Here is a 55549-nt window from a genome sequence, read left to right on the forward strand (position 1 = left end):
TCTCGCCGCACCGGCCGAAAACCCAAGTACATCCAGTACGAGGGCTTCCGGCCGGCACGCCGAGAGCACGCTCCCCCACTCTCGGCTTCGCTAAAACGGGAGGGCCCCCCACGACGCCGCTCCTTGACGGGCAAACGTTGCCTGCCGGGGCACTGGCCTGCGACCTGATCCAAACGACAGGCCCGAGTCGCGTCAGTCGCCCACGGCGACGCGCTCCGCCTCCTGGGGGGTGGTGGACTTGGCGACCACCACGGAGGTGGTCGGGGTGCGGCGGGTGCGCAGCCCCGTGAGGGAGATCAGCAGTCCGGCGACGGCGATGCCCGTGGCGACGGTGAACCCGGGCCGGTAGCTGTCCAGGACGGCCTGCGGAGTGGGGTCCGACGGTGCGCCCGCGGTCACCACCGCCGTCACGACGGCCAGGAAGATCGCGCCGCCGACCTGGACGGAGGTGTTGAGCAGACCGGAGACCATGCCCTGCTCGTGGTCGTCGACGCCGTTGGTGGCCTGGATGTTGAGCGACGGGAAGACCAGGGCGCAGGCGGCGCCGATCAGCAGCATGCTCGGCAGGATCACGGCCGCGTACACCGGGTCGAGGTCGACGCGCAGGAACAGCGCGTACCCGACGACCATGAGCGCGAAGCCCGCCGCGATCAGCCGCTGGGTGCCGAACCGGTCGACGATCGCGCCCACCTTCGTCGACGAAACCGCCACCAGCGCGCCCGCGGGCAGGAAGGCGAGCGCCGTGTGCAGCGCCGACCAGCCGAGCAGCGACTGCATGTAGAGCGTCGCCAGGAACTGGAAGCCGACATACGAGCCGAAGAAGGCCATCGCGCCGAGCTGGGCGCGGATCTGGCTGCCGGAGCGCAGCACGCCGAGGCGGATCAGCGGACCCGCCGAGCGCCGCTCGACCGCGACGAAGAGGGTCAGGAGCACGGCCGCGGCGAGGAACGACAGCAGCGTGCGGGCCGACGCCCAGCCGACCTCCGGAGCCTGGACGACGGTGAAGACCAGCAGCAGCATCGAGGCGGTGCCGAGGACGGCGCCGGGGACGTCGTAGCCGTTGTGGTCCTTCTCCCGTTCGCTGCGCGGCAGCAGCTTCAGACCGGCGGCGAGGGCGATCAGGGCGATGGGCGCGGGCAGCAGCATGGTGAGGCGCCAACTGGCCTCGGTGAGCAGGCCGGACAGCACCAGGCCCATGGAGAAGCCGGTGGCCGCGCAGGTGGTGTAGATGGAGAGCGCCCGGTTGCGCAGCGGGCCCTCCGGGAACGTCGTGGTGATGATCGACAGGCCGGCCGGTGCCGTGAAGGCCGCGCTCAGGCCCTTGATGAAGCGGCTGGCGATCAGCAGCGGACCGGAGTCGACGAGCCCGCCGAGCAGCGAGGCCAGCGCGAAGACGCCGAGCGCGATCAGGAAGACCTGGCGCCGGCCGAGCAGGTCGGCGGTGCGTCCGCCGAGCAGGAGCAGACCGCCGTAGCCCAGGATGTAGCCGCTGACGATCCATTGCAGCGTCGAGGTCGACAGACCGAGGTCGGAACCGATGGACGGCAGGGCGACGCCGACCATCGACACGTCCAGCGCGTCCAGGAACATCGCGGCGCAGAGCACCAGCAGGGTGCCCCACAGCCGGGGGGTCCAGCGTCCGTCGGACGTCGGGGTGGTGAGCGGAGAGGTCATGCCGCAGACACTACATGCGCATGCATTGAATGCAAACGCATTTAATTCCGATGCAATAAAGTCGTTTCTCTGCTACGGTGCGCCCATGGCGGCGAAGAAGGCCGAGCAGGCACTCGTGGACCAGTGGCGGGACATCCTGGCGCTGCATGCCCGCACGCAGTGCGAACTGGACCGTGCCCTGCACCAACACGGCCTGTGCGCCAGCGACTTCGAGGTGCTCGACGTTCTCGCCGAGGGCTCCGCGTCGGACGGCGCGTGCACCTACCGCGTCCAGGAGATCTCCGAGCGCGTCCATCTGAGCCAGAGCGCGCTGTCCCGGCTGATCGCCCGACTGGAGAAGGACGGTCTCGTCGAGCGCGGGATGTGTGCGGAGGACCGCCGGGGTGTCCGGGTCGCGCTCACCGGGAAGGGGCGCGCGCTGCACGGCGAGGTCCTGCCGGTGCAGCGCGGGGTGCTGACGCGGATGCTGGCGGGCCAGCGGGCCGGCTGACCGCCCGCCGACCTCGGTCAGATCGCCGACGTCTCCCGCCAGAACGCGGCCAGCGAGGCGTCACCTGTCACCGTGGGGATCGGTACCCGGTTCCACAGCGCCAGGTACAACTGCTCGGCATGACCGGACAGTTCGCACTCGGCGTCCCCGGACGCGCCCCGGGTGGCGGCGGGCGGCTCGGACGTCAGCCGTACGGTCCACACCGCGTCCGCGTCCGTGACGCGTACCTGGAGCACCCGGGGCGCGTCGGTACGGACCCGGCTCTTCTGTCGGGCGTGGAAGCCGCGCAGCAACTCGTCGATGCCGTCCACCGCGAAGTCGGTGCCGATCGGATGCGGCGTACCGGCGAGCGCCGACTCGGCGTCGTAGCGGTGCACCGCCGTCTCGTGCGCCTGCCGCCGCGCCCAGAACGCCAGGGGCGAGGGAGCCGGGAGGAAGGCCCAGCACTCCGTGTCGGATGGCGCGGCAGCCAGGCTGTCCACGAGGTGGCGATGGCTGTCCCGGTACCAGGCCACCAGCTCGGGGCCGTCGACGTCCGGGGCGTCACCCAGCGGCCGGGGCGAGGTGTGGCCCTCGGCGACGAACCCGGCCGCCCAACGGTGGACGGCGCCCGTATGGCGCAGCAGATCCCGCACCTGCCACTCCGGGCAGGTCGGCACCTTGGCGTCGGTCCCGGCCTGCGCGGCGGCCGCGGCCAGCCACTGGCCCTCCTGGTCGAGGACCTCGACGAACTCGGCAGTCTCCATGGGGGAGAGTCTGCCTGATGGAGTGCGGTCGAAGGCCAGTGCTTTTTATGTGACCCCGCGTGTTCTTCAGTGGCCGCTTGTGGTCACAGCACCACCACCGAACGCAGCACGTCCCCGTGATGCATCCGCTCGAACGCCTTCTCCACCTCCTCCAGTTCGATCGTCTCGGTCACGAACGCGCCCAGGTCCAGACGCCCTTGCAGATGCAGGTCGATCAGCATCGGGAAGTCCCGGCTCGGCAGGCAGTCGCCGTACCAGGACGACTTCAGCGCACCGCCCCGCCCGAACACGTCCAGCAGCGGCAGTTCCAGCTTCATCTCGGGGGTCGGTACGCCCACCAGGACGACCGTGCCGGCCAGGTCCCGGGCGTAGAAGGCCTGCTGGTAGGTCTCCGGGCGGCCGACCGCCTCGATGACCACGTCCGCACCGAACCCGCCAGTCAGCTCGCGGATCGCCTCGACGGCGTCGGTGTCGCGTGAGTTGACGGCGTGGGTGGCGCCCATCTCCCGGGCCCTGGCCAGCTTGTGGTCGTCGATGTCGACGGCGATGATCTTCGCGGCGCCGGCCAAATTCGCCCCGGCGATCGCCGCGTCCCCCACCCCGCCGCAGCCGATCACGGCCACGGTGTCACCCCGGCCGACGTTGCCGGTGTTGATCGCCGCGCCGATACCGGCCATCACCCCGCAGCCCAGCAGACCGGCCACCGACGCCGACACCGACGGGTCGACCTTGGTGCACTGACCGGCCGCGACCAGCGTCTTCTCCGCGAACGCGCCGATCCCGAGAGCCGGGGACAGTTCCTGCCCCGTCGAGGCGAGCGTCATCCTCTGCTTCGCGTTGTGCGTGTCGAAGCAGTACCAGGGCCGCCCGCGCAGACACGCCCGGCACTGCCCGCACACCGCACGCCAGTTCAGGATCACGAAGTCACCCGGCGCGACGTCCGTGACGCCCTCGCCGACCGACTCCACCACCCCGGCCGCCTCGTGGCCGAGCAGGAAGGGGAACTCGTCGTTGATCCCGCCCTGCTTGTAGTGCAGATCGGTGTGACAGACCCCGCACGCCTGAATCCTCACGACGGCTTCCCCGGGGCCGGGGTCGGGGATCACGATCGTCTCCACCCGCACCGGCTCGTCCTTGCCCGGTGCGATCACTCCGCGTACGTCCTGCGGCATGGGGTCAGTGGCCTTTCTCGGAGTAGGCGTGGAAGCCACGCCCGGACTTCCGGCCGAGCAGCCCGGCTTCCACCATGCGCAGCAGCAGGGGTGGCGGGGCGTGCAGCGGGTCCTTGAAGTCGGCGTACATGGCTTCGGCGATGGCGGTGAGAGTGTCCAGGCCGATCAGGTCGGCCAGGCTCAGCGGCCCCATCGGGTGGGCGCAGCCGAGGACCATGCCGGTGTCGATGTCCTCCGCGGAGGCGAAGCCGGACTCCAGCATCCTGATCGCGGAGAGCAGGTAGGGCACCAGGAGGGCGTTCACCACGAAGCCCGCCCGGTCCTGGGCGCGGATCACCTGCTTGCCGAGCACGCCGGTGACGAAGTCCTCGGCGCGGGACTGGGTCTGCGTACCCGTCAGCAGGGACGGCACGATCTCCACGAGCTCCAGTACGGGGACCGGGTTGAAGAAGTGCACCCCGATCACCTGGTGCGGCCGGGTGGTGGCCATGCCCAGCTTCATGATGGGCAGGGAGGAGGTGTTCGACGCGAGCAGCGCGTCCTCCCGGGCGACGATCTTGTCGAGCGCGGCGAACAGCTCGACCTTCACCCGCTCGTCCTCGGTCGCCGCCTCCACCACCAGGTCCCGGTCGGCCAGGTCCAGGAGGTCGGTGGTGACCCGTATGCGGTCGCGTGCCGTGTCACGTTCCGCGCCGGAGAGCTTGCCGCGTCGTACACCGCGGTCCAGCGAGGCGGTGAGCCGGGCGCGGCCGGCGGTGGCCGCGGGCTCGCTCACCTCGTGGACGACGACGTCGAGACCGGCCCGGGCGCAGACCTCGGCGATGCCCGCGCCCATCAGGCCGCAGCCGACGACACCCACCTTGCGGATCGGGGGCGCCGCGCTCATCGGAAGGCGGCCTCTCCCGTCAGGGCCTGGCCGATCATCAGGGTGTGCATCTCGACGGTGCCCTCGTAGGTCAGGATCGACTCGAGGTTGTTGGCGTGCCGGATGACCGGGTACTCCAGCGAGATGCCGTTCGCGCCGAGGACGGTGCGCGCCGTGCGGCAGATCTCCAGCGCGGCACGGGTGTTGTTGAGCTTGCCGTAGCTGACCTGCTCGGGGCGCAGCCCCCGGTCGTCCTTGACGCGGCCGAGGTGGAAGGCCAGCAAGGTGCCCTTGTCGAGTTCGAGGGACATGTCGGTCAGCTTGGCCTGGGTCAGCTGGAAGGAGCTGATCGGACGGCCGAACTGGACCCGGTCGCCCGCGTAGGCCAGAGCCGTGCGGAAGGCCGAGCGGGCGGCGCCCATCGCGCCCCAGGCGATGCCGTAACGGGCCTCGTTGAGGCAGGACAGCGGCCCGCGCAGTCCGCGTACCTCCGGCAGCACGGCGGATCCCGGCAGCCGTACCGAGTCGAGGACGAGCTCGCTGGTCACCGAGGCCCGCAGCGACATCTTGTGCTTGATCGCGGGCGCCGAGAAACCGGGGGTGTCGGTGGGCACGACGAAGCCGCGGACGCCGTCGTCGGTACGGGCCCACACCACCGCCACGTCGGCGACCGACCCGTTGGTGATCCACATCTTGCGCCCGTCGAGGACCCAGTCGTCCCCTTCACGGCGGGCGGCGGTACGCATGCTGCCCGGGTCGGAGCCCGAGTCCGGTTCGGTGAGCCCGAAGCAGCCGATGGCGGTGCCCGCCGCGAGACGGGGCAGCCACTCCTCCTTCTGCTCCTCGGACCCGAACGCGTGGATCGCGAACATGGCCAGCGAGCCCTGGACCGAGACCAGGGAGCGCAACCCCGAGTCGGTGGCTTCCAGTTCCAGACAGGCGAGCCCGTAGTCGACCGCGCTCATCCCCGCGCAGCCGTAGCCCTCCAGGTGCATGCCCAGCAGGCCGAGCTCGCCGAGTTCCTTGGTGAGCCCGCGGATGTCCTCGATCGCCCCCTGCTCGAACCACTGGGCGATGTGCGGTTCCACGCGACGGTCGCAGAAGGTGCGGACGGCGTCGCGCACGGCCCGCTCGTCCGGGGTCAGCAGGGTGTCGAGTTCGAGGAGGTCGAGGGGGTCGGCCGGTCGCCCGGCGTGCTGAGCGTGCATCTGGGTCTCCAAAGAGGGGGATGGTCAGGCCGTGGCCGTCGGGCTGATGATGAAGTTGCTGAAGCCGCCGTTGCGTCGGGCGATTCCGCCGATGGCCTCGTTGACCTGCTCCAGCGGGAACACCTGGTGCTCCAGCGCGCCGAGGTCGAGCAGCCCCGCCTCCGCCATGTCGGCCATGGCCTGGCCCTCGCCGGAGGTGAACCACGCCGATCCGATGAGCCGCAGCTGCTGGTCCATCATCCGGTGGATGTCGATGGGCAGGTCACCGGCGACGGCACCGATGTTCACGGCGATGCCGCCACGCGCCATCGCCCGCATGCCGGCCAGGAAGGTCTCGTGCGGTGCGCCCGGGCCGAGCGCGTCGATGTAGATGTCGACGCCGTATCCGTCCGTCTCCTCGCGGATCCAGTCGTCGAGCGGACCCTCGTTGAGGGAGCGCAGGTTCAGCCGGCCGTCGGCCAGCTTGCCGACCTGGTGCAGCAGGTCCTGGTCGCGGCCGGTGCCGTAGACGTGGGTCAGGCCGAGGGCGGGGGCGAGGAGGGCCGCGCCGATGCCGAGGGTGCCGCTGATGCCGTTGATCAGGATCGTCTTGCCCGGTCCCGCACCCGCCTTGCGCAGCGCGGAGTACATCGTGCCCAGGTAGCCGAAGCGGGCGGCGGCGTTGAAGGACAGGTTGTCGGGCAGCTTCACCAGGGAGTAGGCGGGAGCCACCATGTACTCGGCGAGGCCGCCCTGGTAGCGGTCGAGCAGGCCGATCGCGGTCGGCGAGAAGCCGAAGTACCCGGCGAAGGCATAGCTGGCGCAGTTGATCGAGTCGTCGTTCCGGCACGAGCGGCACGATCCGCAGGACCGGCCCGGGTTGACGTACACCCGGTCGCCCGGCTTGAACGCCTGGACGCCCTCGCCGACCGCCTCGACGACGCCCGCCGGGTCCAGGCCGAAGATCGCCGGGAGGGTGGGCAGCGGGCTGTGCGGGAACCACGTGGTCCACATGTTCAGGATGTTGGCGAGGTTCGGGACGATGTTGACGGCGTGCACGGCCACGCGGACGTCGCCGGGGCCGGGCTCGGGAACGGGGAGTTCCTCGAGCTTCATCGGCTCGCCGACGTGGTGCATCCGCGCGGCTCGCATGGTCGCACTCATGGCCTCTCCTTGGGTGTGGGTGTGGAGATGTCGCCGGTGGCGCCGGCCCCCATCTCGGATGTGTGTGGGGGAGGGAGGAAACGTAGGGGGAGGGGAGGGGGTACGGGTCAGTCGTCGAGCAGAGTCGACAGCCGGGCCCGCTGGAGCTTCCCGGTCGCCCCGCGCGGCAGGGCCGGTACGACGCACAGCCGCCGTGGCCACTTGTGCCGGGTGAGCCTGCCGTCGAGGTGGGCGCGGACGTCGTCCAGGTCCGGGGTCGGCTCGCCGGTCTCCGTGACCACGAACGCGGTCACGATCTCGCCCCAGACCGGGTGCGGTGCCCCGGACACGGCGACCTCGACGACTCCGGGCAGGTCGGTCAGCGCGTTCTCGACCTCAGCGGGGTCGACGTTCTCACCGCCGGTGATGATCGTGTCCTTGACCCGCCCGACGACCTCGAGGCGGCCCCGCGGGTCGATCCGTCCCCGGTCGCCGCTGCGGAACCAGCCGTCGGGGTCGGTGGCGGGCCGCGGTCCGACGGCGGTCCAGTACGCGGAGGTGACGGACGGTCCGCGGACCCAGATCTCGCCGGCGCTGCCGTCCGGGGCGGGGGCGCCCGTCTCGTCCACGATCCGGAGCTCGACGTGCGGTACGGGAGGGCCCGCGGAGATTGCCGGTTCGATGCCAGAGCCGGCGAAGTCGCGGGCGTCGGGCACGTCCGGCACGTCGGGCGCCGAGTACGTCACCCCGGCGCTGGTCTCCGTCAGGCCGTAGGAGTTGACCACCCCGATGCCGTGCCCGTGCAGCAGCGCCCGGGTCGCCGACTGGGCCGGTGAGCCGCCGGAGAGGATCCACCGCAGGGTGCGCGGCTCGCCGGCGGCGAAGCGGGGATGGCGGGTCAGCAGCGCAGTCATGGCGGGGACCGCGAAGGCACAGGTGACCTCGTGGTCCCGGACGAGGTCCAGGAACAGGTCCGGGTCGAACCTCGGCGCCAGGACGACGGTCCCGCGACGGGCCCAGGTGTACTGCGGCAGCCCGCCCAGTACGGCGACGTGGGCCAGCGGCGTCGACACGAGGGCGACGTCGCCCTCGCCGACGGGCAGCCGGGACAGCCCGCCCGCCATGCTCCAGTGCAGGTTGTCGTGGGTCAGCGCGACGCCCTTGGGGCGGCCGGAGGTGCCTGACGTGAACGCGATGATCGCGGTGTCAAAACCGGCCGGGGGTTCGATGTCGAGCCCGTCGACCGCCTCCTCGCCGTGGAGGTCGTCCCACGTCAGGTGGACAGCCGGCACGTCGTCCGCGCCCGGGAATCCCTCGTCGGCGACGACGGCGCACGGTGCGGTCTCCGCGCAGAAGACGGCCAGCTCGCCGCCCGTCACCTGCGGGTGCACCGGGACCAGTACGGCTCCCATCCGTGTCACCGCGAACAGCGTGATCAGCGCCTCGGGGCGGGCCGCCCCCTGCATCACCACGCGGTCGCCCCGGCGCACCCCGAACTTGTCCAGGCGGGCGACGGTACGGCGGACGGCCAGGTCCAGCTCGGCGTAGGTCCAGGACCGGTCGGTGAAGACGAGGGCCGGGCGGGAACCCGCCTCGGCCGCGCTGGTCACCAGGTGGGCCCCGAACCAGGAGGTCGCGCTCATGCCCGTACCTCCGCGTTGCGTCTGGCGCGGGCGAGGGCGCCGAGCGTCGAGCCCGCGAGGTCGGCGGCCCGCACCGGCGTGTCCCGCTCCAGCAGACGCCGGGCGGCCAGGTGCTCCGCTGCCCAGTTCAGCGTCTCCACGGCCACCAGCCGGTCGTCGCGAAAGGCGTACGCGGCGAGGCGTTCCGCGGAGTCGCCCGCCACCAGGCGCACGGTGTCGGAAGGTGCGCGCAGCCCGGCGATCTGGAGCTTGATGTCCCCCTGGTCGCTCCAGAACCACGGCAGACTCGCGTACGGCGCGGACGCGCCCGCGATGCGACGGCCCACCAGCGCCCCCTGGTCGGTGGCGTTCTGCACGGACTCGAGGCGCACCAGCCCGTCCGCGTGCGGGTGGGGATGGCGGGCGCAGTCGCCGACGGCGGAGATCCACGGGTCGGAGACCGACCGGAGCTGTTCGTCCACGATCACCCCGTCGTCCACGGCCAGGCAGGCGTCCCGCGCCAGCTCGTCCCTGGGGACGGCGCCGATGCCGTACACGACGAGGTCGGCTGGGAGGGCGCCCACGTCCGTGACGACCTGCCGCACCCGGCCCTGCGAACCCTCGATCGCCTGTACGGCCGTCCCGGTCAGGACCCGGACGCCGCTGCGTTCGTGCCGGTCGCGCAGATGCTCCTGGAGCTGCGGCGAGACGGCCCGGCTCAGGAGCCGGTCGGCCAGCTCGACGACGGTGACGTGGGCGCCGCGTGCCGCGGCGACCTGGGCGAGTTCGAGGCCGATGAACCCGCCGCCCACGACGACCACGTCCCGGGCCGTCGCCAGCGCCCGCCCAACGGCCAGGGCGTCGTCGAGGGAACGCAGGGCGTGTACGCCGGTCAGCTCGGCGCCGGGGACGGGCAGCGGACGGTTGCGCGCGCCGGTCGCCAGCACGAGGTGCTCGTAGGGGAGTCGAGCCCCCGTGCCGGCGACGACGGTGCGGCGGGCGGTGTCGAGAGCGGTCACGCCCTCGCCCAGCCGCAGCTCGATGTCCCGCTCGCGGTAGAAGGACTCCGGCACCAGGTCGACGCGGACGCCGTCCGGTTCGGTGTGGGCCTTCTTCGACAGCGGCGGACGCTGGTACGGCAGGTGGGGCTCGTCGGCGAAGACGGTGACCGGGCCGTCGTAACCGGCCCCGCGCAGGGCCGAGACGACGCTGAAGCCGGCCTGTCCGCCGCCGACCACGACCACGCCCGCGGCGGACGTCATACCTGCTCCTCGGGCACGTGCACGACCAGACCGTCCAGCGCGTCGGAGAGCTGGATCTGGCAGCTGAGCCGGCTGGTGGGCCGGCGTTCGGCGGCGGTGAAGTCCAGCATCTCGTCCTCGACGCCGTTCGGCGGCCCCGCGAGGTCGCTCTGCCCGGCGGCGACGTAGACGTGGCAGGTGGCGCAGGCGGCGTTGCCGCCGCACTCCGCGACGATGCCCGCGACGCCGTGGGACACGGCCGCCTGCATGAGCACCGTCCCCGACGCGGCCGTGACCTTGCGTTCGGTCCCGTCGGGCAGCTGGAAGATGACGGTTGGCATGAAGTCCTCCCGGTGGGAGCGGCTCAGGCTGCTTGCCAGGTGACGTGCAGCGAGGTGAGTCCTCGGAACACCCAGCCGTCCAGACGGCCCGCGGCGGAGCCGCTGTCGGATGCTGTCGCGCCGTCGGCGAGGCGGAGTCCCTTGAGGCGGCTGAAGACGAGGGGCCAGGCGATCGCGCTGACCTCGTGGCGCGCGACCCACGCGCCCATGCAGAAGTGCGGACCGCCGCCGAAGGCGAGGTGAGGGCGGTGCGGGCGGTCGATGTCGAACTCGTCGGCCCGCTCGAAGACCGACGCGTCCCGGTTCCCCGAGGCGATCACCAGCGCCACGCGACTGCCGGCGGGCAGGGTCACCCCGGCGATCTCGTGGTCCTGGGTGAGCTGGCGCGGATACATGCCGATCGGCGAGATCCAGCGGGCGGTCTCCTCGAACGTCTGCTTCCACAGCGCAGGGTCCCGCACCACCCGGTCGAGGACCTCGGGGCGGCGCAGCAGCGCCCAGGCGCCGACGCCGAAGACGTCTCGCGGCTCGTTGACGCCACCGCCGATGATGACCTTGACGTTGTTCTGGATCTCGGTGAGTGCCACCGGCTCCGGCGCGTTGACCATCGAGGAGATCACCGAGCCGTCGGGCTCGCGCAGGACGGCTTCGGCCGTCCCGGCCACGGCCTCCTCGATGGCCCGGGTGGCCTGTTCGGCGCGCAGCCAGATGTCGGGGTCGTCGGCGTAGTTGCTGTTGCCGGCCATCATCGCCCGCGACCAGTCGGCGATGTCGGCGGCGCTCGCGCCCCGCAGGCCGAGGACCAGGGCCAGGTTGGCGGCGGCGAGCGGTTCGGCGAAGTCGGCGATCAGGTCGGCCTCGCCGCGACCGGCGATCCGGTCGAGCAGTTCGTGCGCGGTGCGCTCGAAGGCGCCGGCCCACAGGTCGCGCACCTGGCGGGGCCGGGTGGGCGGCTCGGCCGCGGCTCGCAGCCGCCGGTGCTCCGGGTCGTCCTCGCGCAGCATGTTCGGGCCGACGGTCCGCAGCAGCAGCGACCCCTCCTCGCGGGAGCTGAACACCTCGGGCAGCTTCTCCGCGTGGACGATGTCGTCGTAGCGGGTCAGCAGGTGACGGCCGACCGAGGGCACCCAGGCCAGGGGAGCGGTGCGGCGCAGCTCGGCGTAGGCGGGATAGGGGTCGCGGCGCAGCTCGGCGAGGTCGAGGTCGACGACGGGGGCACCGGGCGCCGCGGTCGTCAGGGCGCTCATGAGGTGCCGCCTGCGCCGATCAGGACGAAGAACACCGTGGCGGGCACGGTGCCGTTGTTGCGCCAGGCGTGACGGGTGGCGTTCTGCACGACGATGTCACCGGGCTGGAGGACCGCGGTCTCGCCGCCGTCGAGGTCGAGGACGATCTCGCCGCTCAGGACGACGCCGTAGTCGACGGTGGGGGTGGTGTGCATGCCCGGGTTGTCCGGCTCGAAGAGCTCGGCGAGGCCCGGGGTGCCCTCCAGCTGCTCGGCGCCCGCGGCGGCGGGGTCCCAGCCCGGGTCGGCGTAGACACTGGCGGGCGGGAAGGTGACGGTCAGCGCGATCGTCTCGCCGGGGGCGGGGACGAAGGACTCCAGGGCCTCGGTCGGGTCGGCCGACGGGACGGCGGGCGCCGTCGTGTTCCACACCAGAGAACGGGCGAAGCCGGGAGTGTGGGTGTACTGACGGGTGCGCGGCGGCTCGCCGTCACTGACGATCACGGGCTTGCCGCTCGGGCTGACACCGGTGACGACACGACGGACCATGACTCTCTCCTTTGAGAAACCGACGACAGGGGCGTCAGGTGAAGGTGGGTGAACGCTAAAGTGCCTCAGGAAAATTCGTTAGGGGTTTGACGGTAAAAGTTCTGACGATGTGGGAGGTGTGCCGCTGTGCTGCCGGATCGGCGGGGCGTACGGGGAATCGGCCGGTGCTCAGTCCTCGGCCGGGGTCTCCTGGTTGACCAGAGTACGCAGGAGATGCACCAGCTCACTGAGCTGGTCGTCACGCAGTACGGCCGTCCATGCCCGCTCGCGACGCGTCTGGGCCTCGATGGCCTGGCGCAGCGTCTCACTGCCCTCGTCGGTGAGCTCGACGACCAGCTGCCGACGATCGGACTCGACGCGCTGCCGGGTGACGAGACCGCGGCTCTCCAACGTCGCCAGCGCGCTGGAGATGCTGGCCCGTGTCGACCCCGAGACCCGTCCGATGTCCTGCTGGGCGAGCGGTCCGTACACCCACAGGGCGTTCAGGATCCTGAAGCCCGCCCAGGTCAGGCCGAGCGGCCGGTGGACGTGCTTCTCGAAGTCCTTGGTCAGCCGCGCTTCGAGGCGGGTGAGGTCCGTGACCATCTCGATCGCGTCGAGATCCCGGGGCTCGGTCGTACCCAGCTCACGATGCTGGTGGCGCAGCAGCTCCGAGAACTCCCGGGTCCGGCTCGCGCCCGTGGTCCCCGCTTCGCGCACGGTGTCCGTCACGATGTCCCACCCTTCCTGGTCCGGCCGGACCGGTGTCAGCCGGCGACGACCGGATTGACCATAGTCCCCACGCCCGTGACCTCGGTCCGAAGGACCTTACCCGCGCTCAGGTACAGCCGCGGAGTGCGGCGGACCCCGCAGCCGGCGGGCGTCCCCGTGAAGATCAGGTCGCCGGGCTCGAACGTCACCCGCTTCGACAGCCAGGCGATCAGCTCCGGCACGCTGAAGATGAGGTCCGACGTGCGGCCCCGCTGCACCTCCAGGTCGTCGACCCAGCCGGCCACCTCGATGTCGTCCGGGTCCTCGAACTCGTCGACCGTCACCAGGTACGGGCCGATCGGGCTGAAGGTGTCGTACGACTTCGGCAGCGTGAACTGGTTGATCGGCTTGCGCCACTGCTCCTTGCGGTCGCTGATGTCCTGACCCGCGGTGACGCCGGACACATAGGACCAGGCCTCGGACTCGGGGATGTTCTTGCCGGTCCTGCCCATGACCACGACGAGCTCGGCCTCGTAGTCCACCTTGTCGTACCGCTCCTCCACCACGACGGAGTCGTACGGTCCGATCACGGACGAGGCGAACTTGGCGAAGACGGACGGCTCGTCCGGGACGGGGAGGTTGGACTCCTCGGCGTGCGCCCGGTAGTTCAGCGCCACGCCGATGGCCTTGTACGGCTTGGCGACGCGTCCCAGGTCCCGCGGGTCGAACGCCTTCCAGTCGTCGTCCGCGGCGCGCTCGGCGAGGGTGCGCAGCTCGTCGTGGAGGGCGAGGTCGGACAGGACCTCCAGGCGCGGCTCGATCGCTCCCTTGCTGGCGTCCGCGATGTCGAGGGCGCGGTCGTCGCGCACGACGACGGGGCGGCCGGCGAGGTTGGCGAGCTTCATACGGGCACTTCCTTGGGGTCGGCGGGGAGGGGGAGGGCGAGATCGCCCTCGGTCTGAACACCGAGGGTGTTGATGACGGTGGCGATCGTGAGGTACTGGCCGACGGTGTAGAGCACGTCGATGACCTGCTCGACGCTCAGCAGCGACGCCAGTCGGCCGAACAGCTCGTCGTCGACGCTCTGGCGGTCGACCAGGGAGTCGGTGGCGGCGAGCAGGACCTGGTCGAGCTCGTCGAGGCCGTCCCACGCGCCGGTCGCGGCGGCGAGGATCGTGTCGTCCGTCAGCCCGGCGCGCCGGGCGATCCGCACGTGCTGGTCCCACTCGTACGCCGCCCGCGCCCGGGCCGCGATCCGCAGGATCATCAGCTCCCTCGACGTCAGCGGCAGGGTGTTCTTGCCCAGCACGTGGTTGCTGAAGACGAGGAAGCGGCGCAGCGCGTCCTCGTGGTGCGCCAGGGTCGCCCAGATCGTGTAGATCCGGCCCTCCTGATCGCGGTACGGCGCCAGCGACGCCAGGGTTTTCTCCTGCAGGTCGGCCTCGTCGACGGGCCGTACGCGGGCTTTCTCCGGCATCGGAGACCTCCTCGGCTCGATGGCGTCAACGTATTCGTATGACCCTTGACCGTCAAGGGTCTAACAAATATCTTCGTCGGCATGACGATCCAGAGCCTTGGTTACGTAGGGATCGGAACCCCCGATCCGGCAGCGTGGGCGGAGTACGCCCGGAGCGTGATAGGCCTCGCGGTCGAACCGGCCGAGCCCGGAGACCGGGTGCGCTATCGCCTGCGCATGGACCAGCACCCCTTCCGTATGTGGCTCACCGAGGCACCGAGGGGCGGAGTGACGGTCATCGGGTGGGAGGTCCGCGACGCGGCGGCGATCGACGAGACGACGGTGCGCCTGAAGGAGGCCGGCGTCGACGTCACCGTCGGCACCGAGGAGGAGTGCCGCGACCGCCGGGTGGCCCGGATGGTGCACTTCACCGGCCCCGTCGGCATCCGCACCGAACTGTTCAGCGGCCGTCGCCTCGCCACGAGCCAGTTCGTCTCACCGCTCGGTGTCGACTTCGTGACGGGCGACCAGGGCCTCGGGCACGTGGTGATGAAGACACCGCACGTGCAGGAGGCGGTCGACTTCTACTGCGACGTCCTGGGCTTCCGGCTCAGCGACACCGCCGACTACCCCTGGGGCACCTTCCACTTCCTCGGCTGCAACCCGAGACACCACAGCATCGCCTTCGTCCGCTCGTACAAGAACGAGGGCACCCATCACATCCTCTGCGAGGTGACCACCCCGGAGGAGGTCGGACGCGCCCTCGACCGGACGCGCGAGCACGACGTCGGGCTGATGGCCACGCTCGGCAAGCACGCCAACGACGGGATGTTCTCCTTCTACATGACCTCGCCGGCCGGCTTCGGCATCGAGATCGGCGCGGGCGGCGTGCAGGTCGACGAGCGCACCTGGGTCAGCCGTGTCTACACGGCGGACATCTGGGGCCACCACCCGGTCGACTAGGGCCTGTTCCTCTCGCCGAACGTCCGCACCGCCCTCCCCTCCGACGAAAGTGGTCGTATCCCATGCTCGAAAGCTACTTGCAGGACACCTGGGCCACCCCCGCGGCCACGGACGACGCCGCCGACGTACGCGACGCGGTCACCGGGGAGACGGTCTGCCGTGTCTCCTCCGCCGGCCTCGACCTCGCCGGGGCGTTCGACCACGCGCGGCGCGTCGGCGGCCCGGCGCTGGGTGAGGCGACCTTCCACCAGCGGGCCGACCTCCTGGACGCGCTGGCGGCGGCGGTCCGCGCCCGCCGTGAGGAGCTGTACGCGCTCTCCGCCCGCGCCGGAGCCACCCCGGTGGACGCCCGCTACGACGTCGACGGCGGCATCCGTGTCCTGCGCGACTACGCCACCCGGGCCCGCACCGAACTCCCCGACGCGCCCCACCTGATCGAGGGACCGGCGGAACGGCTCGCACGCGGCGACGACTTCCTCGGCGTCCACCTCTGCACCCCGTCCCCGGGCCTGATGCTCCAGGTGAACGCCTTCAATTTCCCCGTCTGGGCGCCCCTGGAGAAGCTGGCCCAGGCGGTGCTGGCGGGCCTGCCCTCGGTGGTGAAGCCGGCGACTCCCACCGCGTACCTCACCGAGCACCTGGTCCGGATCATCACGGACGCCGGGGCCCTCCCGCCCGGAGCCCTGCAACTGGTCGTGGGCTCGGTCCGTCCGGCGCTCGATCTGCTCGGCGAACAGGACGTGCTCTCCTTCACCGGCTCGGCCGCCACGGCCGAGACACTGCGCACGCATCCCCACTTGGTCTCCCGCTCCGTCCGGTTCAACTCGGAGGCGGACTCCGTCAACGCCATCGTCCTGGCACCGGACGTGCGGCCCGGGTCACCGCTGTTCGCGGCGTTCGTGCGCGAGGTCGTGACCGAGATGACGGTCAAGGCGGGCCAGAAGTGCACCGCGATCCGCCGCGTCCTGGTCCCCCGGGAACACGAAGCCGCCGCTCTGGACGCGATCTCGGCGGAACTGGCCGGCGTGGTCATCGGCAACCCCGCGGCTGAGGGCGTCCGGATGGGCGCGGTCGTCAGCCTCGCCCAGCGCGACGACGTACGCCGGGCAGCGCGCCGCATCGCCGAGTCCGGCCGCTTCGTGCACGGCGACCCCGACAAGGTGCGGGTGGTGGACGCCGATCCGGAGCAGGGCGCCTTCCTGGACACGCTGCTCATCTCCGTGGACCCCGACGCCTCGGCACCCCACGAGGTCGAGCCGTTCGGCCCGGCCGCCTCCGTACTGGCGTACCGCGACACCGCGCACGCGGCGGACCTGATCGCCCGCGGCCGCGGCAGCCTCGCCGCGTCCCTGGTGAGCGACGACCTGACCTGGACGACCGCCTTCGTCCGGCGGGCGGCGCCGTGGCACGGGCGGCTGCATCTGCTGGACGCGACCAACATGGATCAAACCACCGGCCACGGCTCGCCGTTGCCCGCCCTGAGGCACGGGGGACCCGGGCGCGCGGGAGGGGGTTCGGAGATGGGCGGAGTCCGCGGGGTGCTGGACCTGATGCAGCGGACGGCACTCCAGGCATCGCGGCGGTTGCTGGAGTCGCTGGGCGAGAATTCGAAGGCCGCCTGACAGGGCCGGTGATATTCCTGTTGTTGAACCACGGAGCAGTGGCCGCCAGTTCAACAGCCGGAGAGTGCCCGCATGCAGAGCGCAGTCGACTTCATCGCAGAGACCTATGCGCTCGGTACCGGGCCGTGGACGGTGACACCGGTCACGCGTGGCGCGTTGGGGCAGATCTGGAAGTTGTCGGGGAACGGATCCTCATGGGCCGTGAAGGAGCTGCTCTTCGGCTGCGACGAGGAGCAGGTCCGCCGAGAGGCCGCGCTGCGCAACGCCGCGGAGGAGCTGGGGATCTCCTCGCCCCGGCTCTTCCCGAACCGCGAAGAGACCCACGTTTCACAGCTCCCTGACTCGCTGGGCGGCTCCTGTGTGAAGCTCTACGACTGGGTCGACGGAGCCGCGGCGGACCCCTCCGATCCGGAGATCCTGAACTGGTGCGGCCGGACCCTGGCTCTCCTGCACCGGGCCGGAGCGGGCGCGAGCGAGACACCGGTTTCCTGGTACGAACAGTGCCCTCAGGACGCCGACTGGGCCAAGCTGCACGGGCAGGTCCGCCGGGAGGGCATGCCGTGGGCGGACGAACTGGGCCGGTTCGTCACCACGTCGGCGGTGGAGCTCGCGCGTCACGTCACCCCGTCCGCCCTCGGAGACCTGGTGACGTCGCATCTCGATGTACAGCCCCAGAACGTTCTGGTCGGTCCGGCCGGGCCGGTCCTCCTCGACTGGGACAACGCCGGACCCATAGCGGCGGATCGGGAACTCGCGCGTGCGGTGTATGTGTGGGCGGGCGGGAATCACTTCGATGCCGAGGCTGCCCGGCAATTGATGCGCGCGTATGCGGGCGCCGGAGGCCGCGCGACCGTCAAAGGCCTGGACTCGTTCTCGATGCTTCTCGCGACCGACCTGAACTACGTCCGCGTACAGGCCGAGTGCGCCGTCGACCCGACCGTGACCGCCGCGCAGCGCGAGTTCGCCGGCAGGCAGGTCGTCACCTCCCTGCGGACCCTGCCGGAGCTGTCGGCCGTCTCCCGACTGGCGGAAGCTGTCGAGGGCGAGTGGTGACACGTCAGGGCTCCAGCAGGTCCCGCGTCCGCACCGGAAGGCCCGTCTCGAAGGAGCGGTTCGCGGCCAGGCCGGTGACCAGGGAGCGGGCGCCGTCGGCCGCGTCCGCCGCGCGGTGCAGGGGGTCCGGGACCCGGGTGCCGAACAGGTCCTCCAGCATGCGTACGTCACCGCCCCCGTGCCCGCCCTCGCCGGTCGCCACCTCGATCTCGCGCGGCTCCTCCCAGAAGCGGCGCAGCAACAGCTCGGTGCGTCCGGCGGTGTCGTCCACCTCTGCGCCGTGCAGGACGGGCTCCGAGCCGTTCGTCCGGACGACCCGGGGTCGGGTCCACGTCGACTCCTCCACCAGCAACTCCAGGCGTCCCTCGCTGCCGTTGAAGGCGATCCGGTAGCCCTCCCAGGGGGAGTAGGCGGTGAGGTGGTAGGTGAGGGTGGCGCCCGTGGCGTACCGGACCAGCACCGCCATGTCGTCCTCGATCGTCACCCCGGGGCCGAACACGTTCTGGTCGCGGTGGTAGCCGTCTTCCGCCTCCGCGTCCAGGTACAGCGCGCCGAGCACGGGCGAGTCGGCCAGGTGCAGGGCGAACGGGTCGGTGTCGGCGGCCGGGGAGCCGTGGGCGCGGTCGTAGTCGCGGGCGAGTCCTCGGCGCCGGCCGGCGCCGTCGCCGTAGAAGAACAGGTCGCCCTGGGCGTAGACGGTCTCGGGTCGCGTGCCCAGCCACCAGTTGACCAGGTCGAAGTGGTGGGTGGACTTGTGCACCATCAGGCCGCCGGAGTTGGCCTTGTCGCGGTGCCAGCGCCGGAAGTAGTCGGCGCCGTGGCGCAGGTCGAGCAGCCACTCGAAGTGCACGGAGCCGACCTCGCCGATCTCCCCGGACGCGATGACTTCCCGTACGGCCGAATGCACGGGGTTGTAGCGGTAGTTGAAGGCGACCCGGACCTCGCGGCCGGTGCGTCGCTGCGCGTCCAGGATGCGGCGGGCCTTGTCGGCGTCCGTGGTCATGGGCTTCTCGGTGACCACGTCGCAGCCCGCTTCGAGGGCCCGCACGATGTAGTCGTCATGGGTGCGGTCCACCGTGCACACCACGACCAGGTCGATCCGCTCACGGCGCAGCATCTCGTCGAAGTCCTCGGCGGCGTACGTCGGTACGGGCGCCCGGCCCGGGTGGGCGTCCGCGAGCCAGGCGTTGTGGACCGCCATGCGGTGGGAGTTGAGATCGCAGAAGCCGGCCGGCTCGAACCGGTCCGCGTAGGGACCGGCCAGCGCCTGGGTGAACAGCCGGGCGCGGGCGCCCAGGCCGACCACGGCGGCTCGGCGGCGTGCGGTGTCGCGGGACATGCGGATCTCCGTTCGGTTGCGGTGTTGTGCCGTTCGGGGAGAGGGGGGCTCAGAGCGATGCGGGCCGCCGAAGGTCCGCCACCGTGGCGGCGAAGGCCGGCGGGCCGAGGACGACGAGCAGCACGACGGGGGCCATGATCAGCAGTACGGCGGCGGCCCCGGTGGCCCCGGCGAGCAGGGCGGGTGCGAGCGCTTGCCGCGGCACCGGCCGGGACACGGCGGCCCGTGTCGTACGCCAGTGCGTTCCCTCCCGCCAAGCGGCCGCGCACCGCAGTCCCTGCGCCGCGAGGACCGCCCGCGGCCGCGGGGAAGGCGGGCCCGGGCCGGAGCCGCGAGCATCCAGAGCCGGCGCGTCCAGCCACAGCAGCGAAACTACCCCGGTGGGGACGACCCACACGGCCGGGGTGTCCGTCATCCCCTCGCCGTGTCGGCCGTGACGCTCGCGAAAGGCGGCTCGCGGGCCGCCCGGAACGGGCCAAAAGATCATGCGGCGGGTCAGCGGGAGGCAAGCCGTGCCCCATCTCCCCGCGGAGGGGTTGTCCTGACATGCACCAACGCCTAGGGTCACCTGAGTGTAAGCGCTTTCTGAATGTCGCTTTCTGCACGTCGCATTCTGCACGTCCGGGCAGCCGGCCGTCCGAGGAGGACCGCATGTCTCCGTCCCCGTCCGCAACCCGCCGCCGCGTCGCCGTGGTCGGCACCGGAGCCATCGTCGGCGGGAGCCATCTGCCCGCCCTCAGAGCCCACTCCGACCGGGCGGAGCTCGTCGCCGCCGTCGACGTGGACCAGGGACGCCTCGACGACTTCCGGGAGCTGGCGGGCGGGGAGGTCGCCGGGTACACGTCGATCGAGGCGATGCTGGACGCCGTACGCCCCGATCTGGTCCTCATCGGCACGCCCCCGTCCCTGCACCGGGAGCAGACCGTGGCCGCTCTGAAGGCGGGCGCCTGGGTGCTGTGCGAGAAACCCTTGTGCCTGTCGCTCGCCGAGTACGACGAGATCGCCGCGGCCGAGGAGGCGTCCGGCGCGTACGCCTCCGTGGTCTTCCAGCACCGCTACGGTTCCGGCGCCGTCCACGCCCGCGAGCTGATCACGAGCGGTGAGCTGGGCGCCCCGCTGGTCGCGCACTGCCAGACCACCTGGCACCGCGACGCCGCCTACTACGCGGTGCCCTGGCGCGGGCGGTGGGCCACCGAGGGCGGCGGGCCGACGATGGGCCACGGGATCCACCAGTACGACCTGCTGCTGCACCTGCTCGGCCCCTGGGCGGAGGTGCGGGCCATGGCGGCGCGCCTCGTCCACGACACCGAGAGCGAGGACGTCTCCACGGCCCTCGTCCGGTTCGAGAACGGCGCCCTGGCCACCGTCGTCAACAGTGTGCTGTCCCCCCACGAGGTGAGCCGCATCCGCGTCGACTGCTCCGACGCGACCGTCGAGCTCACCCACCTCTACGGGCACCGCAACGACGACTGGGTCTACACCGCTGCCCCGCACGTCGCCTTCGAGCGCGCCGCCGCCTGGCGCACCCCCGAGGGGGACGTGCCCAGCTCCCACACGGCCCAGCTCGGCGTGCTCCTCGACGCCTACGACAACGGTGTCCGGCCCCCGGGCAGCGGTCCGGACGCCCGCGCCACGCTCGAGTTCGCCGCCGCCCTCTACAAGTCGGCGTTCACGGGAGCGCCCGTGCACGCGGGGGAGATCGCGCCGGGCGACCCCTTCTACCCGGCCATGCACGGAGACCACCCCCACTGGGCCCCCAAGGAGCGCGCATGAGAGTCAGCCACGTCCACGGCGAGCACATCGCGGTCGCGGCGGCGGACGGCACCGAGATCCTCCGTTACGTCTACCGGCCCGACCCGGAGCCGTTCGAGTCGCGCAAGCCCTACGCCCACCCGGTGCGCACCCTGTCCGGGCGCACGGTGACCGGCTACCGCCCGAACGACCACCGCTGGCACAAGGGCCTGCAGATGACCGCCAGTCATCTCTCCGGCCAGAACTTCTGGGGCGGCAACTCCTACGTGCACGGCCAGGGCTACCTCGCCCTCCCCGAGCGCGTCGGCTCCATGCGGCACGACGGCTTCCCCGTCTTCACCGTCGAGGACGACCGGCTCACCTTCGCCGAGGACCTCACCTGGGTCGCGAACGGCGGCGAGGAGTGGGCCCGTGAAGAGCGCGGCATCACCGTCCACTCGGTCGACGAGGAGGCCGGCGCCTGGGCCCTGGACTGGTCGATCCGTCTCACCAACCTCCGCGACGAGCCCCTCGCCTTCGGCTCCCCGACGACCGCCGGACGCGAGATGGCCGGCTACACCGGCCTCCAGTGGCGCGGCCCCCGCGACTTCACCGGCGGCGCCGCCTTCGCACCGGACAGCGACGCCGGCGCCGAGAAGCTGATGGGCACCCAGGGCCCGTGGCTCGCCTTCACCACCGAGCACGACGACGTCGACGGCCACTCCACGATCGTCTTCGCGCACGCGCCCGAGAACCTCGACGAGCAGCGCGCGATCCACGAGTCGCACTGGTTCGTACGCTCCGAGCCGATCCCGACGGTCGCCTTCTCGTGGGCGTTCTTCGACGAGTTCGAGCTGCCGCCGGGGGAGTCCTTCGCGTACCGCTACCGGATCGTCGTCGCCGACGGCGCCTGGGACCGCGACCGCGTCGGCACGTATCTGGAGGGCCTGCCGTGGTGAACGAGCCCAAGCCGACTCTCCCGCATCCGCTGCCCGGCGCCGTCGGCCTGTCCCACCTCAGCGCCTACGACTGGGAGGCCGCCGACGGCGTCTGCGGCGGCAGCCCGCACCTGCACCTGGTGTGCACGGAGGCATACGTCGTCACCGGCGGCCGGGGCGCGGTGCAGACCCTGAGCCCGGACGGCTACCAGGAGATCCCCCTGGAGCCCGGCTCCATCGCCTGGTTCACACCGGGCACCGTGCACCGCATGGTGCAGGGCGGCGATCTGCGCATCACCGTGCTGATGCAGAACAGCGGCCTGCCCGAGGCCGGGGACGCCGTCTTCACCTTCCCGCCCGAGGTGCTCGCCGACCCCGAGAAGTACGCGGCCGCGGCTGCCCTTCCACCCGGCACCGGGCCGGAGACGGCGGCGGCCGCGCGGCGGCGCCGTGACCTCGCTGTCGAGGGCTACCTCGCCCTGCGTGAGGCTCTCGTCGCCGGCGACAACGGCCCCTACCTGGAGTTCCAGCGCGCCGCCGCCCGGCTGGTGCGCGACAAGGTGCCCACCTGGCGCGAGCTGTGGCGGGCCGGCGCCCTCACCACCGCCGAACGCACCGGCGCCCAGCTCGACGCGCTGGCCGACGGCGCGCCGGCGTACCTCGGCGAGGCGACCGCGTACGAGGCCGCGCCCACGAGACTCGGCGGCTTCGGCATGTGCGGGCGCCGCGACGAGTACGCGCTGCCGGGTACGACGCTTCCGTACCAGGGCGAGTAACAGAGCAAGGGGGGCCGGAGGGGGCCAACAGGAAGTCCGAGGAAAGGATGAGGTGACCTCGGCATGCCCGGACACAGGACAAAGGGGTTCTGCGCGTCGGCTCTGACACTCGCGCTCTGCGCGGTGCTGGCCGGCTGCGGGGGATCCGGGGAATCGGTCGGCGGCGGCAAGGTCGTGCTGCGCTACACGTGGTGGGGCAACCCCGACCGTGCGGAGCGCACCGAGCAGGCCGTCGCCCTGTTCGAGAAACAGCACCCGAACATCACGGTCCAGACGTCGTTCTCCGGCTACGACGCCTACAAGCAGAAGCTCGCCACCCAGGCCGCCGGCGGCGACGCACCCGACGTGATGCAGCTCGACTACCGCCAGATCGACCAGTACGCCTCCGGCGACGTCCTCCTTGACCTGGCGAAGCAGAAGGACGTACTGCGCACTTCAGAGATCGATCCCGGCCTGCTCGCCACCGGACGCGTGGACGGCACCCAGTACGCCGTCCCGCAGGGCCGCGGCACCGAGACCGTCGTCTACGACGTCCAGGCGTGGAAGGCGTCCGGCGTACCGCTCCCCAGCAAGGGCTGGACCTGGGGCGACTGGGCGGACGCGATGCGCGCGCTGGCGAAGAAGACCGGCAAACCGGGGGCCACCGACCCCGGCCAGAGCGAGGACGCCTTCGAGGTGTGGCTGCGCGGCCGGGGCAAGTCCCTCTACACGAAGGACGGTGGGCTCGGCTTCACCGCCGACGACCTCACCCGCTGGTGGACTTTCGCCGACCGGCTCCGCCGCGAGGGCGCGGTGTCCCCGGCCGAGCAGACCACCCAGCTCGACGGATCGGTCGAGAACACCCCGCTGGGGCGCGGCAAGGCGACCGCCGACGCCAACTGGGACGCCCCGTCCAGCGGTTACCTCGCGATCGTCAAGGGCGGGGTGGCGCTCGCGCCGATGCCGTCCGGCGAGGACGGCACACCGGGCCAGTACTTCAAGCCGTCGATGTTCCTCGGCGTCTCCGCCAACACCGGCCACCCGAAGGAGGCCGCCGAACTCGTCGACTTCCTGCTCAACGACCGGGAGGCGGCGAAGATCCTCGGCGCCACCCGCGGCATCCCCGTCAACGAGACCATCCGCGAGGAGACCGCGCCGCAGCTCAAGGACTTCGACAAGACCGTCGCCGACTTCCAGGCCTCCCTGGAAGGCACCCTGAAGGACCCGCCGCAGGCCCCGCCCTCGGGCGACAACGCTCTGCAGACCACCTTCCAGCGCGACTACGACCAGGTCTCCTACGAACGCATGTCGCCCCGCGAGGCGGCCGAGAACTACGTCACCGAGGCGAAGGCGGAGCTGAGGTCATGACCACCACCGACGTCCCCGCACCCACCGCACACCCGCCCCGGCCCGCCACCACCCCGAAGCGCCGCTCCAAGCGCGAACGCGAGGGCGCCGCCTGGGTGTTCCTCTCCCCGTGGGTGCTCGGCGCGAGCGTCCTCACGCTCCTGCCGATGGCCGTGTCGCTGTACCTGTCGTTCACCGACTACGACCTCTTCAACCCGCCCCGCTGGGTGGGCCTGCGCAACTACGTCCAGATGTTCACCGAGGACCCTCGCTACTGGCGGTCGGTCGTCACGACCCTGACGTACGTCGTCGTCGCCGTCCCCCTGCAACTGGCCCTCGCGCTTGTCGTCGCACTCGCCCTGAAGTCCATGAAGCGCGGCAGGGGCTTCTACCGCTCCGCCTTCTACGCGCCCTCGCTGCTCGGCGCCTCCATGTCGATCGCCCTCGTGTGGCGGGCCGTCTTCAACGACGGCGGCACGGTCGACAACCTGCTCGGCACCGGCGGCTGGGTCAACAAGCCCGGCTGGGCGCTGCTCGCCGTGGCCCTGCTGACGGTGTGGCAGTTCGGCGCGCCCATGGTCATCTTCCTCGCCGGCCTCCAGCAGATCCCCACCGAGCTCTACGAGGCGGCCGCCGTCGACGGAGCCGGAAAGTGGCGGCAGTTCCTGTCCGTCACCGTGCCGATGCTGTCCCCGGTGCTCTTCTTCAACCTGGTCCTCCAGACCATCCAGGCGTTCCAGGTCTTCACACCCGCCTTCGCGGTCAGCGCCGGCAAGGGCGGCCCAGCCGACTCGACCCTCGTCTACACGATGTACCTCTACGACCGCGGCTTCGTCGCCTCCCACATGGGCTACGCCTCCGCCATGGCCTGGGTGCTGCTGCTCGTCATCGGCGTCGTCACGGCGGTGCTGTTCCGCACGTCGCGCTCCTGGGTCTTCTACGCGTCCGAAACCGAGGGGGGAGCCCGATGACCACCGTATCGACCGCCACGTCCCGCAAGCCCGTTCGCTGGGGCCGGATCGCCCTGCACCTCGGCTGCCTGGCCGCCCTGCTGGTCATGCTCTACCCGCTGGCCTGGCTGCTCGCCACCTCGCTGAAGCCCGCCGACGAGGTGATCGCGAGTCTGAACCTGCTGCCCAGCCACCTGGAGTGGTCGAACTACAAGACCGCCTTCGAGGGCGTCAACGACGTCTCCATATGGCGGCTGCTGTCCAACTCGCTGCTGATCGCGGGCGGCGCGGTCCTCGGCAACGTCATCAGCTGCTCGCTCGCCGCCTACGCCTTCGCCCGGCTGCGGTTCCGCATGCGCGGACCGCTGTTCGCCTTCATGATCGCGACGATCATGCTGCCGCACCACGCCGTGCTGATCCCGCAGTACATCATCTTCAACCAGCTCGGCCTGGTGAACACCTACTGGCCGCTGATCCTGCCGAAGTTCCTCGCCACGGAAGCCTTCTTCGTCTTCCTCATCGTGCAGTTCATGCGGGGGCTGCCCCGCGAACTGGAGGAGGCGGCCCGCATCGACGGCTGCGGCCCCTTCCGCAGCTTCTTCCGGGTCGTGCTGCCGCTCACCCGGCCCGCGCTGATCACCACGGCGATCTTCACGTTCATCTGGACCTGGAACGACTTCTTCACCCAGCTCATCTACCTCTTCGACCCGGACAAGTTCACGCTCACCCTCGCCCTGCGGTCCTTCGTGGACGCCTCCAGCCAGTCGGCGTTCGGCCCGATGTTCGCGATGTCGGTGATCGCGCTGCTGCCGATCGTGCTGTTCTTCCTCGCCTTCCAGCGGTTCCTGGTCGAGGGCATGGCCAGCTCCGGACTCAAGGGGTGAGCGGCGTGCGCACACGCGAGCAGGGGGAGGTCTTCGGCCCCCGGATGACCCTCTTCGCCGACGTCCTGAGCGTGGGCCTGGCCACGGCGGTCAGCTGCCTGCCGCTCCTGACCGCACCGGCCGCGCTGTCCAGCGCCTGCGCGGTCCTACGAGGTGCAGGGGAGGGGCAACCGGCCACCGCGGGACGCTACTTCGCGGTGCTACGTCGACGGCTGCGGGCCGGTGACCTGGTCGCCGGGGCCGTCGCCCTCGTGGGTGCGCTGCTGTGCGCGGCGGATCTGGCGCTGGCGGGGGCGGGACTCCCGGGGGCACCGTTGTTCGCCGTGGTGGCCGGCGGGATCGGCTTGGGCGCCGCAGTGGTGGGCCTCAGGGCGTGTGCGCGCCCCGAGTCCCTCACCGACTGGCGGGCGGCGGTCCGCGAGGCCGCCCGGGACGCCGTACGGGACCCGGGCGGCAGCGCGCTGGTGCTGCTGGCGGTGGCCACGGCCGCGGTGTGCGCCTGGACGCTGCTGCCGCTCGCCTTCCTGGCTCCGGGGCCACTGGCACTGGCGCTCACGGGTGTCGGCGTACGTCACGCCGCCGCCCGCACGGGAAGGGAGGACGTGCGGGAGACGGCGTGACGTACGCCGGTCGGTACCGCTGCCGGGGTCGGCTACCGGGTGTGCCACCAGGCGTCGGCTACCAGGTGTGGATTACCAGGTGTGGGCTACCAGGTGTGGGCGACGTCCACCACGATGTGGTCGGTCAGCACGAGCACCCGGAACGGCAGCCGGGCGCGGACGCCGATGCCGATCTGCGTGTCGCCCTCGAAGCTGCCCGCGTACTTGGCGTCCTTGAAGGTGCGGTAGCCGGTGAGGTTCACACCGGGGAGAGCGCGGCCGGACACTCCGGGGTACGTGGGCTTTCCGGTCTCGGGGTCGTACGCCGGTGCGTGCACCCGCACCTCGATGATGGCCCCGCCGCTGACCGGAATCAGGCGACCCGACCCGTCCTGGTACAGGTGGTCGACGTACCCGACGGAGTACCCGAGTTCGCCGGTGCCCGCGCCGGGGACGTCGAAGACCATCCGGTCGTAGCAGTCGTGGCTGCCGGTCCTGATGTTCCTCAGCGGCTTGGCCGTGGAGGCGGTGTGCGTCTTGTCGATGCTGCCCCAGCCGGTCGGGCAGGTGGTGGCGGCCTTCGTGGCGGTGGCCGGAGCGGCCTCGGCCGGTACCGCAGCCACGGCCAGCGTCGCGGTCATGAGGGCGGCGGCGGCCCACGCGGTTCTGCTTCGGATCATGATGTCCCCCCGATGTGTGCGGGTCTGTTGTCAGATGGGACAGTCCGAGCGACCCAAAGGTTGCACCGATCACGGGGTCAGTCATTCCCCGCCCTTGCGGAGCATGTCGTCGATCCTCCTGCCCTCCGCCTCGGTTACCCCCTCCGCGCCGAGGGGAACACCCAGCGCCTCGGCGAGTGACCGGTGGTGGACGTCGATCACCGCCTCGATGAGCGTCGCGAGCTCCTCCAGGCTCCCGCGCGCCCGCCGCCACCCGGTCACGAAGACGCAGGCTCCGACGACGAGCGCGGGCCACCACAGGACGCCGGACAGCAGATAGAGGCACCCCCAGCCGGCGAGCGTCACCGACTCCGCGAACGCGGCCCGCACGGCCACGACCGGCCGGCGTGCCTCGTCCCCGAGCAGCAGCCACAGGCGCGGCCAGGCCGCCGCCGCGTCGAACCAGTACTGAGCCCGCGTACGCGCCTCGACGAGCCGTACCCGGTCGCTCATCCACGTCGGCCGCTGCGGCAGGTACGCCGGTACGACGGTGACGCCGTCCCGCTCCGCCGCGCTCAGCGCCCGCCTGCGCCGACGCCCGCCGTCGGACGCCCCCGCGCGCAGCCACACCCGCTCGATCCCCCGGCCCAGCGCACCGGCGACCGTGCCCGCCACGCCCGCCGCGAGCAGCGCCAGCCCGACGTCCACGACCGCGTCGGCCGGGCGCTGACGCCAGCCCCGCAGCGTCTCCTCGACCCACCCCGTCAACTCGCCGACGTCGAGCGCCTGTCCGTGCCCCAGCCGGGCGCCGACCGCCGTCGACGCGACCAGCAGCAGGCCCGGCAGGAGCACGGTGGTGAACCAGCGGCTGCTGACGTGCTTGCCGATCTCGGCGAGGATGCCCGTCACCATCACACGTCACGCGTTCGGCTGCATCGCCGTACCGAAGGCGTGGCACACCGGCACATGGCCCTGCGCGTCCCGTCCGCACGTGCGCGCGCACCGGTCCAGCGGGCACGCGTACCGACCCGCTCCGACCGTCGGTGTCCGTGCGGCGCCCGGAAAGCCGACCATGCCGAGCAGGTCCCGCCCCGACCAGGTACGGGTGGCCTCCGGCTCCCCGTCCTGGAGCCACTTGCGCACGGCACGCTGCGCGGAACCGCCCTCGCGCACCCGGGCCGCGTCACGGTCGAGGCGCTCACCGACACCGGTCGCCCGCGCCTGCTCGCGCAAACCCGGCAGCCGGGCGCACCACAGCGCCAACGCCTCTGCCTCGGTGGTCGGTTCGTCGGCTGCCATGGTCCCTCCGGCGGGTGGTGTCCGGTCACTCTCTGGTGGACGGTCGTGTCGCTGAGTGCTCGTCGGCCGCTAGGGTGCCACAGGCGGGACGGGTGACGACAACGAAGAGGCTGGGCGCGGTATGCGGTGGTGGGGGTGGGGGAGCCCTGAGCGGCGGATCGAGAGGAGCGTCGGCACATACCTGCGGACGGGTCGGGCCGCCGCTGTGTCTCGACCTCAACTGGTCGGGGACGCAGGAAAGTTGCTGGCGCAGGTCAGCGGTGATCCGCCTCGGTCCCCTGCGCGGGAGAGGGCTCTGCGGCTGGTCGGTTGTCTCTGGCTGGCCCGTGCGGACATGGGGCTGAAGAAGGGCATCGCCTTGCCGGAGGCCCCGCATGTCGCCATGGCGCTGGGCCTGTTGTACGGCATCAAACCGGATGCGGTCGACGGTCAACTGTGGGAACTCGCGGTCGAGTTCGGTGCGGATCCCGCGGCGCGCGCCAAGTTCGCCAACTCTTTGGTGCAGGCTGAGCAGAAAGAGGGCGAGGATCCGTTCTCGTTCCTGGTCGTCCTGGAACGCGCTGTCTCCGAGCTGCCGCCGGACCACCCCGATCGCTGCTCGTACTGCCTGGTTCTCGCGGTGTACTGGCTGGAGCGCTTCGATGTGTCGGCCGACGCCGGTGACCTCGACCGGGCCGAGCGGTGGGGGCGGGAAGCCCTGAGGTTGTCCACCATCGGCGCCCCCCATCGTCTGGGCGCCCTGCATCTGCTCGTCCTGACCCTGACCAAGAAGGTGGCTCGGCAGAACACGGTCGACGACGCCAGGGCCGCCGTCGAGATGTGCCGCAAGTTCCTTGCCGTCGCGACGAGCGACCATGCCCAGCATCTCGGCGTGCGGTTCGCGTTGGGCGGGGCGTTGGTGAGCCGGTTCCGCCACACGCAGGCGAGGAGGGACCTCTGGGAGGCCGTGGATGTCCTACGGGGTGCGGTCTCGGACGCCCGGAGCACCAAAGGCCTGGAGCGGGAGCAGCTTCGGAGCCTTGCGGCGGCTCTGTACAAGCGGTACGTGCAGGGGCACGCCCAGGAGGACTTGGACGAATCACTCCGGGTGGCCAAGGAGGCCGCGACCCTGGGCGCCGACCGGCGCTCCCCGTCGGCGGTGTCGATGGCGTCGCAGGTGCGGGCCCTGGAGGCGGAACGGGCCTCCGGCCGCGCGGTACCGACGGCGGACCTGCCGCACCCCGATCCTTCCACGCCGCGCAGCCGTGCCGAGGAGGCGTGGTCGCTGCTGGCGCGGGCGGAGGCCGACGATGACGCGCTCGCCCGCGACCGGGGGATCGAACTCATGTGTACGGCCCTGCACGAGCTGCCCCAGGACTTCCCCGACCGGGCCCGTTACGGCGCTTTCGTGGGAGAGGCGCTGGTGCACCGCTACCGCTCCGGCGGCAACGACCCCGCGGATCTCCACGAGGCCGAGAAGCTGGCCCGTCGAGCGGTACGGCTGTGCCCCGCCGCAGACGGCAGCCAGTCGCACTTCCGTACCGTGCTGGCCATGATCGCCGACGCACGGTACGAAGGCACCGGCAACTCGGCGGACCTCGACACCGCGATCGGCCAGTGGCGCGCGTTGCTGTCGCGTCCGTTCCCCTCGCCACGGCATCGTCGGGAGACCCTGAACCACCTGGGCGTACGACTCTCGGAGCGGTTCGGGCGGACGGGCTCCCTGGCCGACGTGGACGACGCAGTCGAAGCGCTGCGGCTGGCCCAGGCGGTGGACGGGCAGACGCAGGAGGAGCGCGGAACGAGCGCGCTGAACCTCGCCACCGCCCTCCTCCTGCGCCGGCAGCACACCGGTGCCGTACGCGACCTCGATGAGGCCCGCGTGTGCCTGGTGACGGCCCGGCACCGCCTCCCGCCCGAGGACGACGGGCAGGCGTATGCGAACGAACTGCTGGACACCGTGATGAAGGGGCTACGGGAGAGCCGCACCCGGTACGAGGACACCGTCGCCCCCCTCCTGGCCGAGTCGCGGTTCGTCCCGGCCTCCTCCGACCGGCCCGCGGTGCCCCCGGAGCAGGCCGGCGTGGCTCAGGACCAGGGCGCGGTCGTCCTCCAGTACAAGAGCTTCATCGGCGCGCTCGGCGAGAGGTTCGAGAAGACCGGCGACGTGTCGGCCCTCGAAGCCTGCGTGGACACCGGCCGACGCGTCCTCACCGGAATGCCGGCGACACATCCGCACCGGCCGACGATCTCCGCGGTCCTCGGACTGGGCCTGCTGTTCCGCTTCGAGTACTACGGGGAACGCCAGGACATCGACGCCGCCGTCGAGCATCTCCGTGAGGCCGCGTACGGCCTGGAACCGGGCGGCGACCGCGGCAAGGAACTGTCCGCCCTGGCCGGTGCCCACCTACGACGGTTCGAGCGCGACGGCTCGAACGGTGACCTCGAGGAGGCGGTCGCGTCCGCACGCCGCGCCGTCGAGGCGACGCCCGCCGACCGTACGGTCGCACTGGACTCCCGGCTTCAGATGCTGGGGCTCGTTCTGCTGGTGCGTCACCGGCACACCGGCGACCTGGCGGACCTGGACCAGGCCATCGAACTCGGGCGCCGGGTACTGGAGTTGGGGCCGAACCCCACGGGGGCTCAGGCGAGGTCCGCCGAACGGCGCCGGTCCGCGTTGTCCGCCCTCTGCAACCGGCTGCGCACCCGGTACCTGGCCGTCGACAGTGCCGAAGACCTCGAAGAGGCCATCGCCCTGGGGCGGGAGGCGGTCCGCCTGATGCCGCGAGGCACGCCGGACACCATCCTCCTGATGAATGTCGCACTCGCTCTGTGGGACCGTCACGGACTGCGCGGCAACTCGGTGGACCTCGACGAGGCGATCGATCTGGTACTGACCGCGGCCCCCACACTGCACGACTCCTCACCGCGGAGCGCTCACGTCCTGCGCACACTGGCAAGCATGTTGCGCGACCGCAGTGCGTGCGGCAGCGCCATCTCCGACCCGGACGACGCCGCACGCAGCCTCGCCCTGTTCCGCGAGGCGGCGGACGCACACACCTCACCCCCGGTCGACCGCCTGGACGCCGCCGCCTCCTGGGGCGCGTTCGCCGCCGAGCGGGCGGCCGAAGGGCTCGGGACCTGGGCGGAGGCAGCAGACGGCTTCGCCGCGGCCGTCGCGCTGCTCCCGCTCACCACCTGGCGCGGACTGCCCCGCACCGACCGTGAACGCCTGCTGGCCCGGCACGCGAACCTGGCCACCGACGCCGCCGCCTGTGCGATCTCCTGCGGCCGACTGGAACAGGCGGTCGAAATGCTCGACCAGGGCCGCTCCGTCCTGTGGGGCCAAGCCCTGGACATCCGCGCAGACCTCACAGAACTGCGCGGGGCCCACCCCGAGAAGGCGGCCCGGTTCGAGGACCTCCAGGCCGCGCTGAGCGAGGTCTCCGAAAGCCCCACGGCACGTGGGGACACCGCGGAACGGCAGCGCCGGCTGACGCGCGAGTGGGAGACCGTGCTCGGTGAGATCCGGCGCCTCCCCGGCTTCGCCCACTTCCTCAAGGCGCCGCCGTTCCCAGACCTCTCCATGGCGACGGCCGGGGGCCCGATGATCCTCGTCAACGTCAGCCGCTACCGCTGCGACGCGCTGGTGGTGACGCCCGGTGAGGTACGGCTGCTCCCGCTGCCCGGCCTCACGGCGGAGCAGGCACAGGACCGCACGGAGCTCTACCTGGCGGCTCTGGAGCGGCTGAACGAGCCGGGAGCGGCGGTCGGTCTCACCCAGCAGGCCGTGCTGGACACGCTGGAGTGGCTGTGGGACGAGGTCGCCGCCCCGGTGCTCGACTCTCCGCTCGCGCGTACCTGGCGGGGGCGGCGCATGTGGTGGTGTGCCACGGGGCCGCTGGCGCTGCTCCCACTGCATGCCGCCGGCTATCACGACCCCGACGACGAGCGGGCGTACGACGCCGTCGTGGAGCGCGTGGTGTCGTCGTACATGCCCACCCTGCGCGGACTGGGCCGGGCCCAGCGGCCGGTGGCGGCGTCCGACCGGGTGCGACGGCTGTTGATCCTTGCTCTCGAGGACCGGCCGCCGTACGCGCAGCACCTCGCTCCGCTGCCAGGGGCCCGGCGGGAGGCGGAGTCGCTGCGGCGGCGCTTCCCGGAGCGGCACACCGCGCTGCTCGACGGGGCCGCCACGACCGAGCGGGTGCGGGAGCTGCTGGACGCGCACAGCTGCGTCCACTTCGCCTGCCACGCCGGCCAGGACCTCGCCGACCCCAGCCGGGGCGCGCTGTACCTCCAGGACGGGCCGCTGACGGTGACCGACCTCGCCCGTCTTCGCCTGGGCACACCGGAACTGGCGGTGCTGTCCGCCTGCCAGACGGCCGTCGGCGGGACGGACCTGCCGAACGAGGCGATCCACCTCGCGGGGGCCCTGCTGCTGTGCGACTTCCGGCACGTGGTCTCCACGCTGTGGCCCGTGGGGGACGAGAGCACCCGCCGCATCACCGACGAGATGTACGCGGAGCTCGCCGACGAGACAGGCCGCATCGACGCGTCCCGGGCGGCGCGGGCCCTGCACACGGCGGCTCGCGAGGCCCGCGGACGGGACCCGCTCAAGCCTCTGACCTGGGCCTCCCACGTGCATTTCGGGCCGTAGGCGGGGGAGCAGCCGCTGACGAGGCGACGGGCACCCGTACGCAGCCAGGTCCCCGCGCGGCAGCCCGGCCACTCCACGTGAGCCTCGTCCTCGAAGGCGATCACCCTGCTGGGGCGCGCCAGAGGCTCCCTCAGCCCAGCGCCCGGTCCAGGTTGAACGCGGCGCTGATGAGGGCGAGGTGGGTGAAGGCCTGCGGGAAGTTGCCCTGCTGCTCACCGGTGTGGCTGATCTCCTCGGCGTACAGGCCGAGATGGTTGGCATAGGTGAGCATCTTCTCGAAGGCCAGGCGTGCCTCGTCCACCCGGCCGGCGTGCACGAGGGCCTCGACGAACCAGAACGAGCAGATGGAGAACGTCCCCTCGTCGCCGCGCAACCCGTCCGGACTCGCCATCGGGTCGTAGCGGTAGACCAGCGAGTCGGACACCAGGTCCTTCGTGAGCGCGTCCAGGGTGGACAGCCACTTGGGGTCGGTGGGCGCGATGAACTTGCTGAGCGGCATCATCAGCACGGCGGCGTCGAGCACGTCGCCGTCCTCGTGCTGCACGAAGGCCCCGCGCCGCTCGGACCAGCCCCGGCTCATGATCCGCCGGTAGATCCTGTCCCGGCACTCCCGCCAGCGCAGCAGGTCGGCGGGCAGGCCGCGCCGGTTCGCCATCCGGATGGCCCGCTCGATCGCCACCCAGCACATCAACCGCGAGTACAGGAAGTTCCTGCGCCCGCCCCGGGTCTCCCAGATGCCCTCGTCGGGCTGGTCCCAGTGCCCGCACACCCAGTCGACCAGCGCGCACACGTCGTCCCACTGTTCGCTGGAGATCGGCTGCGCCCACTTGTCGTAGAGGTAGATGGAGTCGATGAGCGCCCCGTAGATGTCCAACTGGAGCTGATCGGCCGCCGCGTTGCCGACCCGCACCGGTGCCGACCCGAAGTGCCCCTCCAGGTGGGCGAGTTCGTACTCGGGCAGATCGGTGCGGCCGTCGATGCCGTACATGATCTGGAGGGGGCCGGAGGACTTGCCGTCGCCCGGGCTGATGTGCCGGGTCACGAAACTCATGAACGCCTCGGCCTCGCCGGTGAAGCCCAGCCGCAGCAGGGCGTACACACAGAAGGCGGCGTCACGCACCCACACGTACCGGTAGTCCCAGTTGCGGCCGCCGCCGAACAGCTCGGGCAGGCTCGTCGTGGGCGCGGCCACGATCGCGCCGGTCGGAGCGTAGGTGAGCAGCTTCAGCGTCAGCGCGGAGCGGTGCACCATCTCCCGCCAGCGGCCACGGTACTTGGAGGCGGACAGCCAGCGCCGCCAGTACGCCACCGTGGCGGAGAACTGCTCGTCCGCCTCCGTGCGAGCACACCGGCGCGGGGACACCTCGCCGCCGACCTGGTCCAGTGCGAACACCGTCGACTCGCCCTCGGCCAGTTTGAACTCAGCCCGCACGTCCGGCCCTTCGGCCTCCAGCGGCACGGTCGCGGTGAGTCCCAGCGACAGCTCGCCCGAGTCGAAGACCGCCACGTCGCCGACGAAGCGCAGCGTGTGCTCCCGGGCGCCGTAGCCGAACCGCGGCGCCACCCGGGCCCGGAACGGGATCGAACCGCGCACGCACACCACACGCCGGATCAGCCGATGCCGCTCGGCCTCCGCCGGACCGCCGCCCACCGGCATGAAGTCCTGCACCTCGCCGACCCCGTCCTCGGTGAAGAAGCGGGTGATCAGGACGTTCGTGTCGGGGAAGTAGAACTGCTTGGTCCGCGCCGCCCCCACCGCCGCCAGCTCGAAACAGCCGCCGCGCTCCGCGTCCAGGATCGCCCCGAAGACGCTCGGGGCGTCGAAGGACGGGCAGCAGTACCAGTCGATCGTGCCGTCGGTGCCCACCAGGGCGACGCTGCGCAGATCACCGATCAGCCCGTGCTCGGAGATCCGCAGATAGCGACCGCCCCCGGACGTCTCGGTCATCGCAGCCTCCCTGGGCCGGCCCGCGCATCGCGGTTTCCAGCTTAGGTGGAATGGGCCGGGAGGGCCTGGGCGCGGAGAGGCGGAGGGGGTGCGGGTGCTCTCAGATGGTGGGGTGGAGCGCCCGCGGACCGTGAGGGTGGAGCGCCCGCGGACCGTGAGGGTGGAGCGGTCTCAGACGTGGGGGTGGAGTGCCCTCAGACGTGGGGGTGGAGTGCCCTCAGACGTGGAGGTGGAGCGGCCTCAGACCGTCACGACCCGAACCCCCGCCTCCTCGAACCGCCCCACCGTCTCCGCACCGGCCGCCGTGTCCGTGACCAGCGTGTCCACGGACTCCGCCGCGCAGATCCGGGCGAACGCCCGCCGGCCCAGCTTGCTGGAGTCCGCGGCGACGACCACCCGCTCGGCGCGCTCGCACAGCAGCCGGTTGATCGCGGCCTCCGCCTCGTCATGGGCGGCGGCACCGTGCGTGACGTCGAAGGAGACCACCCCGAGCACCGCCACGTCGAGCGTGATCTGCCCCAGCACACCGTCCGCGAGCGGCCCGACGAGCTCGTACGACTGCGCCCGCGCGACCCCGCCGGTCACCACGATCTTGAACTGGGGCCGCACGGCCAGCTCGTTGGCGATGTTGAGCGCGTTCGTGACGACCGTCAGCGCGGGCGATCCCGCCGTGAGGTCCCCGCGCACGGCCAGGGCACGTGCCACCTCGGTCGTGGTCGTGCCGCCGGTCAGCCCGACCGCCTCCCCGGGCGCGATCAGATCCGCCACCGCCTTGGCGATGCGCTGCTTCTCGGAGGCGCGGCGGGCCGTCTTGTACCGCAGCGGCAGCTCGTACGACACCCCGTGCACCACCGCGCCACCCCGCGTACGCACGAGCATCTGCTGCTCGGCGAGCTGGTCGAAGTCACGCCGGATCGTCGCGGCCGACACCCCCAGCTCGGTCGCCGCTTCCTCGACGTCCAGGCGGCCGCGCTCGACGAGCAGTTCCAGCAGCGCCTTCCAGCGGGCGTCGCGCGACATCCGCACCCTCCGTTCACCGATCTCCCGGCGACCTTAGCGCACCCTTTCCCTGTCGTAATGCTTGATTGTGCTCGAAAACGCGCTGTATCTTGCAGGAAAAGTCAGACCGGGAGGGGTGTCGGCGTGAGTCATGTCGAGGACGAGCTGAACAGCCAGCCCGAGTGCTGGACCCGTGCCGCCGCGCAGGCGACCGAGCACGGCGTTGCGCTGCCCAGGCCGGGGGAGCGGGTCGCGGTCGTCGGCTGCGGCACCTCGTACTTCATGGCGCAGTCCGTCGCCGCCCTGCGCGAGCAGGCGGGCCAGGGGGAGACGGACGCCTTCGCCGCCTCCGAGTACCCCCACGGCCGGACCTACGACCGAGTCGTCGCCCTCACCCGCTCCGGCACCACCACCGAGGTCCTCGACCTGCTCGCCCGTCTGAAGGGCCGAACCCGCACGACCGCCCTCACCGCCGACCCGCACACCCCTGTGATGACGGCCGCCGACGACGTCGTCGTCCTCGACTACGCGGACGAACGCTCCGTCGTCCAGACCAGGTTCGCCACCACCGCGCTCACCCTGCTCCGCGCCCACCTGGGACTGCACACCGAAGACGTCGTCACCGATGCCCGCACGGCACTGCGCGCGGAACTGCCCCAAGGGCTCGTGGACTGCGCGCAGTTCACCTTCCTGGGGCGCGGCTGGACCGTGGGGCTCGCCCACGAGGCCGCGCTGAAGACACGCGAGGCGTCCCAGTCCTGGGCCGAGTCCTATCCGGCGATGGAGTACCGGCACGGCCCGATCAGCGTCACCACCGGCGGAACGGCCACCTGGATGTTCGGCGCGGCACCCGAAGGACTCGCCCAACAGGTCTGGGAAACCGGCGCGTTGTGGGTGGGGGAGGACAGCGGAGCGGCAGGGGCGGCCGGACGCGCCCTCGACCCGCTCGCCGATCTGGTGCGGGCCCAGCGGCTGGCCGTGGCGGTCGCCGCGGCTCGCGGACTGGACCCGGACCGGCCGCGCCACCTCACCCGCTCGGTGATCCTCGCCCCCTGACCCCCGAGGGACCCTCGCACCCCGACCCCGAGGAAGGACCGGCCGTGCCCCTCACGACCACCGGCGAGCTCGTCACCCGCGCCGCCGCAGCCCGCTCCGCCGTCGCCGCCTTCAACGTCGTCACCCTGGAACACGTCGAGGCCGTGATCGCCGGCGCGGAGTCCGTGGACACGCCCGTCGTGCTCCAAGTCAGCGAGAACGCCGTCAAGTTCCGCCACGGACGTCTGCTGCCGCTCGCCCGCGCCGCCGTGGCCGCCGCCGAACAGGCCGCCGTCCCCGTGGCGTTGCACCTGGACCACGTGCAGAGCGACACCCTGCTGCACCAGGCAGCGGACGCCGGCTTCGGCTCCGTGATGTACGACGCGTCCCGTCTTCCGTACGCCGAGAACCTCGCCGCCACACAGGCCGCCGCCGACTGGGCGCACGGTCAAGGGCTGTGGATCGAGGCGGAGTTGGGGGAGGTCGGCGGCAAGAACGGCGAGCCGCCGCCCGACCCGCACGCCCCGGGGGCCCGCACCAACCCGGCAGCGGCCCGAACCTTCGTCGCGGACTCCGGGGTCGACGCCCTCGCCGTGGCCGTAGGCAGCGTGCACGCCATGACGACCCGCACCGCCTCCCTGGACCACGCCCTCCTCCAGCGCCTCTCCGCCGCGCTCGACGTGCCCCTCGTCCTGCACGGTTCCTCCGGTCTCCCGGACGCCGAGCTGGCCGCCGCCGTCGCGGGCGGCATCACCAAGGTCAACGTCGGCACCGCCCTCAACCTCGCCCTCACGGGCGCCGTGCGGGAGTTCCTGGACGCGTATCCCGAGGCGGTGGACCCGCGCAAGTACCTCACCGTGGGCCGGGAGGCGATGGCGGCGACGGTGGCGGGGGTCATCCGGGCGCTGCGGTGACTCCGGCAGGCCCCGCGCTCACGTCCGCTTGACGGCCTTGAGCACGACGAACTTCGGGTCGCTCGCCACCAGTTGGCTGTTGCCGAACAGCTTCCGCAGCTTGACGTGGTAGCCCAGGTGCCGGTTGCCCACCACCCACAGCTCCCCACCCGGCCGCAGCGCCCGCCGGGCCCCGGTGAACATCCGCCACGCCGTCGTGTCCGTCGTCGCCTGGTGCGAATGGAACGGAGGGTTGTTGAGCACGACGTCCACGCTCCCGGCCGGTACTCCGGCGAGCCCGTCCCCGACCCGGAACTCGGCGTGCCCGGGCACCCCGTTCGCCTTGTACGTCGCCTCCGCCGACGCCACGGCCTGGAACGACTCGTCCGTGAACAGCACCTCGGCCTCGGGATTGGCCAGCGCCACCGCCGTCCCCACGATCCCGTTGCCGCACCCCAGGTCCACCACCCGCCGCGGCCCCCGCGTCCCGGGCAGGTGCCGCAGGAAGAATCGCGTGCCGATGTCGAGCCGGTCGGCGCAGAACACACCCGCGTGGTTGACGACGGTCCGTCCGGAGACGAGGCCGACGTCGTCGGGAAGCGCGTAGCTGTACGGCCAGGGGTTGGCGGCCCCCACCGACGAGGTGTCCGGGGTGCAGAAGATCAGCCGGGCCTTCTTCTCGGCGAGCGACGTACGGGTCGGACCGAGGACACGCTCGAACAACGCCAGCGTCGAGGAGTGGATCTCCTTCACCATGCCGGCGCCGACGACGACCGTGCCCGCGTGCACCGCGGGCGCCAGCCGCAGCAGCTGGTCCTCCAGCAGGGCCAGACTCTTCGGCACCCGCACCAGCAGCACGTCCACCCGCTCGGGCGGCGGGTCCTGGGCGGTGAGCAGACGGACCGAACCGGGCTCGACGCCGTTGCGTGCGAGGTTCGCCCGGGTCGCCTCCTGGGTGAGGAAGGAGTCGGTGATCTGCGTCGGGCGGTGCGCCGCGAGCGCCGTGACCAGCGCGCCCCAGCGGTCCCCGACGACCACGACCGTGCCGGACAGCGGGACCTCGTGCTCCGCGAGGTGCCTGAGGAGGTATTCGTCGGAGGCGTCCCAGGCACGCAGCCTGTCGCGGGGGTCCTCGGGGAAGCGGATCAGGGCGAGCTCGCCCCACGGCGTCGTCATACGGTCGTCCATCGTGCGTCAAGGCTAACCGAGCCGCAGCTCAGGACCGGTGAGGGAAGATGGAGGCCATGGACACCTTCGACCCCGAGCTGTTCCCCAGGCAGCGGACGGAGGTCGCCCCGGGCGCGGTGCACATACCGGACTGGCTGGACGCCGAACACCAGACGGAGCTGCTGACGGCCTGCCGCACATGGGCCCGCCCCCCGGCCGGCCTGCGCACGGTCCGCACACCCGGCGGCGGCACGATGACCGCCCGCCAGGTCTGTTTGGGATGGCACTGGGCTCCCGTACGGAAGTGCCCGAACTGCGGTCGCGCCGTGCGGGACAATCCCGAGTGTCCTGGCCGGCACTGGTACCCGTACGCCTACGCCCGCACGGTCGTCGACGGCGACCGTGCCCCGGTGAAGCTCTTCCCCGCCTGGCTCGGCGAGCTGGGTCGCCGCGCGGTCACCGACGCGCTCGGACCGCGGGCGGCCGGGGCGGCGGCGTACGACATCGCGCTGATCAACTTCTACGACGGTGACGCGCGTATGGGCATGCACCGCGACAGCGACGAGAAGTCCGACGCCCCCGTGGTCTCCCTGAGCCTCGGCGACACCTGCGTCTTCCGCTTCGGCAACACCGAGACCCGGACCCGGCCGTACACGGACGTCGAGCTGCGCAGCGGCGACCTGTTCGTGTTCGGCGGCCCGTCGCGGCTCGCGTACCACGGGGTGCCGCGCGTGCACGCCGGTACGGCACCGCCCGGGCTCGGCCTGGCCGGGCGGCTCAACATCACCCTGCGGGTCAGCGGCTTTCCCGACGCCCCCTGAGGAACGGATCATGGGAGACTCCCCCTCATGAGCGGCAAGGCGGACCCCCGCGCGGCGGGGGAAGAGACCACCTCGAGGACGCGGTTGGACCGGGGGCGCGCAGTGCTCGGGCCCGCGCTGGAGCTCGTGCACACCGGTCGGGCGCCCACCCGGGCCGTACTGACCGCCGAACTCGGCGTCACCCGGGCCACGGCGGGCGCGGTCGCCGCGGAACTGGAGGCGCTCGGGCTGATCCGCGTCGACGCGCGGCCCGGCGCCGCCGCCGGTTCGCAGGGCCGGCCCTCGCACCGGCTCTCCCTCGCCGAGGACGGTCCCGTCGCCCTGGCCGCCCAGGTGCACGCCGACGGCTTCCGGGCCGCGCTGGTCGGGCTCGGCGGCCGGATCGTCGCGACCGCCCCAGGCTGCGAGACCGTCGACGCCGACCCGGCGAAGGTGCTCGGCTCCGTCGTCGACGCGGGCGCCGAGTTGCTGCGGGAGACGGGACGTCGCTGCGTCGGCGCCGGGCTCGCCGTACCGTCCGCGGTCGCCGAACCGGAGGGCCTGGCGCTCAACCCGCTGCACCTGGCCTGGCCGGCCGGGGCACCCGTGCGGGAGATCTTCGCCGAGCGGGTCCGCGCGGCGGGGATCACCGGGCCCGCCTTCGCCGCCAACGACGTCAACCTCGCCGCGCTCGCCGAACACCGGCACGGTGCGGGGCGCGGTGCCCGCGACCTGCTGTGCGTGGCCACCGGGCACCGCGGGGTCGGCGGCGCGCTGGTGCTCGACGGGCGTCTGCACACGGGCAGTTCGGGGCTCGCCCTCGAAGTCGGCCACCTCACCGTCAACCCCAAAGGCCGCCCCTGCCACTGCGGCAGCCGCGGCTGCCTCGATGTCGAGGCCGACCCGCTGGCCCTCCTCACGGCGGCCGGCCGGGAGCCGGGACCCGAGGTGTCTCTTCTCCAACAGGCCATGGACCTGCTCCGCCACGAGTACGACGACCCCGCCGTCCGCACCGCCGCCGAGACCCTCATCGACCGCCTGGGCCTCGGGCTCGCCGGCCTGGTGAACATCCTCAACCCCGACCGGATCATCCTCGGCGGCCTGCACCGCACCCTCCTCGACACCGACCCCGAGCGCCTGCGCGCGGTCGTCGCCGACCGCAGCCTGTGGGGGCAGAGCGGCGGCGTCCCCATCCTGGCCTGCACTCTCGACCACAACAGCCTGGCCGGAGCGGCGGAGTTGGCCTGGCAGCCGGTGCTCGACGATCCGCTCGCCGCGTTGGCCGGGGGCTGAGAACCGCCGCTGCCTACAGCGTGGCCCCGCCGTCGATGACCAGGTCGGCGCCCACGACGGAGGCGGCCGCGTCCGACGCCAGATACAGCACGGCCTGCGCCACCTCCTCCGTCGACGACACCCGCCCCAGTGGCGACTGCTCCTTCATCCGCGCGGCGCGGTCCGCGGCTGCTTCGCCCGGACGCAGCGACATCGCGGTGTCGGACGGACCGGGGCTCACGGCGTTGATGCGGACCCCGTCCCCGATGTGTTCGAGCGCCGCCCCACGGGTGAGGGAGGAGACGGCTGCCTTGGTCGCGGCGTACGCGGTGGTGCCGTGCGCCTGCCGGTGCGGGCCCAGGTTGGACGACACGTTGACGATCGCCCCACCGCCCGGCTGTGCGCGCATCTGCCGTACCTCGGATCGCAGGGCGAGGAAGACGCCGGTGATGTTGGTGTCGACCAGGGTCTGCCACTCCTCCTCGGAGAGCTCGGCGAAGGCCCGCCCGCCCCGGAACACGCCCGCGTTGTTGACCGCCACGTCCAGCGCGCCGAACTCGTCGACCACTGCCCGCACGAGCCCCTCCACGTCGGCGGCGCGCGCCACGTCGGCCACACGGGCGACTGCGGTGCCGCCGGCCTGCTCCACCAGGGCGACGGTCTCGTCGAGCGGCTCCCGGGTCCGCCCGGCGACTACGACCCGGGCCCCCTCCGCGGCCAACGAGAGGGCGACGGCCCGTCCGATGCCCGACCCGCCACCGGTGACGAGGGCGGAGCGGCCGGAGAAGCGGTGCTTCAACATGCAGTTCCTTTCAAGAACGATCAGTTCAGTATCTGCAGAGCCTGCTCCGCCGCGTCCCGCACCCGCGCCGGATCCGACGAGGCCTTGCCGACCACGCGCAACCCCTGCATCAGCACCAGCAGCATCCGCGCCAGGGCCCGCGGATCCCGCTCGGCCGGCAACTCGCCCTGCCCCTGTGCTCGCACGAGCGTCGAGTGCAGCAGCGTCTCCAGGTGCTCCCAGCCCAGCTCCACCCGGCGAGCCGCCGCCGGATCGTGCGGGGCCAGCTCGGCAGCCGTGTTGGTGACGAAGCAGCCGCTGGTGCGGCACGCATCGTCGGAGGCCTCCGCGGCGAACCGCCGCACCAGCGCGCGTACGGCCGGCAGTGCGGGCCCCGGCTGGGACAACTCGCGTACGAGCTGCGGGTTCTGCCCCTCCCCGTACCGGTCCAGCGCCTTGAGGTACAGGTCGCGCTTGTTGCCGTACGTGGCGTAGATGCTGGCGCGCCCGATCCCGAGATGTGCGACGAGGTCCGCCATCGACGTCGCCTCGTAGCCCCGCCGCCAGAACAGCTCAAGTGCCGACTGCAACACGGCGTCCGGGTCGAACTCCTTGCTCCTGGCCATGCCGTGACGCTAGATCAATCGAGAACGTTCGGTCAAGTAAAGAGAGCTGACCGCTGTGACTCAGAGGGGTCATCGCGGCCCTCGGTCCCCCTGGTACGGGAGGTCAGGGTGGACTGGTTCGCACCGCTCGGGGCAGGCGAGCGCCTGACGGGGCACGCGCACCACCCGTCGCACCGCACGGACCAGGAGGAGCCACCCATGTCCAAGCCGCCCCTGCTCCCCGAGGCCGAGGCCCTGCTGCGCCGCCCCAACCCCTCCGTCATGGCCACCCTGCGCTCGGACGGCACACCCGTCTCCACCCCCACCTGGTACGTGTGGGCGGACGGCCGCGTGCTGGTCAGCCTCGACGAGGGCCGGGTACGCCTCAGGCACCTGCGCCGCGACCCGCGCGTGACCCTTACCGTCCTCGACACGGACGACTGGTACACGCACGTCACCCTCATCGGCAGGGTCGTCGACATGTACGACGACGAGGGCCTGGTCGACATCGACCGCATCGCCACGCACTACACCCGCAAGCCCTACCCGGAGCGGGCCCGCGCCCGCGTCAGCGCCTGGATCGAGGTGGAGCGCTGGCACGGCTGGGGCGAGATGAAGGACAGCGACCAGTCCGGGTGACCCGTCCCCGTCGCCGCCCCCGTCATGCCCCGATCGCGCGCCGCGGCCTGGCGACCAGCTCGCCGCCGCAGTTGGGGCACACGCCCCGCATGGCCTCGCCGCACGGCACGCAGAAGGTGCACTCGTAGGAGCAGATGAGGGCTGCCGCATCGTGCGGCAGGGCCGCCGTCGTACAGCGCTCGCACTTGTCGCGCATGTCCAGTGCCATCGTTCCGCGTCTCCTCACCCTCGGGTCCGTCGCCGCTCATCCTCCCCGCACGCGTGGGGTGCTACAGCACCCCGGCGGGACGAAGACCGACGCGATCGGGCCACGCCCCGGCCGCTCTCACCGCCACTCCACGGCGAACGCCCGGCCGGGGTTCTCCGTCAGGATGCGCGCCACGAGTTCCTCGCCGACGGCGAGTGCGAGCCGTGGCACCACCCGGCGCAGCAGGTACGGCATGCCCGGACCGCCGTTGACCGAGCGGCCCGCGTCCGTCGTGGTGTCGCCGCCGAGGAGCAGCCGGTCGCCGAAGCCGGCGTCGACGAGGGCTCGTACGGCGTCCGGCATCCGCCAGTCGGTGGCGTGGTGGGCGCGCGACGGTCCGTCGAAGGCGAGGTAGCAGCCCGCGTCGGCGGCCTGCCGGTGCACGGTGGAGTCGGGGGAGCGGTTGAGGTGGCCGAGGATCACCCGGTGCGGCGGCACGCCCAACTCCCCGCACAGCAGGTCGAGCACGTCGAGTGCGCCGGTGCCGTGCTCCAGATGGACACCGATGGGCGCGCCCGTCGCACGGTGGGCCTCGGCCGCAGCGGTCATCGTCCAGCGGGTGTGCGCGTCGAGGGCGTGGAAGCCGCCCGCGACCTTGATCATCCCCGCGCGGACCCCCGACGTGCCCATGCTCTCCGTCAGTTCGGAGACGAAGACCTCGGCAAGGCGTCCGCGCAGCTCGGCGATCGTCGCGTCGTCGTAGTGGACGCGCTGGTGCAGTCCGGTCGCCGCCACGACGTGCACCCCGCTCTCCCGGGACAGCGGCGGCAGATCGGCGGCGCGCCGCCCCATCCCGTACGGGGTCCACTGCACCACCGTGCCCCCGCCCTGCGCGCGGAACGCGGCCAGTTCCGCCCGTGCCGCGGACGCCCTCCGCAGCTCCTGCCCCGGCAGTCGGGGGCTGCTCAGGAACAGGTGGTCGTGGGCGTCGCACACCCCCAACCGCTCGGGAGGCACGTCCCCGAGCACCGTACGGACGACGCTCACCACTGGCGCCCCTGCGGCAGCCGGCCGAGACCGGGAGCCGACAGGTGCAGGACCTGGAAGACGTCACCGTCGGCCATGGGGCTTTCGTGCTCCCAGAGCGAGAAGTGGACGAGCTCCCACGCACGGCTGTCCACGGCGGCCGCCGCGAGCACCGCGCCGTCCTCCCGCGCCAGCCGCCCGGTCTCCTCCACCGCGTCCGCCATGACCTCCGACAGCGTCACCCCGTCCGGCACCCGTTCCCGCCGCCGTACCGCGACCCGGGCAGGGGAGCCGACGGCGCCGCCCTCCGCGTAGGCCAGGCCCGTCCACTGCTGCACCGCGGGGCGCCCGAAGTCGTCGCTGAGCCCCTGGAAGGCGCCTCCCCACAGGAAGGTGTTCATGCCCTCGACGGTGTTCCACAGGTAGAACGGCGCGTACTGGTTGACCGGCGAGCCGTGCACCCCGCGCTCACGCAACAGATACGCCTTGAGGGCGAGCCCCTCCCAGTCGTCGAGCAGGTGCCCGATGCGGGACACGCGCGCGCGGATGATCGCCGTGTCGTAGTCGGCGGGCAGTGTGAGCTCGTACTGCATGGCGTGCACCGGATGCCTCCTCGGGCGGGCTGGTCGTCGTCACGGAGCGATCGGAGCGATCGGAGTGATCGGAGTGATCGGAGTGGGCCGAGAAATCGGTGTGGGCGGGGTCAGCAGGGAGAGCAGTCCGCGGATGCCGGTGTCGAAAAGGGCCGGTGAAGCGGCGGCGCGGGCCAGGACGTAGCCGCCCTGAAGGGTCGCGAGGATCGTCGCGGCCACCTCCTCGCCGTCGAGCTCCGGCGCGAACTCGCCTTGCTCCTTGCCCTCTTCGACGAGCCCGGCGAGCCGCTCGCGGACCCAGTCGAGCGTCTCGTCGACGGGAGCGCGCAACTCGTCGCTGGCGACGATGTCGGGATCCATCGTCAGCCGCCCCACGGGGCATCCGCGCAGCACGTCGCGCTCGCGCAGGAGATACGCCCGGATGCGCTCGGACGGTGTGCCCGGCCCGTCGAGCAGCCGCCCGACGACGGCCCGCATCTCCTCGGCCGTCCGCGCGATCGCGGCCAGGGCGAGGTCGGGCTTGCCCTTGAAGTGGTGGTACATGCTGCCCTGTCCGGCACCCGCGCGCTCCAGGATCGCCTTGGGGCTGGTGCCCACGTATCCGCGCTCCCAGAGCAGTTCGCGGGTGGACTCGATCAGTCGGTCCGAGGTGCTCATGCACCCACTGTACATACTAGTAGTTACAGAAATCGAGCTCATGGGAAGCAGCCGAAACAGCCCTGCGTACTCCTCGGGAGGTACGCGCAGTGCCGCTGGCCGTACGACGACCCGGCCCCCTCCCCGGCGGGAGTCTCGAGACAACAGCGCAAGACCCACCTGGGAGATGACTCGAGATGCAGACACTGGCGAACTGGGACGGCGGACCCGGACCGTGGATCCTCTTCTTCCCGCTGATCTGGGCGGCCGTCGTGATCGGCGTCGTGACGGTCCTGCGCCGCACCGCGTGGCGCGGCCGCGGCGGCCCGTGGCGAGCGATGGGGGACAGCCGTCCCTCCGACGGTTCACCCCTCGCCGTGCTCGGCCGCCGCTTCGCCTCCGGCGAGATCGACGAGGACGAGTACTGGCGCCGGCTGTCCGTCCTGGACGAGCAGTTCGGCCGTACGAAGGGCGGAGCCGCATGACGACCGCGACCACCACGCGGACCGCCGCCCGGGTCGTCGACGCCGTGAAGGTGTACGGCGTCGGCGACAACGCCGTCCGGGCCCTGGACGGGGTGGACGTGACCTTCCCGGCCGGACGCTTCACCGCGATCATGGGGCCCTCGGGCTCCGGCAAGTCGACCTTGATGCACTGCGCGGCCGGACTGGACACGCTGACCTCGGGCGCCGCGTACATCGGCGACACCGACCTGAGCAGCCTCGACGACCGCCGTCTGACCCTGCTGCGCCGCGACCGCGTCGGCTTCGTCTTCCAGGCGTTCAACCTGGTGCCCACGCTGACCGTCGCGGAGAACATCCGGCTGCCGCTGGACCTGGCCGGGAGCAGGGGCGACCCGGAGTGGACCGACGCGCTGATCGACGTGGTCGGCCTGCGCGACCGGCGACGGCAAGGGGCGGGCACTGACCGTCACCGACCCGGTCGCACTGGAACGCACCTTCGACCTCGGTACGGTCGACGGCTCCCTGCGCGACCTCGGCAGCGACGGCATCGCCATCACCGAGAAGGAGGCCGGCAAGCAGGGCCTCGTGCCCGGCGACACCGCACGGCTCACCTTCACCGACGGCAGGACGGTGCCCTTCACCGTCCGCGCGGTCTACGGCCGGTCCGAACTCGCCGGCGACTACGTCATCACCCGCGCCGCCTGGTCCCCGCACCGCACCCAGGACTCCGACACCCTCATCGCCGTCTCCTTCAAGGACGGCGTGAGCACGGACGCGGGCAAGGCCGCCGTGGCGAGGGTCGCCCAGCAGTACGGCAACCCGGAGGTGCAGACCCGCGACGAGTACGCCCAGTCCTCGGCGGGCGGGATCGACATGATGCTGACCCTGGTCTACGCGCTGCTCGCGTTGGCGGTTCTCATCGCGCTTCTCGGTATCGCCAACACGCTGACGCTGGCCGTCCACGAACGCACCCGGGAACTCGGCCTGTTGCGGGCCGTCGGCCAGACCCGGTCCCAGCTGCGGGCCATGGTCCGGTGGGAGTCGGTCCTGGTCGCCGCCTTCGGCACGGCGGGCGGTCTGGCCCTCGGCGCCTTCCTCGGCTGGGTGCTGGTCACCGCCTCCGACGGGGCGAGCGACAGCGCCTTCGCCTTCGCGCTACCGCCCGCGCAACTCGCGGTGGTGGCACTGGTGGGCCTCGCGGCCGGAGCCCTCGCGGGTCTGCGGCCCGGCGCGCGGCACGCCTGGACGTGCTGCGGGCCATCGCCACCGAATGAGCGGAGAAACAGATTGGTCACCGCCCGGTCAGCCGGCAACGGCGGACCGGGCGGGAGCATGTGCGGGCCTGCGGCCGTCCGCCGCGAGCTCGACCTCGACCTCCGCGAACCTGCGCGCGGGCTTCTCCCCGACCGGCCGGCGCAGCAGGCGCGCGGGCTGGGTCAGGGCGGGCACGGCTGTCGGGAGGGTGAACCACACGACCTTGCCCGAATCGCCGTCCGGCCGTGCGCCCCAGCTCTCGCTGACCGCCGCCACCATGGCGAGTCCACGCCCGCACGTCGCGAGCGAGTCGGCGTCCTCCACCACGGGAAGGCGGGGGTCGTGGTCGCGCACCGAGACCATGAGCCGGTCGAGCAGCAACTCCATCTCAACGGTGCACGTCTTGTCGGGCTGGGCGTGCCGGTGGACGTTGCTCAGCAGCTCCGTCACACCGAGCGCGGCTCGGTCTATCAAGGCGTCCAGATGCCAGTAGCGCAACTGCGCCGATACGATTCTGCGGACCTGACCGATCCGCGACGGCAGGGCTTGGAGCTCCACCGTGCAGTGCCTGCTTGGGTTGGTGATCACGGCTGCGACTCCCCGACGTGAGGTCCGGAAGAACACGGAGTTCGGATCGAATGCAGCAGGGCGTCTGCGCGAGGCGGCCGCCTGCTGTCGTGGCCGGCGGGCTGGTTCGCAGCGTTATCGCCGGTAAACCCAGAGTGACGTGGGAACAGCGTGACGCAGGGGGTGCGGTACCGCAACTCGCGGTCGGCCCCTCGCCCCCGGCGCCCCCGCTCAGCCGCCGCGGCCGGCCGCCCTGCGCACGGCCTCGATGAATCGACGGGCCGCCGGCGGCCCCGGCTCGCCCGGGGCGGGGTCGTGATCACCCAGAGTCAGGAGGTATCGCTTGCCGTTCAGGTCCGCCAGGGCCCGGTCGTCCGCGGCATACCAGGGCTTCGAGGCGCGCACCGCCTGCACCGGCGCGCTGTCGATCTCGCTGCCGTAGCTCGTGAGCAGCTCCAGCCGTCCGTCGCTGATGCGGACCTGCCCGGCCCGGGTGAGCGAGCGCAAGTTCTTCCCGATCCGCACGCCCGTGGCCCTGAAATCCGGCTCCGCCATGCCGCTCCGCCCCCTTGCGCAGTCTGGTGCAGTCTCTCCACGTACGGTGTCCGTCCGCCGTGCAGTCTGCCCGCGTACGGAGTCGAGCACCAGTACGCACGACACGCACAAGGGGGCGCCTGAAGCACTCGGTGAGTGCGCCCCCACGCCTGCGTGCCACCGGGGGGCGCACACCGGTACCCAGGGCTGCCTTTGAGAGCCTCAAAGCAGCGTTTATGCAGGTGAGAAGCGTGCGCAAGGTGATTATGATCGGTGGCACAAGCCGCGCGACCCGCCGTCGGCGCGCAGCGTAAGGAGCCCCGCCGTGAGCACCCCCCAGCAGACCCGGACCGGCGCGACCCTCGACGTCGACCACAGCGATTCCGACTACCGCGCGTGGCTGAAAGAGGCCGTCCGCAAGGTCCAGGCCGACGCCAACCGCTCGGCCGACACACACCTGCTGCGGTTCCCGCTGCCGGAGCGGTGGGGCATCGACCTGTATCTGAAGGACGAGTCCACCCACCCCACCGGCAGCCTCAAGCACCGCCTCGCCCGCTCCCTCTTCCTCTACGGCCTGTGCAACGGCTGGATCCGGCCGGGCCGCCCGGTGATCGAGGCGTCCAGCGGCTCCACGGCCGTCTCCGAGGCGTATTTCGCCAAGCTGATCGGCGTGCCCTTCGTTGCCGTCATGCCGCGCACGACCAGCGCGGAGAAGGTCCGCCTCATCGAGTTCCACGGCGCCCGGTGCCACTTCGTGGACGACCCCCGCTCGATGTACGAGGAGTCCGCCCGCCTCGCGGCCGAGACCGGCGGCCACTACATGGACCAGTTCACCTACGCCGAACGCGCCACGGACTGGCGCGGCAACAACAACATCGCCGAGTCGATCTTCCGCCAGCTGGGACTCGAGCGGTTCCCGGAGCCCGCGTGGATCGTCGCCACCGCCGGAACCGGCGGCACCTCCGCGACCCTCGCGCGCTACGTCCACTACATGCAGTACGACACCCGTATCTGTGTCGCCGACCCGGAGAACTCCTGCTTCTTCGAGGGCTGGACCACCGGCGATCCGGACGTCACGTGCGACTGCGGCTCACGCATCGAGGGCATCGGCCGGCCGCGCATGGAACCCAGCTTCGTACCGGGCGCCGTCGACCGGATGATGAAGGTGCCCGACGCGGCCAGTGTCGCCGCCGTACGCGCCCTGGAGCGGGCCATCGGCCGGAAGGCGGGCGGCTCCACCGGCACGGGACTGTGGAGCGCCCTGAAGATCGTCGCCGAGATGGTGGCCGACGGCCGCCGGGGGAGCGTGGTCACCCTCCTCTGCGACCCGGGCGACCGCTACCTCGACAAGTACTACTCCGACGCCTGGCTCACCGAGCAGGGTCTCGACATCACCCCGTACACCGCGGCGATCGACTCCCTGCTGGCGACGGGCGTGTGGGCCGAGTGACTAAACGGCGAGTCGGTGGTCCAGGGCCGTCACCGCGTCGCGGAAGGTGTGGTCGAGGCCCGTGCGGGCGAGGCGGAGGGCGGCGCGGAACGGGGCCGGGCCGTCGGCCGCGAACGTCCACTGCACCCGCGTGCCGGTCCCGGTCGGTGTGAGCCGCCATTCCTCGACCAGGGCACGCGGCCCCGGCGCGTTGGTGACGTCGACGCGATACGCGTACACCTCGGGCTGCTTCGCCACGAGGATCGTCTCCTCGAAGCGCGCCCCGCCCTTGAGCCGGACCTCACGCCCGGCGCCGCCGTCGGTGGGCCGGGCCAGCCGCACCGCCGAGAACCACTCGGCCCAGCCCGGCACGTCCTCGGCCAGTGCGGGGAAGACCGCCTCGGGCGCGGCCGCGATCTCTGTGGTGAACACCAGGCGCAGGGGAGCGGTGTCGACGAAGTCGAGCCCGACCGGGCGCAGACGACGAGCCACGGGCGACGTCCCCCTTCGTGGAGTGGGCGTCACCCTAGCTGGCACACCGTCAGATGTCTGCACCCTCTTCGGCCTCGCCGGCCACCACCAGCCGCCGCAGATGGTCCGAAACCTCCAAGCGCGCCTCGGCGGGCAGCCCCGCGTCGGTCACCAGCGTGTCGACCTGGTCCAGCGCCGCGAACGAACTCAGGCCCACCACACCCCACTTGGTGTGGTCGGCGACCACGACCACCCGCCGCGCCGAGTGCACCAGGCGCCGGTTGGTCTCGGCCTCCGCGAGGTTCGGCGTCGACAGACCGGCCTCCACCGATATGCCGTGCACACCGAGGAACAGCAGGTCGAAGTGGAGCGCCGCGATCGCCTGGTCGGCGACCGGCCCCACCAGAGAGTCGGACGGGGTGCGCACCCCGCCGGTCAGTACCACCGTCGCCGCGCCCTGCCGCGGGCCCGACGTGCGCTGAGCCGCGTGGAAGACGTCGGCGACCCGCACGGAGTTGGTGACGACCGTGAGGTCCGGCACCTCCACCAGCTGATGGGCCAGCGCGAACGTCGTCGTACCGCCCGACAGCGCGATCGCGCTCCCCGGCGACACCAGCTCCGCCGCGGCCCGCGCGATGTCCTCCTTGGCCGTCAGCTCCAGGCCCGACTTGGCCTCGAACCCCGGCTCGTGCGTGCTCGCCTCCACGATCGGCACCGCACCGCCGTGCACCTTCTCCAGGACGCCCTGGCGGGCCAGCGCGTCCAGGTCACGGCGGACCGTCATGTCCGACACGCCCAGTTTGCGCGTCAGCTCGTTGACGCGGACGCCCCCACGGCGCCGGACCTCGTCCAGGATCAGGGCGCGGCGCTGCTCCGCGAGGAGGTTCTGATTCTCGCTCACGTACGCTCCGGTCCTTTCGCCTCAAGCCGTCCGACAGGCCTGCCCACCTGCTCCGACGAGGACATTCTCCCCATCCCCGGTGTGCGGGCGTCCCATCCTCGCACGGGATGGCGCGGACCGTACCACCACCCCGTAGTGCCCATGTCACCCACCGCGCCATCCGCGTCACCGGTCACACGGATCGGGGAGATTCGGTGACAGGGGGTGTGCATCGCCCTCGGAACGGACATCCTGGTGCCCGCACAGGCACATGTCGACGGCGTGTCACGGGGGAAGTGCGAACAGTGGAACGTGCCTCAGCAACCTCATCGACCTCAGCAACTTCATCGACCTCAGCGAGCAGAGCCGCCCTGGAACTCCTGGTCCACGGAGTCGGCGGATCCACACCCGAGAAGATGCTCAACGATCCGCGCACGGTGCGGATCACCGGCGACGACACGGCGGCCGTCTTCCGGCGCGCCGACGACGTCGACGCGGACACCGGACCCGACGAGCAGCGCACCGCACCGGTGCCCGAGGCGTACGTCTGGTGCAACCTCACCTCCGGCAACGGCACCCGCGCCCTGTGGCTGTTGCTGCTGCCGTTCATGGTGGTCAACCTCGCCCACTGGATGCGCCCCGCCGCGCACGGCCGGGTGCGGACGGTGCGGCTGTACGGCCTGCTGGTACGGCTCGCCGGACTCACCCTGACCGTGCTGCTCGTCGGGGCGGCCTGCGAGGTCGCCCTCGACCTGACGGCATGGCAGTGCGCGGGCACGCCCGCGTGCGCCGAACGCCACTCCTGGCTGGGCTTCCTGTCGCCCGCGGCCTCGGACGGCGGCTGGTGGAGCCGGCCCGGCCGCCGACTGGCCCTCGCCGCCCTGCTGCCCACGGCCCTCACCGGCCTGCTGTGGTACCTCTCCCACCGCACCTGGCGCGCGTACGAGTCCCAGGAACCCATGGACCCCACCGCCGAACCCGAGAAGGAGACCGGCCGCACCGCGCTGAACCGCCCCGGCTTCTGGTACGGGCGCCGGCTGGTGGCCCGCCTGCGCGCGGCGCACACCGCCGCGGGCCTGCTGACGGTGGCCGCCGCGGTCGGCACCGCGGCCGCACGCTTCGACCGCGAGCCCGGAGGCCCGGCGGCCCTCGACGTGATCGGCCGACTACTGGACGCGGCCCTCGTCGCCGGCGTGATCGTCGCGCTGTGGGTGGTCTGCCGCCGAGGCCGCAGTGAGAGACGCCTCGACCGGGAACCCGATGAGCGCCTCGCACGACTCCTGCCGCTCGGCGCCCTCGCCCTGCTCGTCCTCACGCTGGTGTACGCCGGCTGGGAGCGACCGGGCTGGACCTCGACCGGACGACTGCAGGGCGACATGACCTTCGGGGTCATCGCCCTGGGCCAGGGCGTGCTGGTGATCGCCCTCGCCGTGGTCGCGCACGTCCTGTACCGCGCCCTGCCCGACCGGCGCGCCGCGATGCGCGGCCTGGCCGGACCCGCCGTCGCCATGCTGGCCTGCGCCCTCGGCGGAGTGATGTCCGGCGGGGTGTCCCAGCGCGTCTCCGACTGGCTGGACGGCACCCACGCCACCATCGACGGCCCTCCGGTGCTGCTCACCTGGCAGGCGTCGGTGATCCCGGTGCTGCTCCTCGTCCTGCTCGTGCTGTGCGCCCGCCTCGGCCGGCGCGCAGTGCGGCTGGCCCGGGCCGAGCGCGAGGCCGTGAATCACGACTACCGGGTGAAGGCCGAGGACGCGGCCCACACCCGCCGTATCGCGCGCGCCCGCGCCATGGCCACGCTCACCGACCAGGGCCCCCTCGTCGTGGCGGTCACCTCCGCCGCGACCCTGCTCCTCGGTGCCGGAGCCCTCGTCGGAGCCTTCGCGACCGAGGCGACACCCGGGGGTGCCGCCGCGCACGCGTACGCCTTCGTCCGGGGCGCGGCCGAGACAGCGCAGGCGCTGGGCTCCTGGCTGATAGGGCTCGGCTTCATCCTCTTCGTCACCTGGGGCAGGCGCGCCTACAAGGACCCCTCCGCGCGGCGCACCATCGGCATCCTGTGGGACGTCGGCACCTTCTGGCCCCGCGCCGCCCACCCCTTCGCACCGCCCTGCTACGCAGAGCGTGCGGTTCCCGACCTGACGTGGCGGATGGCCACCTGGACGCAGACCACCCGCGGACGCCTGGTGATCTCCGGGCACTCCCAGGGCAGCGTTCTCGCGGCCGCGGCGGCCTGGCAGTTGCCACCCTCCGTCCGCAAGCGCGTCGCTCTCCTCACCTACGGCTCCCCGATCGAGCGCCTCTACGGCCGCTGGTTCCCGGCCCACTTCGGACCGGACGCCCTCGCCGCCCTCCACCGCGACGTCGACTGCTGGCGCAACCTGTACCGCCTCACCGACCCCATCGGCGGCCCCGTACGCCTGCCCGGCGACTGCGGCCCCGCGGTGGACCGCACCCCCCTCAAGGACCCGATGGCCTACGGCCGCGCCCCGGCACACCCGCTGCCCGCCCCTCTCCTCGGCCACTCCGACTACCAGGCGGACCCCGCCTTCGCCGAGGAACGAGAACTGCTGCTGGGCCGCCTGCGGCCGGACGTGCCGACCCAGCGGCTGAAGGCCTGTCACCAGGACTTCGAGCAGACGGTGTAGGCCCCGGCCCTCCGCGGCCGTCGTCAACGGCTGGTACGTCCTCGACCGGCTGCTGTCCGTCTGAGCACCGGACCCTCAGGGCAGCTCCGGAAGGTCCTCCGCGTACAGCAGCGTCAGGTCGTCCGTGCTGGGTTCCTCGACCTGGGCGACGCGGCTCGCGTGCCGCTCCACCATCGCCTCGAAGGTCTGGCGGGCGGTGCGGCCGTTGCCGAAGGCGGGGCCCTTCGGGATCGCCGTGAAGTACTTGAGCAGGCCCTCCGACGCGCCGGGCGCCAGCCGGTACTCGTGCTCCTCGGCCTGCTGCTCCACGATCCGCAGCAGTTCCTCGGGGCCGTAGTCGCTGAAGGTGATGGTCCGTGAGAAGCGGGACGCCACTCCGGGGTTGACGGAGAGGAAGCGCTCCATCTCGGCCGTGTAGCCCGCGACGATCACCACGACCGCGTCCCGGTGGTCCTCCATCAGCTTCACCAGCGTGTCGATGGCCTCCTTGCCGAAGTCCCGGCCCGAGTCCTCCGGGGACAGCGCGTATGCCTCGTCGATGAACAGCACGCCCCCGCGCGCCTTGTCGAAGGCCTCCTGGGTGCGGATCGCGGTGGAGCCGATGTGCTCGCCGACCAGGTCGACGCGGGAGACCTCGACGAGGTGGCCCTGCTCCAGCACGCCGAGCGAGGCGAGGATCTCGCCGTACAGGCGCGCGACTGTCGTCTTGCCGGTGCCCGGGGATCCCGTGAACACCAGGTGCCGCTTGACGGAGGCCGCCTTGAGACCCGCCTGCTGGCGGCGCCGGCCCACCTCGATCATGTCCGTGAGCGCCCGCACCTCGCGCTTGACGCTGTCCAGGCCGATCAGCGCGTCGAGTTCACCGAGCACGGCCTTCGAGGTCCGCGCCGGCTTCTCGGGCTCCGCGGCCGGCTGCGGCTGCGCAACGTCGCGCTGCTCGGGAATCGCACCGAGCAGCCCCGGAGACCGACCCACCGTCTGCACGACCGTCTCCGGTGCCGTCGGCTGCCTCAGGGCCGTGCTCTCGTCGCTCGTGCAGTCCTCGACGACGGGGCCCGAGTCGGGTGCGCCGTCCGAGCCGCTGTCCGCGAACTCGTACCCACCGCGCGCGCAGCGCTCCGTACGGCACTTGCGCAGCGTCGTACGGCAGCCGTCGATCACATGGAAGCCGTAGCCACCACTGCCCGTCACCCGGCAGTTCAGGAAGCTGCCGCGGCCCCCGGCCGACACGTAGAAACCGGCCTCCGCGGGGGAGTCGACCGTGCAGCGCTCCACGGTGGGGTCGGCGCCCTTGGTGACGATCACGCCGGTCTGGGTGCCATCCAGCGTGCAGTTGTTGAGTGTGCCGCCGCTGCCGTGGTCGCGGAACCAGGCGCCCGTCGCCGCGTCCCGGATCCGGCAGTCGTCGAGCTGCGCGGTCGCGCCGTCGCTCACCGACACCGCCGTGTTGCGCACCTGGGAGATGTCGCTGTCGACGACGTCCGCGCGCGATCCGCGGTCGAGGACGAACAACGCGTCCGGCACGTCGTGCACCCGGCAGGA

At 71.9% G+C, this 55549-nt stretch carries 53 protein-coding genes and 2 pseudogenes (1 of these 55 cut by a window edge); 22 read left to right on the plus strand and 33 right to left on the minus strand.

What is annotated here, in order from left to right; genetic code table 11:
• Positions 1–192: 192 nt before the first annotated feature.
• Positions 193–1674 carry an MFS transporter gene (locus ACFYWX_RS38110; RefSeq protein WP_389429521.1) on the minus strand — a complete coding sequence of 494 codons (1482 nt, stop codon included), beginning with the start codon at positions 1672–1674 and terminating at the stop codon, positions 193–195.
• Between the two features lie 85 nt (positions 1675–1759).
• On the opposite strand from ACFYWX_RS38110, the gene ACFYWX_RS38115 reads away from it, so the two are divergent.
• On the plus strand, positions 1760–2164 hold the full coding sequence (locus ACFYWX_RS38115; RefSeq protein WP_389429523.1) for a MarR family winged helix-turn-helix transcriptional regulator: 405 nt from the start codon (positions 1760–1762) through the stop codon (positions 2162–2164).
• 17 nt (positions 2165–2181) lie between these two features.
• On the opposite strand, the gene ACFYWX_RS38120 is transcribed toward ACFYWX_RS38115, so the two are convergent.
• The 13 genes from ACFYWX_RS38120 to ACFYWX_RS38180 all read right to left on the minus strand — a co-directional run bounded on the left by ACFYWX_RS38120 (position 2182) and on the right by ACFYWX_RS38180 (position 14422).
• Positions 2182–2910 (minus strand): maleylpyruvate isomerase family mycothiol-dependent enzyme, encoded by a 729-nt coding sequence (locus tag ACFYWX_RS38120; protein ID WP_389429525.1) that lies wholly within the window; start codon positions 2908–2910, stop codon positions 2182–2184.
• Positions 2911–2993: 83 nt separating this feature from the next.
• Positions 2994–4082, minus strand: coding sequence for an S-(hydroxymethyl)mycothiol dehydrogenase (locus ACFYWX_RS38125; RefSeq protein WP_389429527.1), 1089 nt, complete (start codon positions 4080–4082; stop codon positions 2994–2996).
• A gap of 4 nt (positions 4083–4086) precedes the next feature.
• The gene (locus ACFYWX_RS38130) at positions 4087–4968 is read right to left on the minus strand and encodes a 3-hydroxybutyryl-CoA dehydrogenase (RefSeq protein ID WP_389429529.1); all 882 of its coding nucleotides are present in this window, start codon (positions 4966–4968) and stop codon (positions 4087–4089) included.
• On the minus strand, positions 4965–6155 hold the full coding sequence (locus ACFYWX_RS38135) for an acyl-CoA dehydrogenase family protein (protein WP_389429531.1): 1191 nt from the start codon (positions 6153–6155) through the stop codon (positions 4965–4967). The genes ACFYWX_RS38130 and ACFYWX_RS38135 overlap by 4 nt, the downstream gene beginning before the upstream one ends.
• Positions 6156–6179: 24 nt before the next feature.
• Positions 6180–7298, minus strand: a complete 1119-nt coding sequence (locus tag ACFYWX_RS38140) for an alcohol dehydrogenase catalytic domain-containing protein (RefSeq protein WP_389429533.1) — start codon at positions 7296–7298, stop codon at positions 6180–6182.
• Between the two features lie 107 nt (positions 7299–7405).
• Entirely contained in the window at positions 7406–8920 is a 1515-nt protein-coding gene (locus tag ACFYWX_RS38145; RefSeq protein ID WP_389429535.1) for a class I adenylate-forming enzyme family protein, read from the minus strand.
• Entirely contained in the window at positions 8917–10161 is a 1245-nt protein-coding gene (locus ACFYWX_RS38150) for an NAD(P)/FAD-dependent oxidoreductase (RefSeq protein WP_389429537.1), read from the minus strand. The genes ACFYWX_RS38145 and ACFYWX_RS38150 overlap by 4 nt, the downstream gene beginning before the upstream one ends.
• The gene (locus ACFYWX_RS38155; RefSeq protein ID WP_389429539.1) at positions 10158–10481 is read right to left on the minus strand and encodes a 2Fe-2S iron-sulfur cluster-binding protein; all 324 of its coding nucleotides are present in this window, start codon (positions 10479–10481) and stop codon (positions 10158–10160) included. Before ACFYWX_RS38155 ends, ACFYWX_RS38150 begins: the two co-directional genes overlap by 4 nt.
• 23 nt (positions 10482–10504) lie before the next feature.
• Positions 10505–11728, minus strand: coding sequence for a cytochrome P450 (locus ACFYWX_RS38160; protein ID WP_389429541.1), 1224 nt, complete (start codon positions 11726–11728; stop codon positions 10505–10507).
• Positions 11725–12255: a cupin domain-containing protein gene (locus tag ACFYWX_RS38165; protein ID WP_389429542.1), complete on the minus strand. Its 531-nt coding sequence runs from the start codon at positions 12253–12255 to the stop codon at positions 11725–11727. Before ACFYWX_RS38165 ends, ACFYWX_RS38160 begins: the two co-directional genes overlap by 4 nt.
• 168 nt (positions 12256–12423) lie before the next feature.
• Complete coding sequence (locus ACFYWX_RS38170) at positions 12424–12966, minus strand: MarR family winged helix-turn-helix transcriptional regulator (RefSeq protein WP_389429543.1); 543 nt, start codon at positions 12964–12966, stop codon at positions 12424–12426.
• Between the two features lie 35 nt (positions 12967–13001).
• Positions 13002–13850 carry a fumarylacetoacetate hydrolase family protein gene (locus ACFYWX_RS38175; RefSeq protein ID WP_389429544.1) on the minus strand — a complete coding sequence of 283 codons (849 nt, stop codon included), beginning with the start codon at positions 13848–13850 and terminating at the stop codon, positions 13002–13004.
• The gene (locus ACFYWX_RS38180) at positions 13847–14422 is read right to left on the minus strand and encodes a carboxymuconolactone decarboxylase family protein (RefSeq protein ID WP_389429546.1); all 576 of its coding nucleotides are present in this window, start codon (positions 14420–14422) and stop codon (positions 13847–13849) included. The genes ACFYWX_RS38175 and ACFYWX_RS38180 overlap by 4 nt, the downstream gene beginning before the upstream one ends.
• 81 nt (positions 14423–14503) lie before the next feature.
• Between ACFYWX_RS38180 and ACFYWX_RS38185 the strand changes: the two genes are divergently transcribed.
• The 3 genes from ACFYWX_RS38185 (at position 14504) to ACFYWX_RS38195 (ending at position 18039) form a co-directional block, all read left to right on the plus strand.
• Positions 14504–15364, plus strand: coding sequence for a VOC family protein (locus ACFYWX_RS38185; RefSeq protein WP_389429548.1), 861 nt, complete (start codon positions 14504–14506; stop codon positions 15362–15364).
• Positions 15365–15426: 62 nt separating this feature from the next.
• Positions 15427–16986: a phenylacetic acid degradation bifunctional protein PaaZ gene (gene paaZ, locus ACFYWX_RS38190; RefSeq protein ID WP_389429549.1), complete on the plus strand. Its 1560-nt coding sequence runs from the start codon at positions 15427–15429 to the stop codon at positions 16984–16986.
• 72 nt (positions 16987–17058) lie between these two features.
• Positions 17059–18039 carry a phosphotransferase enzyme family protein gene (locus ACFYWX_RS38195; RefSeq protein ID WP_389429550.1) on the plus strand — a complete coding sequence of 327 codons (981 nt, stop codon included), beginning with the start codon at positions 17059–17061 and terminating at the stop codon, positions 18037–18039.
• 4 nt (positions 18040–18043) lie between these two features.
• Here ACFYWX_RS38195 and ACFYWX_RS38200 read toward each other — a convergent pair whose 3' ends face one another.
• Positions 18044–19378, minus strand: coding sequence for a Gfo/Idh/MocA family protein (locus ACFYWX_RS38200; RefSeq protein ID WP_389429551.1), 1335 nt, complete (start codon positions 19376–19378; stop codon positions 18044–18046).
• A 49-nt stretch (positions 19379–19427) separates the two neighbouring features.
• The gene (locus tag ACFYWX_RS38205) at positions 19428–19793 is read right to left on the minus strand and encodes a hypothetical protein (RefSeq protein WP_389429552.1); all 366 of its coding nucleotides are present in this window, start codon (positions 19791–19793) and stop codon (positions 19428–19430) included.
• A gap of 236 nt (positions 19794–20029) precedes the next feature.
• Between ACFYWX_RS38205 and ACFYWX_RS38210 the strand changes: the two genes are divergently transcribed.
• The 7 genes from ACFYWX_RS38210 to ACFYWX_RS38240 all read left to right on the plus strand — a co-directional run bounded on the left by ACFYWX_RS38210 (position 20030) and on the right by ACFYWX_RS38240 (position 26603).
• Entirely contained in the window at positions 20030–21151 is a 1122-nt protein-coding gene (locus ACFYWX_RS38210) for a Gfo/Idh/MocA family protein (RefSeq protein ID WP_389429553.1), read from the plus strand.
• On the plus strand, positions 21148–22068 hold the full coding sequence (locus ACFYWX_RS38215; protein WP_389429555.1) for a PmoA family protein: 921 nt from the start codon (positions 21148–21150) through the stop codon (positions 22066–22068). Before ACFYWX_RS38210 ends, ACFYWX_RS38215 begins: the two co-directional genes overlap by 4 nt.
• On the plus strand, positions 22062–22823 hold the full coding sequence (locus ACFYWX_RS38220) for a cupin (protein ID WP_389429556.1): 762 nt from the start codon (positions 22062–22064) through the stop codon (positions 22821–22823). Before ACFYWX_RS38215 ends, ACFYWX_RS38220 begins: the two co-directional genes overlap by 7 nt.
• Before the next feature lie 63 nt (positions 22824–22886).
• Positions 22887–24170 carry an ABC transporter substrate-binding protein gene (locus tag ACFYWX_RS38225; protein WP_389429558.1) on the plus strand — a complete coding sequence of 428 codons (1284 nt, stop codon included), beginning with the start codon at positions 22887–22889 and terminating at the stop codon, positions 24168–24170.
• Positions 24167–25120 (plus strand): carbohydrate ABC transporter permease, encoded by a 954-nt coding sequence (locus ACFYWX_RS38230; RefSeq protein ID WP_389429559.1) that lies wholly within the window; start codon positions 24167–24169, stop codon positions 25118–25120. Before ACFYWX_RS38225 ends, ACFYWX_RS38230 begins: the two co-directional genes overlap by 4 nt.
• Complete coding sequence (locus tag ACFYWX_RS38235) at positions 25117–25983, plus strand: carbohydrate ABC transporter permease (protein WP_389429560.1); 867 nt, start codon at positions 25117–25119, stop codon at positions 25981–25983. The genes ACFYWX_RS38230 and ACFYWX_RS38235 overlap by 4 nt, the downstream gene beginning before the upstream one ends.
• Complete coding sequence (locus ACFYWX_RS38240; protein WP_389429562.1) at positions 25980–26603, plus strand: hypothetical protein; 624 nt, start codon at positions 25980–25982, stop codon at positions 26601–26603. The genes ACFYWX_RS38235 and ACFYWX_RS38240 overlap by 4 nt, the downstream gene beginning before the upstream one ends.
• Before the next feature lie 86 nt (positions 26604–26689).
• Here the strand turns inward: ACFYWX_RS38240 and ACFYWX_RS38245 are convergent, their stop codons facing one another.
• From ACFYWX_RS38245 to ACFYWX_RS38255, 3 genes are all read right to left on the minus strand, one after another.
• Entirely contained in the window at positions 26690–27262 is a 573-nt protein-coding gene (locus ACFYWX_RS38245) for a hypothetical protein (RefSeq protein WP_389429563.1), read from the minus strand.
• Positions 27263–27343: 81 nt separating this feature from the next.
• A complete protein-coding gene (locus tag ACFYWX_RS38250) occupies positions 27344–28153 on the minus strand; it encodes a hypothetical protein (RefSeq protein ID WP_389429564.1) in 810 nt (269 codons plus the stop codon).
• 6 nt (positions 28154–28159) lie between these two features.
• Positions 28160–28540 (minus strand): hypothetical protein, encoded by a 381-nt coding sequence (locus tag ACFYWX_RS38255; protein ID WP_389429565.1) that lies wholly within the window; start codon positions 28538–28540, stop codon positions 28160–28162.
• Positions 28541–28874: 334 nt separating this feature from the next.
• On the opposite strand from ACFYWX_RS38255, the gene ACFYWX_RS38260 reads away from it, so the two are divergent.
• Positions 28875–33179: a CHAT domain-containing protein gene (locus ACFYWX_RS38260; RefSeq protein ID WP_389429567.1), complete on the plus strand. Its 4305-nt coding sequence runs from the start codon at positions 28875–28877 to the stop codon at positions 33177–33179.
• Between the two features lie 130 nt (positions 33180–33309).
• Here the strand turns inward: ACFYWX_RS38260 and ACFYWX_RS38265 are convergent, their stop codons facing one another.
• On the minus strand, positions 33310–35127 hold the full coding sequence (locus ACFYWX_RS38265) for a glycoside hydrolase family 15 protein (RefSeq protein WP_389429568.1): 1818 nt from the start codon (positions 35125–35127) through the stop codon (positions 33310–33312).
• A 240-nt stretch (positions 35128–35367) separates the two neighbouring features.
• Positions 35368–36147, minus strand: a complete 780-nt coding sequence (locus ACFYWX_RS38270; protein ID WP_389429570.1) for a DeoR/GlpR family DNA-binding transcription regulator — start codon at positions 36145–36147, stop codon at positions 35368–35370.
• Between the two features lie 123 nt (positions 36148–36270).
• Between ACFYWX_RS38270 and ACFYWX_RS38275 the strand changes: the two genes are divergently transcribed.
• On the plus strand, positions 36271–37182 hold the full coding sequence (locus tag ACFYWX_RS38275; RefSeq protein WP_389429571.1) for an SIS domain-containing protein: 912 nt from the start codon (positions 36271–36273) through the stop codon (positions 37180–37182).
• 44 nt (positions 37183–37226) lie between these two features.
• Entirely contained in the window at positions 37227–38075 is an 849-nt protein-coding gene (locus ACFYWX_RS38280) for a ketose-bisphosphate aldolase (protein WP_389429572.1), read from the plus strand.
• An 18-nt stretch (positions 38076–38093) separates the two neighbouring features.
• Here the strand turns inward: ACFYWX_RS38280 and ACFYWX_RS38285 are convergent, their stop codons facing one another.
• Positions 38094–39230, minus strand: a complete 1137-nt coding sequence (locus tag ACFYWX_RS38285) for a methyltransferase (RefSeq protein ID WP_389429573.1) — start codon at positions 39228–39230, stop codon at positions 38094–38096.
• A 68-nt stretch (positions 39231–39298) separates the two neighbouring features.
• On the opposite strand from ACFYWX_RS38285, the gene ACFYWX_RS38290 reads away from it, so the two are divergent.
• Positions 39299–40042 carry an alpha-ketoglutarate-dependent dioxygenase AlkB family protein gene (locus ACFYWX_RS38290; RefSeq protein WP_389429574.1) on the plus strand — a complete coding sequence of 248 codons (744 nt, stop codon included), beginning with the start codon at positions 39299–39301 and terminating at the stop codon, positions 40040–40042.
• Between the two features lie 27 nt (positions 40043–40069).
• Positions 40070–41314 carry an ROK family protein gene (locus ACFYWX_RS38295; RefSeq protein WP_389429575.1) on the plus strand — a complete coding sequence of 415 codons (1245 nt, stop codon included), beginning with the start codon at positions 40070–40072 and terminating at the stop codon, positions 41312–41314.
• Between the two features lie 13 nt (positions 41315–41327).
• Here ACFYWX_RS38295 and ACFYWX_RS38300 read toward each other — a convergent pair whose 3' ends face one another.
• The gene (locus tag ACFYWX_RS38300) at positions 41328–42095 is read right to left on the minus strand and encodes an SDR family NAD(P)-dependent oxidoreductase (RefSeq protein WP_389429577.1); all 768 of its coding nucleotides are present in this window, start codon (positions 42093–42095) and stop codon (positions 41328–41330) included.
• Positions 42096–42115: 20 nt separating this feature from the next.
• Positions 42116–42700 (minus strand): TetR/AcrR family transcriptional regulator, encoded by a 585-nt coding sequence (locus ACFYWX_RS38305; protein WP_389429579.1) that lies wholly within the window; start codon positions 42698–42700, stop codon positions 42116–42118.
• Between the two features lie 198 nt (positions 42701–42898).
• On the opposite strand from ACFYWX_RS38305, the gene ACFYWX_RS38310 reads away from it, so the two are divergent.
• Positions 42899–43318 carry a PPOX class F420-dependent oxidoreductase gene (locus ACFYWX_RS38310; RefSeq protein ID WP_389429580.1) on the plus strand — a complete coding sequence of 140 codons (420 nt, stop codon included), beginning with the start codon at positions 42899–42901 and terminating at the stop codon, positions 43316–43318.
• Positions 43319–43340: 22 nt separating this feature from the next.
• Here ACFYWX_RS38310 and ACFYWX_RS38315 read toward each other — a convergent pair whose 3' ends face one another.
• From ACFYWX_RS38315 to ACFYWX_RS38330, 4 genes are all read right to left on the minus strand, one after another.
• The gene (locus ACFYWX_RS38315; protein WP_389429581.1) at positions 43341–43526 is read right to left on the minus strand and encodes a DUF1272 domain-containing protein; all 186 of its coding nucleotides are present in this window, start codon (positions 43524–43526) and stop codon (positions 43341–43343) included.
• Positions 43527–43643: 117 nt separating this feature from the next.
• Positions 43644–44552 (minus strand): phosphotriesterase, encoded by a 909-nt coding sequence (locus ACFYWX_RS38320; RefSeq protein WP_389429582.1) that lies wholly within the window; start codon positions 44550–44552, stop codon positions 43644–43646.
• A complete protein-coding gene (locus tag ACFYWX_RS38325) occupies positions 44549–45133 on the minus strand; it encodes a DUF4865 family protein (RefSeq protein WP_389429583.1) in 585 nt (194 codons plus the stop codon). Before ACFYWX_RS38325 ends, ACFYWX_RS38320 begins: the two co-directional genes overlap by 4 nt.
• Positions 45134–45163: 30 nt before the next feature.
• Positions 45164–45781 (minus strand): TetR/AcrR family transcriptional regulator, encoded by a 618-nt coding sequence (locus ACFYWX_RS38330; RefSeq protein WP_389429584.1) that lies wholly within the window; start codon positions 45779–45781, stop codon positions 45164–45166.
• A 176-nt stretch (positions 45782–45957) separates the two neighbouring features.
• On the opposite strand from ACFYWX_RS38330, the gene ACFYWX_RS38335 reads away from it, so the two are divergent.
• From ACFYWX_RS38335 to ACFYWX_RS38345, 3 genes and pseudogenes are all read left to right on the plus strand, one after another.
• The gene (locus ACFYWX_RS38335) at positions 45958–46245 is read left to right on the plus strand and encodes an SHOCT domain-containing protein (protein WP_389429585.1); all 288 of its coding nucleotides are present in this window, start codon (positions 45958–45960) and stop codon (positions 46243–46245) included.
• A pseudogene (locus ACFYWX_RS38340) lies at positions 46242–46757 on the plus strand (ATP-binding cassette domain-containing protein); the annotation flags it as partial. The gene ACFYWX_RS38335 and the pseudogene ACFYWX_RS38340, both read left to right, overlap by 4 nt.
• Positions 46666–47498 (plus strand): annotated as a pseudogene (locus ACFYWX_RS38345) (ABC transporter permease); the annotation flags it as partial. The pseudogenes ACFYWX_RS38340 and ACFYWX_RS38345, both read left to right, overlap by 92 nt.
• A 28-nt stretch (positions 47499–47526) precedes the next feature.
• Here ACFYWX_RS38345 and ACFYWX_RS38350 read toward each other — a convergent pair.
• Positions 47527–48066, minus strand: coding sequence for an ATP-binding protein (locus ACFYWX_RS38350; protein WP_389429587.1), 540 nt, complete (start codon positions 48064–48066; stop codon positions 47527–47529).
• Between the two features lie 210 nt (positions 48067–48276).
• Entirely contained in the window at positions 48277–48600 is a 324-nt protein-coding gene (locus ACFYWX_RS38355) for a hypothetical protein (protein ID WP_389429588.1), read from the minus strand.
• A 304-nt stretch (positions 48601–48904) separates the two neighbouring features.
• Here ACFYWX_RS38355 and ACFYWX_RS38360 point away from each other — a divergent pair, with 304 nt between their 5' ends.
• The gene (locus tag ACFYWX_RS38360) at positions 48905–50029 is read left to right on the plus strand and encodes a PLP-dependent cysteine synthase family protein (protein WP_389429589.1); all 1125 of its coding nucleotides are present in this window, start codon (positions 48905–48907) and stop codon (positions 50027–50029) included.
• On the opposite strand, the gene ACFYWX_RS38365 is transcribed toward ACFYWX_RS38360, so the two are convergent.
• Together ACFYWX_RS38365 and ACFYWX_RS38370 are read right to left on the minus strand one after the other, a co-directional pair.
• Complete coding sequence (locus ACFYWX_RS38365) at positions 50030–50500, minus strand: SRPBCC family protein (protein WP_389429590.1); 471 nt, start codon at positions 50498–50500, stop codon at positions 50030–50032.
• 49 nt (positions 50501–50549) lie between these two features.
• Positions 50550–51380 carry a DeoR/GlpR family DNA-binding transcription regulator gene (locus tag ACFYWX_RS38370; RefSeq protein WP_389429591.1) on the minus strand — a complete coding sequence of 277 codons (831 nt, stop codon included), beginning with the start codon at positions 51378–51380 and terminating at the stop codon, positions 50550–50552.
• A 350-nt stretch (positions 51381–51730) separates the two neighbouring features.
• Here ACFYWX_RS38370 and ACFYWX_RS38375 point away from each other — a divergent pair, with 350 nt between their 5' ends.
• Entirely contained in the window at positions 51731–54007 is a 2277-nt protein-coding gene (locus ACFYWX_RS38375; protein ID WP_389429689.1) for a hypothetical protein, read from the plus strand.
• 75 nt (positions 54008–54082) lie between these two features.
• Here the strand turns inward: ACFYWX_RS38375 and ACFYWX_RS38380 are convergent, their stop codons facing one another.
• Positions 54083–55549, minus strand: partial view of a right-handed parallel beta-helix repeat-containing protein gene (locus ACFYWX_RS38380; RefSeq protein WP_389429592.1) — the 3' portion only. It continues 966 nt past the right edge of the window; the window shows 1467 of its 2433 coding nt (coding positions 967–2433); its start codon lies beyond the right edge, outside the window — the gene reads right to left on this strand; its stop codon occupies positions 54083–54085.

It is taken from the genome of Streptomyces sp. NPDC002888 (assembly GCF_042888465.1).
Lineage (GTDB): Bacteria > Actinomycetota > Actinomycetes > Streptomycetales > Streptomycetaceae > Streptomyces.

Bases quoted from the DNA above. Each gene is read 5' to 3' on its own strand.
- ACFYWX_RS38200 (WP_389429551.1), bottom strand. From the start codon at position 19,378: ATGTCCCGCGACACCGCACGCCGCCGAGCCGCCGTGGTCGGCCTGGGC.
- ACFYWX_RS38175 (WP_389429544.1), bottom strand. From the start codon at position 13,850: ATGAAGCTCGCCAACCTCGCCGGCCGCCCCGTCGTCGTGCGCGACGAC.
- ACFYWX_RS38245 (WP_389429563.1), bottom strand. From the start codon at position 27,262: ATGATCCGAAGCAGAACCGCGTGGGCCGCCGCCGCCCTCATGACCGCG.
- ACFYWX_RS38145 (WP_389429535.1), bottom strand. From the start codon at position 8,920: ATGAGCGCGACCTCCTGGTTCGGGGCCCACCTGGTGACCAGCGCGGCC.
- ACFYWX_RS38335 (WP_389429585.1), top strand. From the start codon at position 45,958: ATGCAGACACTGGCGAACTGGGACGGCGGACCCGGACCGTGGATCCTC.
- ACFYWX_RS38110 (WP_389429521.1), bottom strand. From the start codon at position 1,674: ATGACCTCTCCGCTCACCACCCCGACGTCCGACGGACGCTGGACCCCC.
- paaZ (WP_389429549.1), top strand. From the start codon at position 15,427: ATGCTCGAAAGCTACTTGCAGGACACCTGGGCCACCCCCGCGGCCACG.
- ACFYWX_RS38125 (WP_389429527.1), bottom strand. From the start codon at position 4,082: ATGCCGCAGGACGTACGCGGAGTGATCGCACCGGGCAAGGACGAGCCG.
- ACFYWX_RS38260 (WP_389429567.1), top strand. From the start codon at position 28,875: ATGGGGCTGAAGAAGGGCATCGCCTTGCCGGAGGCCCCGCATGTCGCC.
- ACFYWX_RS38155 (WP_389429539.1), bottom strand. From the start codon at position 10,481: ATGCCAACCGTCATCTTCCAGCTGCCCGACGGGACCGAACGCAAGGTC.
- ACFYWX_RS38310 (WP_389429580.1), top strand. From the start codon at position 42,899: ATGTCCAAGCCGCCCCTGCTCCCCGAGGCCGAGGCCCTGCTGCGCCGC.
- ACFYWX_RS38130 (WP_389429529.1), bottom strand. From the start codon at position 4,968: ATGAGCGCGGCGCCCCCGATCCGCAAGGTGGGTGTCGTCGGCTGCGGC.
- ACFYWX_RS38135 (WP_389429531.1), bottom strand. From the start codon at position 6,155: ATGCACGCTCAGCACGCCGGGCGACCGGCCGACCCCCTCGACCTCCTC.
- ACFYWX_RS38180 (WP_389429546.1), bottom strand. From the start codon at position 14,422: ATGCCGGAGAAAGCCCGCGTACGGCCCGTCGACGAGGCCGACCTGCAG.
- ACFYWX_RS38185 (WP_389429548.1), top strand. From the start codon at position 14,504: ATGACGATCCAGAGCCTTGGTTACGTAGGGATCGGAACCCCCGATCCG.
- ACFYWX_RS38225 (WP_389429558.1), top strand. From the start codon at position 22,887: ATGCCCGGACACAGGACAAAGGGGTTCTGCGCGTCGGCTCTGACACTC.
- ACFYWX_RS38120 (WP_389429525.1), bottom strand. From the start codon at position 2,910: ATGGAGACTGCCGAGTTCGTCGAGGTCCTCGACCAGGAGGGCCAGTGG.
- ACFYWX_RS38215 (WP_389429555.1), top strand. From the start codon at position 21,148: ATGAGAGTCAGCCACGTCCACGGCGAGCACATCGCGGTCGCGGCGGCG.
- ACFYWX_RS38250 (WP_389429564.1), bottom strand. From the start codon at position 28,153: ATGGTGACGGGCATCCTCGCCGAGATCGGCAAGCACGTCAGCAGCCGC.
- ACFYWX_RS38165 (WP_389429542.1), bottom strand. From the start codon at position 12,255: ATGGTCCGTCGTGTCGTCACCGGTGTCAGCCCGAGCGGCAAGCCCGTG.
- ACFYWX_RS38330 (WP_389429584.1), bottom strand. From the start codon at position 45,781: ATGAGCACCTCGGACCGACTGATCGAGTCCACCCGCGAACTGCTCTGG.
- ACFYWX_RS38195 (WP_389429550.1), top strand. From the start codon at position 17,059: ATGCAGAGCGCAGTCGACTTCATCGCAGAGACCTATGCGCTCGGTACC.
- ACFYWX_RS38150 (WP_389429537.1), bottom strand. From the start codon at position 10,161: ATGACGTCCGCCGCGGGCGTGGTCGTGGTCGGCGGCGGACAGGCCGGC.
- ACFYWX_RS38315 (WP_389429581.1), bottom strand. From the start codon at position 43,526: ATGGCACTGGACATGCGCGACAAGTGCGAGCGCTGTACGACGGCGGCC.
- ACFYWX_RS38300 (WP_389429577.1), bottom strand. From the start codon at position 42,095: ATGTTGAAGCACCGCTTCTCCGGCCGCTCCGCCCTCGTCACCGGTGGC.
- ACFYWX_RS38255 (WP_389429565.1), bottom strand. From the start codon at position 28,540: ATGGCAGCCGACGAACCGACCACCGAGGCAGAGGCGTTGGCGCTGTGG.
- ACFYWX_RS38265 (WP_389429568.1), bottom strand. From the start codon at position 35,127: ATGACCGAGACGTCCGGGGGCGGTCGCTATCTGCGGATCTCCGAGCAC.
- ACFYWX_RS38270 (WP_389429570.1), bottom strand. From the start codon at position 36,147: ATGTCGCGCGACGCCCGCTGGAAGGCGCTGCTGGAACTGCTCGTCGAG.
- ACFYWX_RS38305 (WP_389429579.1), bottom strand. From the start codon at position 42,700: ATGGCCAGGAGCAAGGAGTTCGACCCGGACGCCGTGTTGCAGTCGGCA.
- ACFYWX_RS38235 (WP_389429560.1), top strand. From the start codon at position 25,117: ATGACCACCGTATCGACCGCCACGTCCCGCAAGCCCGTTCGCTGGGGC.
- ACFYWX_RS38210 (WP_389429553.1), top strand. From the start codon at position 20,030: ATGTCTCCGTCCCCGTCCGCAACCCGCCGCCGCGTCGCCGTGGTCGGC.
- ACFYWX_RS38140 (WP_389429533.1), bottom strand. From the start codon at position 7,298: ATGAGTGCGACCATGCGAGCCGCGCGGATGCACCACGTCGGCGAGCCG.
- ACFYWX_RS38295 (WP_389429575.1), top strand. From the start codon at position 40,070: ATGAGCGGCAAGGCGGACCCCCGCGCGGCGGGGGAAGAGACCACCTCG.
- ACFYWX_RS38285 (WP_389429573.1), bottom strand. From the start codon at position 39,230: ATGACGACGCCGTGGGGCGAGCTCGCCCTGATCCGCTTCCCCGAGGAC.
- ACFYWX_RS38230 (WP_389429559.1), top strand. From the start codon at position 24,167: ATGACCACCACCGACGTCCCCGCACCCACCGCACACCCGCCCCGGCCC.
- ACFYWX_RS38115 (WP_389429523.1), top strand. From the start codon at position 1,760: ATGGCGGCGAAGAAGGCCGAGCAGGCACTCGTGGACCAGTGGCGGGAC.
- ACFYWX_RS38160 (WP_389429541.1), bottom strand. From the start codon at position 11,728: ATGAGCGCCCTGACGACCGCGGCGCCCGGTGCCCCCGTCGTCGACCTC.
- ACFYWX_RS38205 (WP_389429552.1), bottom strand. From the start codon at position 19,793: ATGACGGACACCCCGGCCGTGTGGGTCGTCCCCACCGGGGTAGTTTCG.
- ACFYWX_RS38355 (WP_389429588.1), bottom strand. From the start codon at position 48,600: ATGGCGGAGCCGGATTTCAGGGCCACGGGCGTGCGGATCGGGAAGAAC.
- ACFYWX_RS38290 (WP_389429574.1), top strand. From the start codon at position 39,299: ATGGACACCTTCGACCCCGAGCTGTTCCCCAGGCAGCGGACGGAGGTC.